Source organism: Streptomyces sp. NPDC002573 (assembly GCF_042889625.1).
GTDB lineage: Bacteria > Actinomycetota > Actinomycetes > Streptomycetales > Streptomycetaceae > Streptomyces > Streptomyces gibsoniae.
Genome location: NZ_JBIARC010000041.1, coordinates 1 through 56,599 on the forward strand (window position 1 = coordinate 1; position 56,599 = coordinate 56,599).

Annotated in this window: 53 protein-coding genes (1 of these 53 cut by a window edge); 21 read left to right on the forward strand and 32 right to left on the reverse strand. The window is 70.5% G+C overall.

The window, feature by feature from the left end:
- Positions 1-258: 258 nt before the first annotated feature.
- Positions 259-3,663 (forward strand): ALF repeat-containing protein, encoded by a 3,405-nt coding sequence (locus tag ACFYX0_RS30885; RefSeq protein WP_388974978.1) that lies wholly within the window; start codon positions 259-261, stop codon positions 3,661-3,663.
- 11 nt (positions 3,664-3,674) lie between these two features.
- On the forward strand, positions 3,675-4,004 hold the full coding sequence (locus tag ACFYX0_RS30890; RefSeq protein ID WP_388974981.1) for a hypothetical protein: 330 nt from the start codon (positions 3,675-3,677) through the stop codon (positions 4,002-4,004).
- Positions 4,005-4,476: 472 nt separating this feature from the next.
- Here ACFYX0_RS30890 and ychF read toward each other — a convergent pair whose 3' ends face one another.
- Positions 4,477-5,565, reverse strand: a complete 1,089-nt coding sequence (gene ychF, locus ACFYX0_RS30895; RefSeq protein ID WP_311698641.1) for a redox-regulated ATPase YchF — start codon at positions 5,563-5,565, stop codon at positions 4,477-4,479.
- Between the two features lie 203 nt (positions 5,566-5,768).
- On the opposite strand from ychF, the gene ACFYX0_RS30900 reads away from it, so the two are divergent.
- Positions 5,769-6,389 carry a DUF6542 domain-containing protein gene (locus ACFYX0_RS30900; RefSeq protein ID WP_388974984.1) on the forward strand — a complete coding sequence of 207 codons (621 nt, stop codon included), beginning with the start codon at positions 5,769-5,771 and terminating at the stop codon, positions 6,387-6,389.
- Between the two features lie 108 nt (positions 6,390-6,497).
- Here ACFYX0_RS30900 and ppgK read toward each other — a convergent pair whose 3' ends face one another.
- Both ppgK and ACFYX0_RS30910 read right to left on the reverse strand, forming a co-directional pair.
- On the reverse strand, positions 6,498-7,244 hold the full coding sequence (ppgK, locus tag ACFYX0_RS30905) for a polyphosphate--glucose phosphotransferase (RefSeq protein ID WP_388974987.1): 747 nt from the start codon (positions 7,242-7,244) through the stop codon (positions 6,498-6,500).
- A gap of 87 nt (positions 7,245-7,331) precedes the next feature.
- Positions 7,332-8,336 (reverse strand): 4-hydroxy-3-methylbut-2-enyl diphosphate reductase, encoded by a 1,005-nt coding sequence (locus ACFYX0_RS30910; protein ID WP_388974990.1) that lies wholly within the window; start codon positions 8,334-8,336, stop codon positions 7,332-7,334.
- A gap of 89 nt (positions 8,337-8,425) precedes the next feature.
- Here ACFYX0_RS30910 and xseA point away from each other — a divergent pair, with 89 nt between their 5' ends.
- From xseA to ACFYX0_RS30925, 3 genes are all read left to right on the forward strand, one after another.
- On the forward strand, positions 8,426-9,643 hold the full coding sequence (gene xseA, locus ACFYX0_RS30915) for an exodeoxyribonuclease VII large subunit (RefSeq protein WP_388974993.1): 1,218 nt from the start codon (positions 8,426-8,428) through the stop codon (positions 9,641-9,643).
- Positions 9,644-9,652: 9 nt separating this feature from the next.
- Positions 9,653-9,895, forward strand: coding sequence for an exodeoxyribonuclease VII small subunit (locus tag ACFYX0_RS30920; protein WP_388974995.1), 243 nt, complete (start codon positions 9,653-9,655; stop codon positions 9,893-9,895).
- Positions 9,896-10,059: 164 nt separating this feature from the next.
- Positions 10,060-10,647, forward strand: a complete 588-nt coding sequence (locus tag ACFYX0_RS30925; RefSeq protein WP_311698635.1) for a malonic semialdehyde reductase — start codon at positions 10,060-10,062, stop codon at positions 10,645-10,647.
- Between the two features lie 82 nt (positions 10,648-10,729).
- Here the strand turns inward: ACFYX0_RS30925 and ACFYX0_RS30930 are convergent, their stop codons facing one another.
- A complete protein-coding gene (locus ACFYX0_RS30930) occupies positions 10,730-11,254 on the reverse strand; it encodes a DUF4245 domain-containing protein (RefSeq protein WP_355909661.1) in 525 nt (174 codons plus the stop codon).
- A 127-nt stretch (positions 11,255-11,381) separates the two neighbouring features.
- On the opposite strand from ACFYX0_RS30930, the gene glpX reads away from it, so the two are divergent.
- Positions 11,382-12,416, forward strand: a complete 1,035-nt coding sequence (glpX, locus tag ACFYX0_RS30935; protein WP_355909658.1) for a class II fructose-bisphosphatase — start codon at positions 11,382-11,384, stop codon at positions 12,414-12,416.
- Between the two features lie 102 nt (positions 12,417-12,518).
- Here the strand turns inward: glpX and ACFYX0_RS30940 are convergent, their stop codons facing one another.
- Positions 12,519-12,890: a WhiB family transcriptional regulator gene (locus ACFYX0_RS30940; RefSeq protein ID WP_311698632.1), complete on the reverse strand. Its 372-nt coding sequence runs from the start codon at positions 12,888-12,890 to the stop codon at positions 12,519-12,521.
- A 163-nt stretch (positions 12,891-13,053) separates the two neighbouring features.
- Positions 13,054-13,740, reverse strand: coding sequence for a DUF1707 domain-containing protein (locus ACFYX0_RS30945; RefSeq protein WP_388974997.1), 687 nt, complete (start codon positions 13,738-13,740; stop codon positions 13,054-13,056).
- Between the two features lie 191 nt (positions 13,741-13,931).
- Between ACFYX0_RS30945 and ACFYX0_RS30950 the strand changes: the two genes are divergently transcribed.
- The gene (locus tag ACFYX0_RS30950; protein WP_355909651.1) at positions 13,932-15,599 is read left to right on the forward strand and encodes a fumarate hydratase; all 1,668 of its coding nucleotides are present in this window, start codon (positions 13,932-13,934) and stop codon (positions 15,597-15,599) included.
- Between the two features lie 49 nt (positions 15,600-15,648).
- Here ACFYX0_RS30950 and ACFYX0_RS30955 read toward each other — a convergent pair whose 3' ends face one another.
- A complete protein-coding gene (locus tag ACFYX0_RS30955) occupies positions 15,649-18,273 on the reverse strand; it encodes a LuxR C-terminal-related transcriptional regulator (RefSeq protein ID WP_388975000.1) in 2,625 nt (874 codons plus the stop codon).
- A 129-nt stretch (positions 18,274-18,402) separates the two neighbouring features.
- Between ACFYX0_RS30955 and ACFYX0_RS30960 the strand changes: the two genes are divergently transcribed.
- From ACFYX0_RS30960 to ACFYX0_RS30980, 5 genes are all read left to right on the forward strand, one after another.
- Positions 18,403-18,852, forward strand: a complete 450-nt coding sequence (locus ACFYX0_RS30960; protein WP_355909645.1) for a DUF6294 family protein — start codon at positions 18,403-18,405, stop codon at positions 18,850-18,852.
- Positions 18,853-18,973: 121 nt separating this feature from the next.
- On the forward strand, positions 18,974-20,386 hold the full coding sequence (locus ACFYX0_RS30965; RefSeq protein ID WP_388975003.1) for a class II fumarate hydratase: 1,413 nt from the start codon (positions 18,974-18,976) through the stop codon (positions 20,384-20,386).
- An 84-nt stretch (positions 20,387-20,470) separates the two neighbouring features.
- Entirely contained in the window at positions 20,471-21,163 is a 693-nt protein-coding gene (locus ACFYX0_RS30970) for a DUF402 domain-containing protein (protein WP_388975006.1), read from the forward strand.
- A gap of 274 nt (positions 21,164-21,437) precedes the next feature.
- Positions 21,438-23,561, forward strand: a complete 2,124-nt coding sequence (locus ACFYX0_RS30975; protein WP_355909636.1) for a SpoIIE family protein phosphatase — start codon at positions 21,438-21,440, stop codon at positions 23,559-23,561.
- A gap of 146 nt (positions 23,562-23,707) precedes the next feature.
- Complete coding sequence (locus ACFYX0_RS30980) at positions 23,708-25,171, forward strand: catalase (RefSeq protein ID WP_388975009.1); 1,464 nt, start codon at positions 23,708-23,710, stop codon at positions 25,169-25,171.
- A gap of 55 nt (positions 25,172-25,226) precedes the next feature.
- Here the strand turns inward: ACFYX0_RS30980 and ACFYX0_RS30985 are convergent, their stop codons facing one another.
- Positions 25,227-27,614, reverse strand: a complete 2,388-nt coding sequence (locus ACFYX0_RS30985; RefSeq protein WP_388975011.1) for a transglycosylase domain-containing protein — start codon at positions 27,612-27,614, stop codon at positions 25,227-25,229.
- Positions 27,615-27,877: 263 nt separating this feature from the next.
- On the opposite strand from ACFYX0_RS30985, the gene ACFYX0_RS30990 reads away from it, so the two are divergent.
- The 5 genes from ACFYX0_RS30990 (at position 27,878) to ACFYX0_RS31010 (ending at position 32,715) form a co-directional block, all read left to right on the forward strand.
- Positions 27,878-28,813, forward strand: coding sequence for an SPFH domain-containing protein (locus ACFYX0_RS30990; protein WP_388975013.1), 936 nt, complete (start codon positions 27,878-27,880; stop codon positions 28,811-28,813).
- Entirely contained in the window at positions 28,810-29,046 is a 237-nt protein-coding gene (locus tag ACFYX0_RS30995) for a hypothetical protein (protein WP_388975015.1), read from the forward strand. Before ACFYX0_RS30990 ends, ACFYX0_RS30995 begins: the two co-directional genes overlap by 4 nt.
- Before the next feature lie 134 nt (positions 29,047-29,180).
- Positions 29,181-29,705 (forward strand): PadR family transcriptional regulator, encoded by a 525-nt coding sequence (locus ACFYX0_RS31000; RefSeq protein WP_311698620.1) that lies wholly within the window; start codon positions 29,181-29,183, stop codon positions 29,703-29,705.
- The gene (locus ACFYX0_RS31005; RefSeq protein ID WP_355909621.1) at positions 29,702-30,391 is read left to right on the forward strand and encodes an ABC transporter ATP-binding protein; all 690 of its coding nucleotides are present in this window, start codon (positions 29,702-29,704) and stop codon (positions 30,389-30,391) included. Before ACFYX0_RS31000 ends, ACFYX0_RS31005 begins: the two co-directional genes overlap by 4 nt.
- The gene (locus ACFYX0_RS31010; protein WP_388975017.1) at positions 30,388-32,715 is read left to right on the forward strand and encodes an FtsX-like permease family protein; all 2,328 of its coding nucleotides are present in this window, start codon (positions 30,388-30,390) and stop codon (positions 32,713-32,715) included. Before ACFYX0_RS31005 ends, ACFYX0_RS31010 begins: the two co-directional genes overlap by 4 nt.
- 52 nt (positions 32,716-32,767) lie before the next feature.
- Here ACFYX0_RS31010 and ACFYX0_RS31015 read toward each other — a convergent pair whose 3' ends face one another.
- From ACFYX0_RS31015 to ACFYX0_RS31030, 4 genes are all read right to left on the reverse strand, one after another.
- Positions 32,768-33,196, reverse strand: coding sequence for a hypothetical protein (locus ACFYX0_RS31015; protein ID WP_355909615.1), 429 nt, complete (start codon positions 33,194-33,196; stop codon positions 32,768-32,770).
- A 4-nt stretch (positions 33,197-33,200) separates the two neighbouring features.
- Positions 33,201-33,587 (reverse strand): roadblock/LC7 domain-containing protein, encoded by a 387-nt coding sequence (locus tag ACFYX0_RS31020; protein ID WP_388975018.1) that lies wholly within the window; start codon positions 33,585-33,587, stop codon positions 33,201-33,203.
- 94 nt (positions 33,588-33,681) lie between these two features.
- Positions 33,682-34,572, reverse strand: a complete 891-nt coding sequence (locus ACFYX0_RS31025; protein ID WP_388975020.1) for a MarR family transcriptional regulator — start codon at positions 34,570-34,572, stop codon at positions 33,682-33,684.
- A 196-nt stretch (positions 34,573-34,768) separates the two neighbouring features.
- A complete protein-coding gene (locus tag ACFYX0_RS31030; protein ID WP_388975023.1) occupies positions 34,769-35,743 on the reverse strand; it encodes a LysR substrate-binding domain-containing protein in 975 nt (324 codons plus the stop codon).
- 140 nt (positions 35,744-35,883) lie between these two features.
- On the opposite strand from ACFYX0_RS31030, the gene ACFYX0_RS31035 reads away from it, so the two are divergent.
- Positions 35,884-36,438, forward strand: coding sequence for a peroxiredoxin (locus ACFYX0_RS31035; RefSeq protein WP_355909603.1), 555 nt, complete (start codon positions 35,884-35,886; stop codon positions 36,436-36,438).
- Positions 36,439-36,441: 3 nt separating this feature from the next.
- Positions 36,442-36,975 carry an alkyl hydroperoxide reductase gene (locus ACFYX0_RS31040; RefSeq protein WP_355909600.1) on the forward strand — a complete coding sequence of 178 codons (534 nt, stop codon included), beginning with the start codon at positions 36,442-36,444 and terminating at the stop codon, positions 36,973-36,975.
- Between the two features lie 96 nt (positions 36,976-37,071).
- On the opposite strand, the gene ACFYX0_RS31045 is transcribed toward ACFYX0_RS31040, so the two are convergent.
- The 4 genes from ACFYX0_RS31045 to ACFYX0_RS31060 form a co-directional block, all read right to left on the reverse strand.
- Positions 37,072-38,382 (reverse strand): AI-2E family transporter, encoded by a 1,311-nt coding sequence (locus tag ACFYX0_RS31045; protein WP_388975026.1) that lies wholly within the window; start codon positions 38,380-38,382, stop codon positions 37,072-37,074.
- Between the two features lie 173 nt (positions 38,383-38,555).
- A complete protein-coding gene (locus ACFYX0_RS31050; RefSeq protein ID WP_355909594.1) occupies positions 38,556-39,272 on the reverse strand; it encodes a transglycosylase SLT domain-containing protein in 717 nt (238 codons plus the stop codon).
- A 398-nt stretch (positions 39,273-39,670) separates the two neighbouring features.
- Positions 39,671-40,996 (reverse strand): PhoH family protein, encoded by a 1,326-nt coding sequence (locus ACFYX0_RS31055; protein WP_388975028.1) that lies wholly within the window; start codon positions 40,994-40,996, stop codon positions 39,671-39,673.
- A gap of 361 nt (positions 40,997-41,357) precedes the next feature.
- Positions 41,358-42,131: an isoprenyl transferase gene (locus tag ACFYX0_RS31060; protein ID WP_355909588.1), complete on the reverse strand. Its 774-nt coding sequence runs from the start codon at positions 42,129-42,131 to the stop codon at positions 41,358-41,360.
- Positions 42,132-42,836: 705 nt separating this feature from the next.
- Here ACFYX0_RS31060 and ACFYX0_RS31065 point away from each other — a divergent pair.
- Complete coding sequence (locus tag ACFYX0_RS31065; RefSeq protein WP_388975030.1) at positions 42,837-43,172, forward strand: DUF192 domain-containing protein; 336 nt, start codon at positions 42,837-42,839, stop codon at positions 43,170-43,172.
- A gap of 166 nt (positions 43,173-43,338) precedes the next feature.
- Here the strand turns inward: ACFYX0_RS31065 and ACFYX0_RS31070 are convergent, their stop codons facing one another.
- The 16 genes from ACFYX0_RS31070 to ACFYX0_RS31145 form a co-directional block, all read right to left on the reverse strand.
- Entirely contained in the window at positions 43,339-44,121 is a 783-nt protein-coding gene (locus ACFYX0_RS31070) for a class I SAM-dependent methyltransferase (protein ID WP_388975033.1), read from the reverse strand.
- Positions 44,122-44,236: 115 nt separating this feature from the next.
- The gene (locus ACFYX0_RS31075; RefSeq protein ID WP_388975036.1) at positions 44,237-45,109 is read right to left on the reverse strand and encodes an LLM class flavin-dependent oxidoreductase; all 873 of its coding nucleotides are present in this window, start codon (positions 45,107-45,109) and stop codon (positions 44,237-44,239) included.
- A gap of 62 nt (positions 45,110-45,171) precedes the next feature.
- Positions 45,172-45,741, reverse strand: a complete 570-nt coding sequence (locus ACFYX0_RS31080; RefSeq protein ID WP_388975039.1) for a dihydrofolate reductase family protein — start codon at positions 45,739-45,741, stop codon at positions 45,172-45,174.
- 101 nt (positions 45,742-45,842) lie between these two features.
- Positions 45,843-46,499: an OmpA family protein gene (locus ACFYX0_RS31085; protein ID WP_355909573.1), complete on the reverse strand. Its 657-nt coding sequence runs from the start codon at positions 46,497-46,499 to the stop codon at positions 45,843-45,845.
- A gap of 6 nt (positions 46,500-46,505) precedes the next feature.
- Positions 46,506-47,096 (reverse strand): hypothetical protein, encoded by a 591-nt coding sequence (locus ACFYX0_RS31090; RefSeq protein ID WP_388975041.1) that lies wholly within the window; start codon positions 47,094-47,096, stop codon positions 46,506-46,508.
- A gap of 15 nt (positions 47,097-47,111) precedes the next feature.
- A complete protein-coding gene (locus ACFYX0_RS31095; RefSeq protein ID WP_388975102.1) occupies positions 47,112-47,717 on the reverse strand; it encodes a pilus assembly protein TadG-related protein in 606 nt (201 codons plus the stop codon).
- Positions 47,714-47,884 (reverse strand): hypothetical protein, encoded by a 171-nt coding sequence (locus ACFYX0_RS31100; RefSeq protein WP_388975114.1) that lies wholly within the window; start codon positions 47,882-47,884, stop codon positions 47,714-47,716. The genes ACFYX0_RS31095 and ACFYX0_RS31100 overlap by 4 nt, the downstream gene beginning before the upstream one ends.
- A gap of 153 nt (positions 47,885-48,037) precedes the next feature.
- Complete coding sequence (locus tag ACFYX0_RS31105; RefSeq protein ID WP_388975044.1) at positions 48,038-48,769, reverse strand: response regulator; 732 nt, start codon at positions 48,767-48,769, stop codon at positions 48,038-48,040.
- A complete protein-coding gene (locus ACFYX0_RS31110) occupies positions 48,762-50,066 on the reverse strand; it encodes a sensor histidine kinase (protein ID WP_388975048.1) in 1,305 nt (434 codons plus the stop codon). The genes ACFYX0_RS31105 and ACFYX0_RS31110 overlap by 8 nt, the downstream gene beginning before the upstream one ends.
- On the reverse strand, positions 50,063-50,962 hold the full coding sequence (locus tag ACFYX0_RS31115) for a DUF5936 domain-containing protein (protein ID WP_388975051.1): 900 nt from the start codon (positions 50,960-50,962) through the stop codon (positions 50,063-50,065). Before ACFYX0_RS31115 ends, ACFYX0_RS31110 begins: the two co-directional genes overlap by 4 nt.
- 13 nt (positions 50,963-50,975) lie before the next feature.
- The gene (locus ACFYX0_RS31120) at positions 50,976-51,923 is read right to left on the reverse strand and encodes a type II secretion system F family protein (protein ID WP_388975053.1); all 948 of its coding nucleotides are present in this window, start codon (positions 51,921-51,923) and stop codon (positions 50,976-50,978) included.
- A gap of 25 nt (positions 51,924-51,948) precedes the next feature.
- Positions 51,949-53,289 (reverse strand): CpaF family protein, encoded by a 1,341-nt coding sequence (locus tag ACFYX0_RS31125; protein WP_388975056.1) that lies wholly within the window; start codon positions 53,287-53,289, stop codon positions 51,949-51,951.
- Positions 53,290-53,297: 8 nt separating this feature from the next.
- Positions 53,298-53,633, reverse strand: coding sequence for a TadE/TadG family type IV pilus assembly protein (locus tag ACFYX0_RS31130; RefSeq protein WP_388975059.1), 336 nt, complete (start codon positions 53,631-53,633; stop codon positions 53,298-53,300).
- 137 nt (positions 53,634-53,770) lie between these two features.
- The gene (locus ACFYX0_RS31135; protein WP_388975062.1) at positions 53,771-55,384 is read right to left on the reverse strand and encodes a CpaE family protein; all 1,614 of its coding nucleotides are present in this window, start codon (positions 55,382-55,384) and stop codon (positions 53,771-53,773) included.
- 105 nt (positions 55,385-55,489) lie between these two features.
- Positions 55,490-56,203: a Flp pilus assembly protein CpaB gene (cpaB, locus tag ACFYX0_RS31140; protein ID WP_355909547.1), complete on the reverse strand. Its 714-nt coding sequence runs from the start codon at positions 56,201-56,203 to the stop codon at positions 55,490-55,492.
- Between the two features lie 148 nt (positions 56,204-56,351).
- Positions 56,352-56,599 carry the end of a hypothetical protein gene (locus ACFYX0_RS31145; RefSeq protein WP_388975065.1) on the reverse strand. It continues 613 nt past the right edge of the window, so 248 of the gene's 861 nt are visible here — the last part of the coding sequence; its start codon lies beyond the right edge, outside the window; it ends in the stop codon at positions 56,352-56,354.

The following is a 56,599-nucleotide window of genomic DNA, read 5'->3' on the forward strand; positions in this document are numbered from 1 at the left end:
CGCTCGGCCGCAGCGGTCACCGCTTTCTGCCAACGGGTGCACGGCCCGACCAGCCGCATCCGCACACGTGCCGACTTATGACTGATCTCACATATATTCAGGGGGAGTAGGCCTGTGAAACGGCCTCTGCGCTCATGGGCAGCGCCATCCAGGAACACGACCGCGGGAACAGGGGGGCGGGCATACGGCCTGCGCCGGGCATGCACCGTCCTCCTGCCGATCACGCTCACCGCCGGCCTGTTCAGCGCGGTACCGGCTGTGGCGGACGATGACCCGGACGACGGCGGAGCACCGGTATCCGAGCGCGGCCAGGTCGTGGACCTGTGGACTTGGGGTGGGCCGGGCGTCAAAGCGGCGGCGGAGAAGGCCCTCGTCGGCTCGGACGAGGACGTCAAAAAGTTCCTGGACGAGAGAGACAGCCTCCAGAACGACGACGACCGCGTCGACGTCAGCCGCATCGTCAACGTGGGCGGTCCCGCCGTGCAGGAGGCCGCCAAGAACGCGCTGAAGGACCCCGACCCGGGTGCGGTGCGCGCTTTCCTCATCAGCGGGTGGAAGGCGCCGCTGCAGGAGGACCAGCGGGTGGAGGCCTCGCGGGTCATCAACTTCGGTGGTCCGGGTGTCAAGGAGGCCGGTATCGCTGCCCTCAAGGGCAGCGCGGAGGACGTCGCGCAGTTCCTGAAGGTCGGCCAGTACCAGGCGCGGGAGACCGACGACCGAGTCGAGGTCTCGAAGACCATCAACGATGGCGGGCCGGCGGTGAAGGCGGCCGGCAAGCTGGCTCTGCAGGGCACCCCGGACGACCTGGTGGAGTTCCTGGAGGTCGGGCAGTTCGTGGCCCGCAACAAGGACCAGGAACACGCCACCATCCAGCAGCTGCTGGACCAGGCGCAGAAGGCCGGGGTGCGGGCCCAGGCCGCGACCGAGGCAGCCAAGGCGGCCTCGGCGCGGGCCAAGGCGGCCTCCGCCCTGGCCAAGGCGGACGCACAACGGGCGGCCAAGGAGACTCAGGCCGCGAAGGGCGACTCCGAAGTGGCTGCGGCCAGGGCCCGGCAGGCGGCGGATGCTGCGCGGGCTGCTGCTGGTGCGGCGCAGGAGGCGATCGGTGCGGCGAACGCGGCGAACGAGTCCGCGCGCGTTGCTGCGGCGGCGGCCGCGCAGACCGCCAGTGCGGCCGCGGCCGCGGCGAACGCCGCCTCCCGGGCCTACAACGCCGCCGCGGCGGCCGCCGGCGATGCGGGCAAGGCCCAGGATGCGAAGAACGCGGCGGCGAACGCGCGGGCGACGGCCCTGCTGGCAGCCAAGTCGGCGCAGGCGGCCCAGGCGGCCGGGGACGCCTCCCGGGCAGCCAAGGCCGCCGCTGCGGACTCGCTGGCCGCCGGCGCGGATGCGAACGCGGCCGCTGACGCGGCGGATGAGGCGAACGCGGCTGCGGACGCGGCCGGGGCGCACTCGCAGGAGGCCGCGCAGGCGGCCGCGGAGACCCGCCGCCACGCGGCGGAGGCCAACCGCGCCGCCAACGCAGCCCAGGCGCTTGCCGACGAGTCCGCCAACGCCGCCTACGCCGCGCGTGACGCTGCGAACTCGGCGGCTGAGCACGCGAACAAGGCGGCAGACGCGGCGGAGGACGCGGCCAAGCACGCCGGCCAGGCAGCGGACGCGGCCAAGCAGGCCGACAAGCAGGCGCTAGCCGCCAAGCAGGCCGCCGACACCGCCGACGTGGCAGTGGCAACCGCCAAGAAGGTGTACGACATCGCCCGCAAGAGCGAGGCCGAAGACCTCACCACCCGCACCAACGCCGCCATCGAACGCGCCAGGACCCGCAAGGACCAGGCAGACGACTTCACCTCCGAGGCCGCCGCCGACCTGGCGGACGCCCGGGGCCTGGACGACACCGCACAAGCCCTCGCGGCGGAAGCCGCCAGGCCCGATACGGACACCAAAGCCCTCGCGGTCAAGGGCCGCCAGCTCGCCCTGAAGGCGCTCAAGGAGCTCGGGCCGTTCAGCCAGGCAGCGGCCACCCGGGCCCTGTCCGGCACCGACGACGACGTCCTGGAATACCTGCGCACCGGCTGGCAGCAGGCCAAGACACAAGAGACCCGCGAGAAGGTCTACGAACTCAGCACCGACAGCCCCTACGAGGTGGTGCGCACCGCCGCCACCGAGGTGCTCAAGGGCAGCGACCAGCAGATCTCCGACTTCTACACAACCGGCCAGTACACGGTCGCCAACGACGATCTGCGCGTGAAGGTCTCCCAGATCAACAACGCAGGCGGACCCGGCGTCAAGGAAGCCTCCAAAGCGGCTCTGGCCACCAACGACCCCAAGACGCTGGCCGCCTTCATCACCACCGGCCAGTACGGCGCCCGCAACGACGACGAACGCGTCACCGCCTCCAAACTGGTCAACGACGGCGGACCGGAAGTCCAGGCAGCCGCCAAGATCGCCCTGTCCGGCCCGGCCGACGAACTGCACGACTTCCTCCAGGCCGGCCAGTACATGGCCGACCGCAAGGACCAGCTCGCCGCCACCCACGACGCCCAGATGCAGCGCCTGATCGCCGAGGCATCCGGCATCGCCGCCACGGCCCGCCAGAACAGCTGGCTCGCCGCCAAGGCCGCGGCCGACGCCCACAGGGCCGAAACCGACGCGAAGAAGGCAGCCAACCAAGCCGCCAACTCCGCCCACCAGGCCCAGGGCTACGCACACGACGCCGACATCGCCGCCACCAAGGCCGAGAACTCCGCCAACCAGGCCGCCACGTCCGCAACCACGGCACGCAACGCCGCCGACGCCGCCGACCGCGACGCCGACAACGCCACCGAATCCGCCGCCCAGGCCGAGTTCAACGCCAACTACGCTCGCACCTCCGCCGAACAGGCCGACCAGTCGGCAGCCGACGCCCACGACTCCGCCGTCGCGGCCGGCAAGAGCGCCAAGGAAGCCCAAGCCCAGGCCAAGCAGGCCTGGCAGATCACGATGGACAAGCGCCGGGCCGAGGAAGCCGAAGCCCGACGCCAGGCCGAAGAAGCACGCAAAGCCCAAGCAGAGGCGAAGAAGAAGCAGCCAAGGCGCTGCACCCCGAGCCCCAACCACGAGATCGCCGGCTTCCTGCCCTGCGCGCTCGCCCCGGGCGACTTCGTCATCGACACCACCCCACCCGACCCGACCCTGACCGCCATCACCTGGGAACTCCTCGGCCTCAACGACATCAAGGACTGCATCAAGAACCCGGCCCTCGGCAAATGCGCCTCCGCCGCCATGGTCATCCTCCCCGCCGCCGGCGAGCTCAAGGCCGCCAAGAAGATCGAGGAGGGGGTGGAAGCAGCTGTCGAAGCCTCGCGACTCGGGAAGCTCGGGAAGGCGAAGGACATTCTCATGCCCGGGGGAAAGGCGCTCGGGTACGAGGACAGCAAGGGCGTGCAAATCGTCACCCCGGAAGAACTCCAGAAGATGGCCAACGACATCCGGCAGGAGTTCGGCGCCCCGGACAGGGTCAAAGAAGTGCCCGGAAAGGGTGCCGTGGAGATTTGGGAGTTCGGCGGCGGCAATGTGAACTTCCGGAACTTCAGCAGTTCGGGCGGTCAGAGCGACTACACCATCGACCTCACCGGGGATGTGGGCAAGGAGTTCGGCTTCAAGCGGTATCATGCCAAGCACTAGGAGGATTGATCGTGCCGGAAGAGACCTACGCCGAAGAGCTTGACTATCTCGTGAATTACACACACGAGTCTCTCGTCTATTTCGACATCGTTCGGGACGCCGCCGAGAATATCGCCGGACCGGGAAGTACGGAACACCAGATCCAGCAAGTAACTCTGCGACTTGTCTCAGATATGATCGAGCGGGGCGTGAAGGTGGGGGAACCGAGTTCCAATGCCGACGAGGATCTGGTCGCGTGGGACTTGCCGAAGGATGAGATATTGATTCGCATTGCCAAAGAGATGGCAGTGCGAGAAGACCCCGGCGATTTCATCGACATCTGTTGGTTCAGATCCGGCTGACCGTGGACGCAGATTGGCCTTGACCGCAGCGCGCCGCGGTCAAGGCCAATCTGCACCCAAGCCTTCTTCTGGAGCAGGCCTTCCCAGCACGATGCCCCCACGGGAGCCGGCGGGTATCCGCCACTACCTATGACCTGCATGTCCGCCAGGTCAGCGAGGTGATGCACGCCGTCGATAGGCAACGGCACCAGCGCACACCCACACGGCACCGACACCGCCGACGACGGCCCGCAACACCCCGTCGGCAACGGAATCCGTAGCCGGACACCCCCCAACACCTGACAGCCCGTCAGCTCAATCCAGCACCGATCCCGCACCGGTACGGATAACCAGGGGTGACGACAGGTAACGAGACGTCAGAAATCCAGCACGGATCCAGCGGCCGATACAGCAACGGGGCCGACCCCGAATGGGACCGACCCCGCCTGACCTGCATATTTGCTAAATCGTGACGCCGATGCTAGAGCGCCGACTAAACGTTGAAGCGGAACTCCACCACGTCGCCGTCCTGCATCACATACTCCTTGCCCTCCATGCGGGCCTTGCCCGCGGCGCGGGCGTCGGTGACCGAGCCCGTGGTGACCAGGTCGTCGAAGGAGATGACCTCCGCCTTGATGAAGCCCTTCTGGAAGTCGGTGTGGATCACACCGGCCGCCTCGGGGGCCGTGGCGCCCTTCTTGATCGTCCAGGCGCGGGACTCCTTCGGGCCCGCGGTCAGGTACGTCTGCAGACCGAGGGTGTCGAAGCCGACGCGCGCCAGGGTCGCGAGGCCCGGCTCGTGCTGGCCGACCGACTCGAGGAGTTCGAGGGCCTCCTCCTCGTCGAGCTCCGCGAGGTCCGCCTCCAGCTTGGCGTTCAGGAAGATCGCCTCGGCGGGGGCGACCAGCGCGCGCTGGTCGTTCTTGAAGGCGTCGTCCGTCAGCTCGTCCTCGTCGACGTTGAAGACGTAGAGGAAGGGCTTGGTGGTGAGCAGGTGCAGGTCGTGCAGCAGCTCCGCGCGCTCGCTGCCCTGGACGATGCCGTGCGCGAAGAGCGTGTCGCCCTTCTCGAGGATCTCCTTCGCCTCCTCGACGGCCTTCACCTTGGGGGCGACGTCCTTCTTGATCCGCGACTCCTTCTGCAGACGCGGCAGGACCTTCTCGATGGTCTGCAGGTCCGCGAGGATCAGCTCGGTGTTGATCGTCTCGATGTCGTCCTTCGGCGAGACCTTGCCGTCCACGTGCACGACGTTCTCGTCCTTGAAGGCGCGGATGACCTGGCAGATCGCATCCGACTCACGGATGTTCGCCAGGAACTTGTTGCCGAGGCCCTCGCCCTCGCTCGCCCCGCGCACGATGCCCGCGATGTCGACGAAGTCAACGGTGGCGGGCAGGACACGCTCCGACTTGAAGATCTCGGCCAGCTTGGTGAGACGGGCGTCCGGGACGCCCACGACACCGACGTTCGGCTCGATCGTGGCGAACGGGTAGTTGGCCGCCAGCACGTCGTTCTTGGTCAGGGCGTTGAACAGGGTCGACTTGCCGACATTGGGCAGACCGACGATTCCGATCGTGAGCGACACGTTGCGACTTCCCGTACGTGAGAGTGGAACTGGACTGGACTGGGCGGTGGGGGCCCGGGTCCGTCAGGAGTGTGTGCGGGCCGATCCACCAGTCTACGGCGTAACGGACCCCACCCCGGCGACGTATCGAACGCTTGGCCAAGCTCGTGACAACGGCGTGTCTGAGGGGTCATTCCGCACATAAACCGACCTAAGTTGGTCCAGTGGAGCAACACAGGACGCGACCCCCGCAGCACGGACCGCGACGCAGCGCACCCCTTCCCCCGCAGGGCAGACGGAGTGGAGCCGCGTCGGTGCGCTCCGGCACGGCCGCCCGGCCCTCCCCTTCCGGCCCGCCCGTCCGGTCCGCCGGCCGGGGCAGCGGCGGGCCCCAGCGGTCCCCCTCGGCCGCACGACGCAACGCACCGGCCGTCGGCCAGGCGGTACGGCAGCTGCCCGGCCCCCGGCTCACCGGCCTCGGCGGCGGGCTGTTCTGCGCGGCCGTGATGCTGACGATCGGATGCGTGGACCAGTTGCTGTTCGACTCGTCCCTCACGGTCTACGGCGTGCTGTTCCTGCCGGTGTGCATGCTGACCGCGCTGTGGGTGCGGGGCGGGGACCTGGTGATCGCGCCGATCGTGGTGCCGATCGCCTTCGCCGTCGGACTGCTGACCGTGGTCGACGGCTCCGGAGGGCTCAGCGGACGCCTGGTGGCGCTGGTCACCGCGCTCGCCACCCAGGCCGGCTGGCTCTACGGCGGCACGCTCGTGGCAGGTGTCATCGCGACCGTGCGCCGGGTGCGTGTGATGCGCCGGCGGGTCGCACAACGCCGCCGGACAGCCTGAGCGGCGCGGTTCGGGCACGGGAGCGGAAGCGGTAGAGGGGCCGAGGACGGAACGGCGCGGGCGGGCCGCGGGCTCATACCGCCGCGGCGCCCGCCCGCGTCCGGGGTCCTACGCGGCCTGCGCCGCCCGCATGGCCGCGCCCACGATGCCCGCGTTGTTCTGCAGCTGCGCCGGGACGATCTCCGCCTTGATGCCCTCGATCAGCGGCAGGAACTTCTCGGACTTGCGGCTGACGCCGCCGCCGATCACGAACAGCTCCGGGGAGAACAGCATCTCCACATGGGCGAGGTACTTCTGCACCCGGTTCGCCCAGCGCTCCCAGGTCAGCTCGTGGTCCTCCTTGGCCTTCGTGGAGGCACGCTTCTCCGCGTCGTGACCGTTCAGTTCGAGATGGCCCAGCTCGGTGTTCGGGACGAGGGTGCCGTCGACGAACAGCGCGCTGCCGATGCCGGTGCCCAGCGTGAGCACGATGACCGTGCCGTCGCGGTCACGGCCCGCGCCGTACCGCATCTCGGCCACGCCGGCCGCGTCGGCGTCGTTCAGCAGGGTCACGGGCAGACCGCCCAGCCGCCGGCCGAACAGGGCGCGCGCGTCGGTGTCGATCCAGCTCCTGTCGACGTTCGCCGCCGTGCGGATGGTGGAGCCCCCGGTGACCACGCCGGGGAACGTGACGCCGACCGGACCGGTCCAGCCGAAGTGGCCGACGACCTCCTTCACGCCGTCCGCCACCGCCTCGGGCGTCGCCGGATGCGGAGTGAGCACCTTGAAGCGCTCCGTCACGAGCTCGCCCCGCTCCAGGTCCACGGGAGCGCCCTTGATTCCGGATCCGCCGATGTCAACGCCGAAGATCTGCATGGGCACCACGGTACGACGTGTGGCGGGCCGTCTCTCCCCGGCCTGTGCCCGTACCCCGACCGCCCCGCGCCGTGTGCGCCGGGGCCGTCACTTCTCGCCGGTGCGCTCCGCGACCAGGGACTCCGCCTCCGCACGCAGATCGCGGCGAAGCTCCTTGGGCAGCGAGAACGTGATGGACTCCTCTGCCGCCTTCACGATCTCGACGTCCTGGAAGTCGCGCTGCACGAGCCACTCCAGGACCTGCTCGACCAGAACCTCGGGGACGGAGGCGCCCGAGGTCACGCCGACCGTCGACACGCCGTCGAGCCAGGCCTCGTCGATCTCGTCGGCGAAGTCCACGAGATACGCCGCACGCGCGCCCGCGAGCTTGGCGACCTCGACCAGCCGCTTGGAGTTCGAGGAGTTGCGGGAGCCGACCACGATCACCAGGTCCGCCTCGGCGCCCATCTGCTTCACCGCGAGCTGACGGTTCTGCGTGGCGTAGCAGATGTCGTCGCTGGGCGGGGAGATCAGCTGCGGGAACTTCTCCTTGAGTGCGTCGACCGTCTCCATGGTCTCGTCGACCGAGAGCGTGGTCTGCGACAGCCAGACGACCTTGGAGGCGTCGCGCACCTCGACCTTGGCGACGTCCTCGGGGCCGTCCACGAGCTGGATGTGATCCGGGGCCTCGCCGGACGTCCCGATGACCTCTTCGTGCCCCTCGTGCCCGATCAGGAGGATGTCGAAGTCCTCGTTGGCGAACCGGACCGCCTCCTTGTGGACCTTGGTGACCAGGGGGCAGGTCGCGTCGATGGTGGCGAGCCGGCCCTGCTTGGCCTCCTCGTGGACCGTGGGGGCGACACCGTGCGCGGAGAACATGACGATGTTGCCCGGCGGCACCTCCTCCGTCTGCTCGACGAAGATCGCGCCCTTCTTCTCCAGGGTCTGCACGACGTACTTGTTGTGGACGATCTCGTGGCGGACGTAGATCGGGGCCCCGTACTGCTCCAGGGCCTTCTCGACGGCGATCACTGCACGGTCGACGCCCGCGCAGTAGCCCCGGGGGGCGGCGAGCAGAACACGGCGGCCTGACGAAGCGGTCATGCGCACCATCGTAAGGCCGCGCCGGACCGCCGTAGATCGCCCTCTCGGGGAGAGGTTGTGCCGACCGTGTTGTCGGACCCGGCCGTTACGCTCGGCGCATGGCTGTGAACACGTCCGCGGAGTCACCCCTGCCGGTCGGCGAGGTCTCGCGGCTCATCGGGAGCTGGATCGACCGGCTCGGGGCCGTCTGGGTCGAGGGACAGATCACCCAGCTGTCGCGGCGGCCGGGCGCCGGGGTCGTCTTCCTCACGCTGCGCGATCCGTCGTACGACATCTCCGTCGCCGTCACCTGCTACCGCCAGGTGTTCGACGCGGTCGCCGACGTGGTGAGCGAGGGCGCCCGCGTGATCGTCCACGCCAAACCGGAGTGGTACGCGCCGAGAGGCCAGCTGTCGCTGCGCGCCGTCGAGATACGGCCCGTGGGCGTCGGCGAGCTGCTCGCGCGGCTCGAACGGCTGAAGAAGTCGCTCGCCGCCGAGGGCCTCTTCGCGCCCGAGCGCAAGAAGCCCCTGCCGTTCCTGCCGCAGCTCATCGGGCTGGTCTGCGGCCGGGCCTCGGCGGCCGAGCGCGATGTGCTGGAGAACGCGCGGCACCGCTGGCCCGCCGTCCGTTTCGAGGTGCGCAACGTCCCGGTGCAGGGGGTGCACGCCGTGCCCCAGGTCGTGCAGGCCGTGAAGGAGCTGGACGCGCTCGACGAGGTCGATGTGATCATCGTGGCGCGCGGCGGCGGCAGCGTGGAGGACCTGCTGCCGTTCTCCGACGAGCAGCTCGTCCGGGCGGTGGCCGCCTGTCGTACGCCCGTGGTGTCGGCCATCGGCCACGAGCCGGACAATCCGCTGCTCGACCATGTCGCCGACCTGCGGGCCTCCACCCCGACCGACGCGGCCAAGAGGGTCGTGCCGGACGTCGGCGAGGAGCTTCAGCGGGTGCAGGCGCTGCGGGACCGGGCGCGGCGGTGCGCCCAGGCCCTCGTCGAGCGCGAGGAGCGGGGGCTCGCGCACGCGCTGGCGCGGCCCTGCATGGAGGACCCGCACCGCATGGTCGACGAGCGGGCGGAGCAGATCGCCGCGCTGGCCGACCGCGGCCGGCGCACGCTGCGGCATCTGCTCGACCGCGCCGACTCGGAGCTGGCGCACACGCACGCGCGCGTGGTGGCCCTGTCACCGGCCGCGACCCTCCGGCGGGGGTACGCGGTGCTGCAGCGGGCCGACGGGCATGTGGTCCGCTCGCCGGAGGATGTGGCGGCGGGCGAGACGCTGCGGGCGCGCGTCGCCGAGGGCGAGTTCACCGTACGGGCCGACAACCAGGGATCTTAGGGAGAGCGCATGACCGGCAAGACGGACGAGACACTCGGGTACGAGCAGGCGCGGGACGAGTTGATCGAGGTCGTACGACGGCTGGAGGCCGGAGGTACGACGCTGGAGGAGTCCCTGGCGCTGTGGGAGCGGGGCGAGGAGCTGGCCAAGGTGTGCCGCACCTGGCTGGAGGGCGCCCGCAGACGGCTGGACGCCGCGCTGGCCGAGGAGCGGGACGACGCGGGGGCCGAGGGGGCCGACGGCGGCGAGTGAACCGGCGGAGGCCCGGTGGCTGGTCCGGCGGGCGGTTCGGCCGGCCGTGTGAAGCCGATCACCCGACACCCCGATTTGATTGAATCTTGAACGTCTTCGCTCTACCGTCGAGACCGCAAGACGATCCCTCCGGGATCCAGCGCCATCTTGAGGAAGTTCCCTTTATGTCCCTCGTTCTTGACGCCGCCGCCCAGGACCTGCTGTTCCGTGAGGCCCGTACCGCCAACACCTTCACCGACGAGCCGGTGACCGACGAGCAGATCCAGGCGATCTACGAGCTGGTCAAGTACGGCCCGACCTCCATGAACCAGTCGCCGCTGCGCGTCACCCTGGTCCGCTCGGCCGAGGCCCGCGAGCGCCTCGTCCAGCACATGGCGGAGGGCAACCAGGCCAAGACGGCCGCCGCCCCGCTGGTCGCGATCCTCTCCGCGGACAACGAGTTCCACGAGGAGCTTCCGCACCTCTTCCCGCACTTCCCGCAGGCCAAGGGCTTCTTCGGCGACCGCTCGGTGCGTGAGAACAGCGCCCGGCTCAACGCCTCTCTCCAGGCCGCGTACTTCATCATCGGCGTCCGCGCCGCCGGTCTCGCCGCCGGCCCGATGACCGGTCTGGACTTCGAGGGCGTCCGCAAGGAGTTCCTGGACGACGACCACACCCCGCTGATGGTCGTCAACATCGGCAACCCGGGCGAGGACGCCTGGTACCCGCGCTCCCCGCGCCTGGACTTCGACCAGGTCGTCACCACCGTCTGACGGGTCCGCCCCGTACGGCACGCACGAGAAGGGCCCCCGTCAATGGCGCCGGGGGCCCTTCTCGTGCGTGCCGTACGGGGTCTCACCCCGTCTTCAGGGCTTCCGCCATCTTCGTCAGCTGCGCGAACGAGGCCGTACCCGTCACCACGGTCGTGGCGCCCTTGTCCCGGAGGACGAGCGCGTCGTAGCGGCCGCCCGTGTAGCGCTGCCAGGTCTGCCCGCCGATGCTCTGCGTGATCTTCGTCGCGTGCGCGCCCTGGCTGGCGTCGTCGATGAACGCCTGCGCCTTCTGAGTCGACTGCTCGACCGCCACGTACTGCCCCTCGGGGTCCTGGAAACCGAGGTGCCAGGCGCTGTAGGGGTCGCCCTCGTAGCGCACGGACGTGGCCTTCCAGGACTCGGACAGGCCCTGGGGCGCCGCCACCGGATAGGCCGCCGCGCGGCGCGCCGTGATCAGTTCGACCCTGTAGTCCACCCGCTTGAGGTCGGGAGCGTGGTCGTCATGGGGGATGAAGAAGAGATAGACGATGCCCGCGACCAGCCCGATGACGCCCAGGGAGAGAACCATGCCCCGGACCGTCTGCTGCTTGCCTTTCGTACCTGCCACGCCCCTATCGTCGCAGGTACATGGACCGCTCATCCGTGGGGCCCCCTGCTCATTTTGTCTGCCTAACGATAGAGTCATGAGGCATCACCCTCATCCGGCCGTCGTCGTATCAGAAAGGTGCGCTCCGATGACCGAGAATCATCACCTGCCGTCCGAGCTCGAAGTTCCCTCCGAGGCCCCGGACCGAAATCTCGCCCTGGAACTCGTCCGGGTCACCGAGGCCGCCGCCATGGCCGCCGGCCGCTGGGTCGGCCGCGGCGACAAGAACGGCGCCGACGGAGCCGCGGTCCGCGCCATGCGGACCCTCGTCCACACCGTCTCGATGAACGGCGTCGTCGTCATCGGCGAGGGCGAGAAGGACGAAGCCCCGATGCTCTTCAACGGAGAGCGGATCGGCGACGGGACCGGCCCGGAGTGCGACATCGCCGTGGACCCGATCGACGGCACCACGCTCACCGCCAAGGGCATGCCCAACGCGATCGCGGTGCTGGCCGCCGCCGACCGCGGCACGATGTTCGACCCGTCCGCCGTCTTCTACATGGACAAGCTGGTCACCGGCCCCGAGGCCGCGGACTTCGTCGACATCGACGCCCCGGTCTCGGTGAACATCCGCCGGGTCGCCAAGGCAAAGCGCTCCGCGCCCGAGGACGTCACCGTCGTCATCCTCGACCGGCCGCGCCACCAGGGCCTGATCAAGGAGGTCCGGGAGACCGGCGCGCGTATCAAGCTCATCTCCGACGGCGATGTCGCCGGCTCGATCCTGGCGCTGCGCGAGGGCACCGGCATCGACCTGCTGCTCGGTATCGGCGGTACGCCGGAGGGCATCATCTCCGCGTGCGCCGTGAAGTGCCTCGGCGGCACCATCCAGGGCAAGCTGTGGCCCAAGGACGACGAGGAGCGGCAGCGGGCCCTGGACGCGGGTCACGACCTCGACCGGGTGCTGACCACGGACGACCTGGTCTCCGGCGAGAACGTCTTCTTCGTCGCGACCGGGATCACGGACGGCGAGCTGCTGCGCGGTGTGCGCTACCGCTCCGAGACGGCCACCACCGACTCGATCGTCATGCGCTCCAAGTCCGGCACGGTCCGCCGGATCGACTCGGTGCACCGGCTGAGCAAGCTGCGTGCGTACAGCGCGGTCGACTTCGACCGGGCCAAGTAGCAAGGCTCGTCGCCGGGCACCAAGGGCTCAAGGGGCGCGCTCTGTGCGGAGAGCGCGCCCTTCCCACGGGCCCCGCTCGGTCTCCCGGGCTCGGACTCCGGCTCAGCCGGCGGCCGCTATCGTCCCCCGCGCGGCCTTCTTCAGCTCCATCTCGCGGCGGCGCCGCCGGGCCAGCACCACACGCCGCTCCGCTGCGGTGAGGCCGCCCCACACCCCGTAGGGCTCGGGCTGCAACAGGGCGTGCTCCCGGCACTCCACCATCACCGGACAGCGCGCGCAGACGCGCTTGGCCGCCTCCTCTCGGGACAACCGGGCCGCGGTGGGCTCCTTGGAGGGGGCGAAGAACAAGCCGGCCTCGTCCCGCCGGCACACCGCCTCCGTGTGCCACGGGGCGTCCTGATCCCTGTCGCGCACTGGCACCCGCTGGTGCGGAGCGTCAGCGACCTGCAAGGACGAATGCGGCGGTTGCAGCACGGTCTACTCCTGACGACGGCTTCGCGAGCGAGAGACGATGCAGCAAGGCCTACCCGCTGTGCGCGTGCCTATGCACTGAGTTCCGAACCGCTGGCGCTCCAGGGACGGTTGAGGCCGTCGGTACGGGACCGGCTCCGCGCGGACGGGATCGAATTCACAACCGTCAACGGTCCATGTGTTTGCGCAGCGCCCGGTCCACCCGGTCCGAGACCCGGTCGAGGATGTCCGCGACCAGCTTGCCCCGCTTGGGCCGCGCCTCCACATTGCCCAGGACGGCCCAGCCGTCGACGTAGACGACGGGGGCCTGCGGGTCCTCCGAATCCAGCGTCCGCACCTCGAAGTTGCCGAGGACGCCGCCGCCGGTGCCCCGCAGCGACACGTTCTCCGGGACGCGGATCTGGACGTCGCCGAAGATCGAGACGGCCTTGATCACGACCTGCTGGTACTCGAAGATCGCCTCGCTGAGATCGATCTCCACACTGCCGAAGATCGAGTACGCGTGCACCCGGCGTCCGGCGCGCCAGCGTCCCTTGCGGGTGGCCGCACTGAACACCGCCACCACGTTCTCGTCGGCCCGGGGCGGGAGGGCGCCGTCCTGCGGGCGGTTCGGCGCATAGGGGTGCGCGGGGCGCGGGCGCCCCTGGTGGGCGGCGGGCAGGTCCTGGATGAAGACCTCCAGCTCGCCGACCGTCTTGGTGTTCAGCACCCCCTCGACGCGCTCGGCGTGCTCCTCCGCGGTGAGGCGGCCCTCGGCGAGGGCGTCACGCAGCATGTCGGCGATGCGGTCACGATCGGCGTCCGAGGCGCGCAGCTCGGCGACGCGGGGTCCGGTCTGCTTCTGAAGGTCCACGGCAGCAGCGTACCCAAACGCGATAGATCGCGACTACCCCCGGTCGCCGGCCTGGGGAAAACCGTTACGCACCGGGCCGCCCGCCCGAACTGAGCCTTACCTCACAAGCCCACCGCCCACGGCAGGTTCTACGCTGGTGAGCGCCCGCCAACGGAGGCGGGCACCATCTGTCGAGTGAGGAATGGGCTGAGATGCCTGAGTTCGCGTACACCGATCTGCTCCCCCAGGGAGAGGACACCACCCCCTACCGGCTGGTGACCTCCGAGGGTGTCTCCACCTTCAAGGCCGACGGGCGAACGTTCCTCAAGGTCGAGCCGGAGGCGCTGCGCAAGCTCGCCGAAGAGGCCATCCACGACATCCAGCACTACCTGCGCCCCGCGCACCTGGCCCAGCTGCGCCGCATCATCGACGATCCGGAGGCCTCGGCGAACGACAAGTTCGTGGCCCTGGACCTGCTGAAGAACGCGAACATCGCGGCGGCCGGCGTGCTCCCCATGTGCCAGGACACCGGCACCGCGATCGTGATGGGCAAGCGGGGTCAGCACGTCCTCACCGAGGGCGAGGACGAGAAGGCCCTCTCCCGCGGCATCTACGACGCCTACACCAAGCTGAACCTGCGCTACTCGCAGATGGCCCCGCTGACGATGTGGGAGGAGAAGAACACCGGCTCCAACCTCCCCGCCCAGATCGAGCTGTACGCGACGGACGGCGGCGCCTACAAGTTCCTGTTCATGGCGAAGGGCGGCGGCAGCGCCAACAAGTCCTTCCTCTACCAGGAGACGAAGGCCGTCCTGAACGAGGCCTCCATGATGAAGTTCCTGGAGGAGAAGATCCGTTCGCTGGGCACGGCCGCCTGCCCGCCGTACCACCTGGCGATCGTCGTGGGCGGTACGAGCGCCGAGTACGCGCTCAAGACCGCGAAGTACGCCTCCGCGCACTACCTGGACGAGCTGCCGACCGAGGGCTCCGAGCTGGGCCACGGCTTCCGTGACAAGGAGCTGGAGGAGAAGGTCTTCGAGCTGACCCAGAAGATCGGGATCGGCGCGCAGTTCGGCGGCAAGTACTTCTGCCACGACGTGCGCGTGGTGCGTCTGCCCCGCCACGGCGCGTCCTGCCCGGTGGCCATCGCGGTCTCCTGCTCGGCCGACCGCCAGGCGGTCGCGAAGATCACCGCCGAGGGCGTGTTCCTGGAGCAGTTGGAGACGGACCCGGCGCGGTTCCTGCCGGAGACCACGGACGAGCACCTGGAGCAGGACGGCGACGTCGTACGCGTCGACCTGAACCAGCCGATGGACGACATCCTCGCGGAGCTGACCAAGTACCCGGTGAAGACGCGACTGTCGCTGTCCGGCCCGCTGGTGGTGGCGCGTGACATCGCGCATGCCAAGATCAAGGAGCGGCTGGACCGCGGCGAGGAGATGCCGCAGTACCTGAAGGACCACCCGGTCTACTACGCCGGCCCGGCCAAGACCCCGGAGGGCTACGCGTCCGGTTCCTTCGGCCCGACGACGGCCGGCCGTATGGACTCCTACGTCGAGCAGTTCCAGGCGGCGGGCGGCTCCAAGGTGATGCTCGCGAAGGGCAACCGCAGCAACCAGGTCACGGACGCGTGCGCGACGCACGGCGGCTTCTACCTCGGCTCGATCGGCGGCCCGGCCGCCCGGCTCGCCCAGGACTGCATCAAGAAGGTCGAGGTCGTCGAGTACGAGGAGCTCGGCATGGAGGCCGTCTGGAAGATCGAGGTCGAGGACTTCCCGGCGTTCATCGTGGTGGACGACAAGGGCAACGACTTCTTCAAGGACCCGGCGCCCCAGCCGACGTTCACGACGATCCCGGTCCGCGGTCCGGGGCTGGCGTAGGCCGCTCGGGGCGGAGCCGCCGCGGCTCCGCCCCGGACCCGACAGGCGATCAGCCGTCCAGGAGCAGTGCGGCCAGCTCCCTCCTGTTGGTGAGGCCGAGCTTGTTGCCGATCCGGTAGAGGTGGCCTTCCACCGTACGTACGGAGACGACCAACCGGTCGGCGATCTGCTGGTTGGTCAGCCCGCGGGACACCAGGACCGCTATCTCGCGCTCCCGCCGGGTCAGTGGCACGGGCCGGGCCGCCTCCAGCAGCGCGGGCGTGCGGACCCCCTGGCACGCCTGGGCGAGCCGGTGGGCCCGGGCGGCCGCGGCATGGGCCGGGGCTCGCTCCCCGCGGCGCAGATGCGTGCTCGCGGACTGCGCGGCGGCATCCGCGGCGGACAGCAGGTCGCCCGTCTCCTCCCATCGGACCGAGACGGCGCGCAGCCCCTCTCCGTCCCCGGTGCTCAGCGCGGCCGCATGGGCGGCGGCGGCCCGCACCCGCGGACCGTCGACCCGGCCCGCCAGCTCGGCCAGCCGCCCGGCGACCGAGGCGTCCCCCAGGCAGACCGCGGTCTGCAGGGCGAGCACCTCGTGCGCGTACTGGCCGCGACGGGCCGCGCCGTCGGCCCCCTCGTGGGCCAGGGTGACGGCATCGGTGAGGGCTCCCTCGACCGCGGTCACCCATGCCCGCACGAGGGCGAGTTCGGGATCGAGGACGGCGAACGACGGGCTCCGCTCGGCCTCCAGCTCGGCCAGGGAGCTCCGGGCGCCCGGCAGATCACCGGCGAGGGCCAGGGCGCGGGTCAGCGACAGCAGGCAGAAGTACACGAACCCGCCGGCGTTGCCGTGTTCCCGCAGGCCCACGAGCGCCTCCCGGAGACGGCGCGTGGCGTCGGCCACCCGGCCCCGCCCGAGTTCGGCATCACCCATGATGAAACCGCTGAGTTCGTTGCCGAACTCCTGGTCCCTGACCTCTTCCCGGAACCCGGCCGCGAGGTCCTCCGCCTCCCGCAGATACCCCGCCAGGATCAGACCCGTCGTCTCGGCGATGATCAACGGGGCGCGCAGGAAGCCGAGTTGACTCGACCGGACCGCTGCCTCGTGGCCCCGGGCGGCGGCCGGGGCCATGTCGTCGGCGCGGCCGGTCACCGCCAGGGCGGCAACCAGCCCGACCGAGGCCAGGATGACCGGCTCGCCCGGCAGTTCCGGCGCGGCCAGTGCCGTGGTGGCGCACTCGACGGCGCGAGCCAGGCGCCCCTGCGTCGCTTCGAGGTAGGCGCGCAGCGCGGTCAACTGGAGCCTGAAGCCGTCCTGTTCGACACGTGACTCCGCCGCCTCCAGCACGGCCTCCGCCTCGGCGGGCCCGCTCGTCACATAGGCCAGCGCCGGCACTCTGACCAGGGTCGCCCGGACGAGTTCGGCGTCCGTGACGGCCATGGCGGTGAGGACCGCCAGCTCGTCCTTGACGTCATCGTGGCGGGTGGTGGCCGCGAGGGCGGTCGTGACCAGCAGTTGTGCCTCGAATCCGGCACCGGCGGCGACCGCTCCCCTGGCCAGCCGTTCGACCAGCGGCATGTCCATGAGAAGGGCGGCCTGCGCGGCCGCCTCGGTGAAGAGCACCGGATCCGGCGGCAGGTCCGAGTCCACGGCGAGCACGGCCCGGCGCAGCGTGTTGTCACCGTGGTGCTCGGGGTGGCCGGCCAGCGCCGTCGCCATCCGGCCGCGCAGCCGGCGCGCGCGCAGCGTGCCGAGGGCCGCGCGGCGCGCCTCGCCGTAGAGGGGGTGGGCGAGCCCGGCCCACAGGGTGTCTCCCGCCTGTTCCACCGTCACCAGCCCTCGCGCCTCGGCCTCCTCGATCGCCGCCGGGTCCGCCAGCTGGGCGAGCAGCGCTGTGTCGAAGGGCTCCCCGAGCGCGAGCAGATCCACCACATCCCTCAGATGGCCGGAGAGTTGGCCCATGCGCGTCGCGACCAGGTCCGCGAGCACAGGGGAGACGGACGGCGTCCCGGACCACCGCCAGGTCCCCCGCACCTGGCGCAGATTGCCCGCCTTCAGCTCGCTCTCGACCACATGGCGCAGGATCAGGGCGTTGCCCCGGGTCAGCTTCCACAATCGCCCGGCGGTGGTGCTGTCCACGGGCCCGCCGAGAACCGCCTCGAGCGCGGCGGCGGTCTGCGGTTCGGACAGCGGCTGCACCTCCAGCCGCTCCAGGTGTCCGTCCTTCCACAGTGCCGTGACGGCGTCCGGGGCCGGGTGCTCGGCACGCACCGTGATCACGACCGCAGCCGCCTGCCGCAGCACCAACTGGTGGACCAGCAGTGCGGAGAGGTCGTCGAGCAGATGCGCGTCGTCCACCGCGACCAGTGCTCCCGCCGGCCCCGCGCCGTGGAGCAGCGCGTCCAGGGTCCGGTTCAGCGTCCGGGAGGCGTCCCCGCCGCCGGGTTCGGTCCACGCGGCGAAGGCTCCCAGCGGCAGGGCCCTGGCCGAGGCCGTGCCGGTCGCCCATCTGGTGACGGCCCCGCGTCGCGCGCCCGCGGCGACCGTCTCCCGGGCGAGCCGGGTCTTGCCCACCCCGGCGGCTCCCGAGAGCAGCACTCCGCGTGTGCCACCACCGCTCCGCGCCGCCCTGTCGATGAACTGCAGTTCTTCCGTACGGCCGGTCAACGGCCATTCCCGCGCAAGTTCCCCCACACGGGGATCCTACAAACCAGGACATCCATCCCGAAACCCAATTCGAGTAGCCAACTACTCGTGACCGCCCGTACCGGCGCCCCGATGCTGTTCCAGCACCCCCACCAACGGTGATGAAAGGAACATTCAGTGAGCAACATCCGGAGCACCGGCGTGATCCGTCGGCCTCGCAAGCTCCTGGCCACCGCCGTGGCCACCGCCGCCCTGACGGCAGGCGCCCTGGTCCCCACCGTGGGAACGGCCGACGCCGCAGCCCATGCGCCGGCCTGGAAGTCCTTCACCTGGGGCACCCTGCGCAGTGGCGACTGCACCATGTTCTCGGGTGCGAGGTGGATCGTGTACCCGAGCGGTACGGCCTACTTCCGCGCCACGGTCACCAGCAGCAGCAACCACGACGCCTGGCTGATGCGCGTACGCCTGAAGGACAGGAACGGAGCCGTTCTCACGGTTCTGAGCCCGACCAAGTTCGTGAAGAACCTGCCCGACCACACCCAACGCTACGTATGGACGGCGAAGGGCACCTTCGACTCCGGCTGGTACGACGACATCCGGCAGATGTCCCTGGTCAACCACTGCTGACCGGAGCCCACCGGTAACCGCCGTCGAGGTTGCCGCGACAACGGCGGCAGCACGTCGGATCCTGGAACGGGAGTACGGGAATCGCACGTCCCGTGCTCCCGTTCCAGGAGGTATGACGACGATGACCACGACGACCGACGCGGACGGCGGCCGGCGGTACCGCACCGAGCACGACTCGATGGGCGAGGTCCAGGTCCCCATGGACGCCAAGTGGCGCGCCCAGACCCAGCGCGCGGTCGAGAACTTCCCCGTCTCCGGGCAGCGGATCGAGCGCGCCCACATCGAGGCGCTGGCCCGGATCAAGGGCGCCGCCGCCAAGGTCAACGCGGAGCTCGGCGTGCTCGGCAAGGACATCGCCGACGCCATCCAGGAGGCGGCCGCCGAGGTGGCCGAGGGGCGGTGGGACGACCAGTTCCCGGTCGACGTCTTCCAGACCGGGTCCGGGACCTCGTCCAACATGAACACCAACGAGGTCATCGCCACCCTCGCGAGCGAGCGGCTCGGCCGGGACGTGCACCCCAACGACCATGTGAACGCGTCCCAGTCGTCCAACGACGTCTTCCCCTCCTCCGTGCACATCGCGGCCACCGCCGCCGTCACCCACGACCTCGTCCCCGCCCTCGACCACCTCGCGGCCTCCCTCGAACGCAAGGCCGAGGAGTTCGCCGACGTCGTGAAGTCGGGGCGCACCCACCTCATGGACGCCACCCCCGTGACCCTCGGTCAGGAGTTCGGCGGTTACGCCGCCCAGATCCGCTACGGCGTCGAGCGCCTGAACGCCTCGCTGCCGCGCCTCGCCGAACTGCCGCTGGGCGGCACCGCGGTGGGCACCGGGATCAACACCCCGCCCGGTTTCTCCGCCGCCGTCATCGCCGAGGTCGCCCGGTCCACCGGGCTGCCGCTCACCGAGGCCCGCAACCACTTCGAGGCCCAGGGCGCGCGGGACGGGATCGTCGAGACCAGCGGGCAGCTGCGGACCATCGCCGTGGGACTGACCAAGATCGCCAACGATCTGCGGTGGATGGCCTCCGGGCCGCGGACCGGTCTGGCCGAGATCAGCCTGCCCGATCTGCAGCCGGGGTCCTCGATCATGCCCGGCAAGGTCAACCCGGTCATCCCCGAGGCCGTCCTCATGGTCGCCGCCCAGGTCGTCGGCAACGACGCGACCATCACCACCGCGGGCGCCTCCGGCACCTTCGAGCTGAACGTCATGATGCCGGTCCTCGCGAAGAACGTGCTGGAGTCGGTCCGGCTGCTCGCCAACGTCTCGCGGCTGCTGGCCGACCGGACCGTCGACGGCATCGTGGCCCACCGGGAACGCGCCCGCGAGTACGCCGAGTCGTCACCCTCCGTGGTCACCCCGCTCAACAAGTACATCGGGTACGAGGAGGCCGCGAAGGTCGCCAAGAAGGCGCTCGCGGAACGGAAGACGATCCGTCAGGTCGTCCTGGAGTCCGGCTATGTGGAGCGCGGCGACCTCACGCTCGAACAGCTCGACGAGGCCGTGGATGTCCTGCGGATGACGCACCCGTGACGTCGCACACCGGCTCACCCGTCCGTGGCGCGAACCATGGCGGCCGCGGCGGCGTCGTATGCCTGGGGCACCTAATATCTGTGCATGGCAGAGGGTGGAGCGGTGAGACGAGTGGAAGCGGACGGGTCGACGACGTACTGGGCCCCGGGGGACCAGATCCTCTGGCGCTACCGCGAGAACGCCGGCCCGCGCTTCCATATCGCGCGGCCCGTCACCGTGGTCAGGGACGACGAGGAACTGCTCGCCGTGTGGATGGCCCCCGGCACCCAGTGCGTCAAGCCGGTCCTCGCCGACGGCACCGCGCTGCACGCCGAGCCGCTGCACACCCGCTACACCAAGCCACGGGCCGTTCAGCTGGACCGCTGGTTCGGCACGGGCGTGCTCAAGCTGGCCCGGCCCGGTGAGCCCTGGTCGGTGTGGCTGTTCTGGGAGCCGGGCTGGCGGTTCAAGAACTGGTACGTGAACCTGGAGGAGCCGCTCGCGCGCTGGGCCGGCGGCGTCGACTCCGAGGACCACTTCCTCGACCTCTGCGTCTACCCCGACCGCAGCTGGGGCTGGCGCGACGAGGACGAGTTCGCGCAGGCCCAGCGGGACGGCCTGATGGACGCTCAACTGGCCGAGCGGGTGCGGGAGGCCGGGCGGTCCGCGGTGGAGGTGATCCAGGCCTGGGGGGCGCCGTTCTCGGACGGCTGGCAGCACTGGCGGCCGGATCCGTCCTGGTCTGTGCCGTCGCTGCCGGACGACTGGGACCGCATGCCCGCGTACACGGCCTCATGAGACCCTTGTTGCGCCCCCGCGGTACAACCGTAGGATCGTCCTCCGCAAGGGCACAGCACTGGAACTCCCGCAAGAAGCGCTGGGTTTGACCGAACGTCACCGAGGGGCGGCAGGACGTGAGCGAGGGGTACGAGGGCCACACAGGGACGGCTCGGCCGTCGGGTGGATCAGCGACGGCCTGTGACCATGCGGGAATTCCGTTCCTGGGGCACGTATTCCGGGTATCGGCTTCTCGGCGGGACGAACTGCACGCACGGCGCGCAGCCCCGGACGGATGGATTCGACACGCGTGACGGAGCACCCGACCTCCCATGAGCGCCCCCAGGCGGGCGTGGGCCCCGCGGACCCCCGCGGGGCGCTCCTGCGTACCCCGGAGCCGCTGCCCACCGCACCCAGCACCCCGCCGGCCCCCGCCTTACCCGCTCAGACACGGGCGGGCGGCGTGCCCACGGGGCCGCTGTCCTGCGCCCAGCACGGAGCGTCGGGCAACCAGGGGGGCACCCCCACCCCGCTGCCCGCGGCGGACGGCACCGAGCACTCCCAGCCGGCCGCCGACGAGCCGGACGCGCACCGGCCGCGGCCCGTGCCCGAGGGCGGCATCCCCGTCCAGCCGGGTGCCGGCCAGGACCGGGCCGCCGCGCTGCCCGGGGGCAAGGACCGGCGGTCCGGCCAGACGCCGCTGCACGGCCCCATGCCCATGCGGCGCGACGGGGACCGGCTGCGGTTCGTGGGCGCCGCGACCCGGCGGATCGCCCGCGGGATAGACCTCGACGAGATCGTGATGGGTCTGTGCCGGGCCACCGTGCCGACCTTCTCCGACGCGATCCTCGTCTATCTGCGCGACCCGCTGCCCGTGGGTGACGAGCGGCCCACCGGGCCGCTGGTGCTGCGGCTGCGGCGCACCGACCGGATCCCGCAGGAGCGGGACCTGGAGGACGGCATCCTGCCGGTGCCGGTGCCGGAGAACTCCGGGTTCGCGGACGTGAGCAACGAGCTGTGCGAGGTGCGGCCCGGCGGTGCGCTCGCCGAGGTGCTGCGCGGGGTGCGGCCGGTGTTCGCGGACGCCCCCGCCGCCCGGGCGGCGCTGCCGGAGCTGCTCGGCGACGACCTCGCGATCCCCCCGGGCCAGCGCGCGATCCTCGCGCCGCTGCGCGGCCGGCGGCGGGTCATCGGCGCCGCCCTGTTCCTGCGCCGTCCCGAGCGGCTCGCGTTCGAGGCGGACGATCTGCTGGTGGCCGCGCAGCTCGCCACGCACAGCGCGCTCGGCATCGACAAGGCGGTGCTGTACGGCCGCGAGGCGTACATCGCCGACGAGTTGCAGCGCACGATGCTGCCGGAGACCCTGCCCAACCCGACGGGCGTACGGCTGGCCTCCCGCTATCTGCCGGCCGCCGAGACCGCGCGGGTCGGCGGCGACTGGTACGACGCCATCCCGCTGCCCGGCAGCCGGGTGGCCCTGGTCGTGGGTGATGTCATGGGCCACTCCATGACATCCGCGGCGATCATGGGGCAGCTGCGCACCACGGCCCAGACACTCGCCGGGCTCGACCTGCCGCCGCAGGAGGTGCTGCACCACCTCGACGAGCAGGCCCAGCGGCTCGGCACCGACCGCATGGCGACCTGCCTGTACGCGGTGTACGACCCGGTCGCGCACCGGATCACCATCGCCAACGCGGGCCACCCGCCGCCGGTCCTGCTGCACCTGGGCGGCCGCGCGGAGGTGCTGCGGGTTCCGGCGGGCGCCCCCATCGGTGTGGGCGGGGTGGACTTCGAGGCGGTGGAGCTGGACGCCCCGGCGGGCGCGACCCTGCTGCTGTACACCGACGGTCTGGTCGAGTCCCGGCTGCGGGACGTGTGGACCGGTATAGAACAGTTGCGGGAGAAGCTCGCCGCGACCGCCCAGCTCACCGGCGCGGACCATCCGCCGCCGCTGGAGGCGCTGTGCGACGAGGTGCTCGACATGCTCGGCCCCGGCGACCGGGACGACGACATCGCGCTGCTCGCCGCCCGCTTCGACGGGATCGCGCCGAGCGATGTCGCGTACTGGTTCCTGGAGCCCGAGGACGCGGCCCCGGGCCGGGCCCGTCGCCTGGCCCGCCGGGCACTCGCCCGCTGGGGCATGGAGGAGCTCACCGACTCGGTGGAGCTGCTGGTCAGCGAGGTCGTGACCAACGCCGTGCGCTATGCGTCACGACCGGTGACGCTACGGCTGCTGCGCACCGATGTGCTGCGCTGCGAGGTCGGTGACGACGTACCGCAACTTCCACGGCTGCGGCAGGCCCGGGCCACGGACGAGGGCGGGCGCGGGCTCTATCTGGTGAACCGAATGGCCCGGCGCTGGGGCGCGACACGACTGAGCACCGGGAAGGTGGTCTGGTTCGAGCTGAACCGGGGGTGAGGTCCGGCCGCGGGGCCGGACCACCGCCCGGAAGAGAACCGGAATTGGACCCCGTCCAAATGTTGCCGACATCCCGTCGGCGGAGTTGACTGCTGAGGTGACCGAAGCGACCCGACCGACCCCCTAAGCACGACGGGAGGACGCTCGTGACCCAGGCACCGCAGTCGGTTCCCCACACCACCTCCAATGCGGGCATCCCGGTGGAGAGCGACGAGCACTCGCTCACCGTCGGCTCGAACGGCCCGATCCTGCTCCAGGACCACTACCTGATCGAGAAGATGGCCCAGTTCAACCGTGAACGGGTCCCCGAGCGGGTGGTCCACGCCAAGGGCAGTGGTGCATACGGAATCTTCGAAGTCACCAATGACGTCAGCCAGTTCACCAAGGCCGATCTCTTCCAGCCCGGCAGGCGCACCGAGATGCTGGCGCGCTTCTCCACCGTGGCCGGCGAACTCGGTTCCCCGGACACCTGGCGCGACCCCCGCGGGTTCGCGCTGAAGTTCTACACCCAGCACGGCAATTACGACCTGGTCGGCAACAACACGCCGATCTTCTTCGTCCGTGACTCGCAGAAGTTCCAGGACTTCATCCGCTCCCAGAAACGCCACCCGGTGACCGGGCTGCGCAACAACGACATGCAGTGGGACTTCTGGACCCTGTCCCCCGAGTCCGCACACATGGTGACGTGGCTCATGGGCGACCGGGGCATCCCCAAGACGTACCGCAACATGAACGGGTACTCCTCCCACACCTACATGTGGATCAACGGCGGCGGCGAGAAGTTCTGGATCAAGAACCACATCAAGACCGACCAGGGCATCGACTTCCTCACCCAGGAGCAGGCCGACGACCTGGCCGGCCGGGACGCCGATGTGCACCGCCGCGATCTGTACGAGGCGATCGAGCGCGGCGACCACCCGTCCTGGACGATGTATGTGCAGGTCATGCCGTTCGAGGACGCGCCGGACTACCGGTTCAACCCGTTCGACCTGACCAAGGTGTGGCCGCACGGCGACTACCCGCTGATCGAGGTCGGCCGGATGACCCTCAACAAGAACCCGGAGGACTACTTCATCCACATCGAGCAGGCCGCCTTCGAGCCGTCCAACATGGTGCCGGGCATCGGTCCGTCCCCGGACAAGATGCTGCTCGGCCGGCTCTTCTCGTACCCCGACACGCACCGCTACCGCATCGGCCCGAACTACATGCAGCTTCCGCCCAACCGCCCGCGGGTGGACGTGCGGTCGTACGCCAAGGACGGCCCGATGCGCTACGACCCCGCGCACACGGCGCGGCCGTACGCACCCAACTCCTACGGCGGACCGGCCGCCGACGTCCAGCAGTTCGGCGAGCCCGCCGGCTGGCACGTGGCGGGCGAGATGGTGCGCGAGGCGTACCGGCTGCACCGCGAGGACGACGACTACGGCCAGGCCCACACCATGGTCCGCCAGGTCCTGGACGAGGCGGCCCGCGACCGGCTGGTCTCCAACGTCACCGGGCACCTGCTGCAGGGCGTGTCCCGGCCGGTCCTCGACCGGGCGCTGCAGTACTGGCGCAACATCGACAAGGAGATCGGCGACCGTATCGCCCAGAACGTCAACGGCGCCTGACGTACCCCATGAGAAGGGCGCCCGGTGGACCTGCCACCGGGCGCCCTCGCCATGCCTACTGCTGCCCGTTCGGATTGAGCGGGTCCTCCGGAGACGCCGGCGGCGTGGTGACGGAGGTGCTCGGCGGGCTCGTCGTCGGCGACTGCGTGGCGGGCCGGCTCGGAGTCGCCGGAGCCGAGGTCGTCGGCGGCGCCGACGTCGGCTTCTGCGTGGTCGGCGACGACGACGGGGAGCTGGTCGGCGACTGGGTGAGGCTCGGCGTCACACTCGGCTGGACCGCCGCGCCCTGCGTGGTGTCCAGGTCGAACTTGCTGACCTCGTCCATCGCCTCGAAGGTGTACGCGGCCCAGATCTGCGCCGGGTAGCCACCACCGTTGATACGGCCGCTGCCCGGGATGAGGCCCGTGGCGCCCTTCAGACCGACCTGGGCCCCGTTCCTCGCCTCGCCGAACAGGCCGACCGAGGTGACGAGGTCCGGTGTGTAGCCGGTGAACCAGGCCGACTTGTTGTTGTCGGAGGTACCGGTCTTGCCCGCGACCTGCTGTCCGTTGCGCGCCGGGTTCTCCCGGACCGACGTCCGGGCCGTACCGTCGTCGACCACGCCGGTGAGCACCGAGGTGACCGTGTCGGCGGCCGTACGGCTGATGACCTGGTCGCCGACCGGGTTGGGCAGGTCGACCGTGCGGTCCTTGTGCTCGGCCGACTTGATGATCGCCGGGGTGACCTTCCGGCCGTGGTTGTCGAGGGTGGCGTAGACGCCGGCCATCTCCAGCGGGCTCGCGCCCATGCTGCCGAGGGTCTGCGCGGGCACGGCGGGCAGACCCTTGGTGTCCAGCCCGAGCGAGTCCGCGACCTTCAGCACGTCCGTCATGCCGACGTCGACGCCCATCTGCGCGAAGACCGAGTTCACGGACTTGTTCATCGCCGTCTGGACGGTGATGTCGCCGTAGTCCTGGTTGTCCTCGTTCGGCGGGGAGAAGCCGATCGCGCTGCCCTTGACCGGGCGGCCGCTCGTGCCGTCGTAGATCGTGTTCGCGTCGATCGCGCGGCCGTCCTGCGTCTTGGCCTGCTCCTCCAGGGCGGCCGCGAGGATCAGCGGCTTGAAGGTGGAGGCGGGCTGGTAGTCGCGGCGTAGCGCGTTGTTGCGGAAGTGCTTGAAGTAGTCCAGACCGCCGTACATGGCGAGCACCCGGCCCGTCTTCGGGTCGACCGACACCGCCCCGGGCTGGACCTCACCGTCGACGGCACGCTTCTTCGGGTCGAGCTTGCTGGTCAGCTGCTCCTTGACCGCCTGCTCCAGGTCCTTCTGCTTCTTCTTGTCTATGTTCACGGTGATGGTCCAGCCGCCGGCCCTCACCAGCGCCTCCGCGTCACCGAGGGATGACGCGGTGCCCTGGGCGACCAGCTGCTTCTCCAGCTCCGCGTTGGCCGCGTCCACCAGATAGCCGGTCTGCCCCTGCATACCGGGCGCGCCCTTGGGGGCCTTCGGCACCTCGAACTTCATGGACTGGCGCTGACCCGCGTCCAGCCAGCGCATCTGGACCATGTTGTTCAGGACGTAGTTCCACCGGGCCTGCACCAGCTTCTTGCCCGTGTCGCTGGCGATGGCCCAGTCGTACTGGTTCGGCGCCTGGAGCAGGGACGCCAGATACGCGCCCTCCTCGACCGTGAGGTCCTTGGCGTCCTTGCGGTAGTACGCCTGCGCGGCGGCCTGGATGCCGTAGGCGCCACGGCCGTAGTAGCTGGTGTTGATGTAGCCCGCGAGGATGTAGTCCTTGGTCTTCTTGCGGTCCAGCTTCAGTGAGATGACCAGTTCCTTCAGCTTGCGCGTGACGGTCTGGTTCTGGTTCAGGTAGTAGTTCTTGACGTACTGCTGAGTGATCGTCGAACCACCCTGGGCGCCCTTGCCGGAGAGCGTGTTGACCAGACCGCGGGCCGTGCCCTTCAGGTCGACACCGGAGTCGTTGTAGAAGGTCTTGTTCTCGGCGGCGACGAAGGTGTGCTGGACGGCCTTGGGCACCTGGGCGAGGTCGACGTTCTCCCGGTTGATCTCACCGGTGCGGGCGAGGATGGTGCCGTCGCTGTACTTGTAGACGTTGCTCTGCAGCTTGGCCGTGGCGTTCCCGGCCGGGATGGGCGTCATCATGTACAGCAGCACGAACGCGCCCATGACCAGCAGGACCAGGCCGATCAGCGAGCCGACGATCTTCTTCCAGGTGAAGAGCCTGCGTATGACGCCCTTCCCGCTCCTGCCTCCGGCGTTCCCGCTCCTGGCGGCCTTGGCCGCCCTGCCGCGGGCGGCGGCACGGCCGCCGACCGACGGGGAGGCAGTGGTCCCGGGAGCCCCAGGGGCCCCGGTGGTCCCGGCCGTCCCGGACGAGCGCTTGGGCGCAGCGCGGCGGCCACCGCGCTGCCGCGCTCGTCTCTCTTCCGCTCGTCCCATGAGTCGTCGCGCTCCGCTTCCTTCTCGGCTGTCACACAGGTACGTGGCTCAGGTCAGCTCAGAAAGCTAACACCGTGCGGTATGACAAAGGGGTGGGGATCCCCCCTTTTACGGACGTGACAATCAGCACCCGTCGCATCGGAACCAATCAACGTCCATCCCATCGGAACCGACGACCGGCAGGACTGAAAGGTTGCCGGGACGGGTAATGTGTTATCACTTAGCTAGGTCATAGCTATGCGATGAAACGGGGGACACCGCCCATGTCGACACAAGACGCTTCCACCACCGCCGACATACCCGAGATGCCGAGCCCGCGGGTCAGGGAGTTCCCGGCGCGCAGCGTCGGCGGCGCCACCGCGCTGCTGCTCGGACTGGCCGGGCTGGCACTGGGCGCGGGCCTGGTGGGCTGGGGCTCGACGGTCACCGCGGCCGGCACCAAGGCCGCGCTGATCGTCGTCGGGGTGCTGACCGGACTCGCGGCGCTCATCGCGATGGGCGGCCTGAACACGGTGGCGCCGGGCGAGGCCCGGGTCGTGCAGCTCTTCGGGCGCTACCGCGGCACCATCCGGCAGGACGGGCTGCGCTGGGTGAACCCCTTCACCTCCCGCACCATGATCTCCACCCGGGTGCGCAACCACGAGACCGCCGTCCTCAAGGTCAACGACGCGTACGGCAACCCGATCGAACTGGCCGCGGTGGTGGTCTGGAAGGTCCAGGACACCGCGCAGGCCACCTTCGAGGTGGACGACTTCCTGGAGTTCGTCGCCACGCAGACCGAGACGGCCGTGCGGCACATCGCCATCGAGTACCCCTACGACGCCCACGACGAGGGCGGGCTCTCGCTGCGCGGCAACGCCGAGGAGATCACCGAGAAGCTCGCCGCCGAGCTGCACGCGCGCGTGGAGGCGGCCGGCGTGCAGATCATCGAGTCCCGCTTCACGCATCTCGCGTACGCTCCGGAGATCGCCTCCGCGATGCTCCAGCGGCAGCAGGCGGGTGCGGTGGTCGCGGCCCGGCGGCAGATCGTCGACGGCGCGGTCGGGATGGTCGAGGCGGCGCTCGCCCGGATCGCGGAGCGGGACATCGTGGAGCTGGACGAGGAACGGAAGGCGGCGATGGTGTCGAACCTGATGGTGGTGCTGTGCGGGGACCGGGCACCGCAGCCCGTGCTCAACACGGGGTCCCTCTACCAGTGACGGACTCCCCAGGAGGTCGCTCCCCGCAGCAGCGCAAGCAGGTGCTGCTGCGGCTGGACCCGTCGGTGTACGAGGCGCTCGCCCGCTGGGCCTCGGACGAACTGCGCTCCGCCAACGCCCAGATCGAGTTCCTCCTGCGCCGCGCCCTGTCAGAAGCGGGCCGCCTTCCCGGCACCGCCCGCCCGATCCCCCGCAGGGGCCGGCCCCCGACCTCGGGGGAGCCGGAGGAGTAGGGCCGGCGTCCGGGGCCCCCGCCGTGTAGCGGAACCGTGACAAATGGCTTCCACCTGCACTGATGGGCTCCCGACCAAGATCTATACGCGCGATGTATACGTCAGGTGTATACGCGGTGTGTACAGTTCTTGCCATGTCCATCGGTCACACCCTCCTAGGGCTCCTGGAGTCCGGGCCCCGTCATGGTTACGACCTCAAGCGGGCCTTTGACGACAAGTTCGGTCACGACCGGCCGCTGCACTACGGCCAGGTCTACTCGACGATGTCCCGACTGCTGAAGAACGGGCTCGTCGAAGTCGACGGGATCGAGGCGGGCGGCGGGCCCGAGCGCAAGCGGTACGCGATCACCGAGGCCGGGATCACCGACGTACAGCGGTGGCTCGCGACCCCGGAGAAGCCCGAGCCCTATCTCCAGTCGACCCTGTACACCAAGGTCGTCCTCGCCCTGCTCACGCACCGCGACGCGGCCGACATCCTCGACACGCAGCGCGCCGAGCACCTGCGCATGATGCGGATCCTCACCGACCGCAAGCGCAAGGGCGACCTCGCCGACCAGCTGATCTGCGACCACGCGCTGTTCCACCTGGAGGCCGACCTGCGGTGGCTCGAGCTCACCGCCGCACGCCTCGACAAGCTCGCCGAGGCGGTGACCAAGTGACTCCTCCTTCCGGTTCCCTGCTCGCCGCCGAGGACCTGCGCAAGGCGTACGGACCGACCGTCGCGCTCGACGGCGCCGAGTTCTCCATCCACCCGGGCGAGGTCGTCGCCGTGATGGGCCCGTCCGGGTCCGGCAAGTCGACCCTGCTCCACTGCCTCGCCGGGATCGTGCCGCCCGACTCGGGCTCCATCACCTACAACGGCCGCGAGATGTCCGGCATGAGCGACGCGCAGCGCAGCCTGCTCCGGCGCTCGGAGTTCGGGTTCGTCTTCCAGTTCGGACAGCTGGTGCCCGAACTGACCAGCGTGGAGAACGTGGCCCTTCCGCTGCGGCTGAACGGCACCTCCCGCAAGGAGGCCGAGCGGACCGCCCTGTCCTGGATGGCGCGGCTGGAGGTCGACGACCTCGCGAAGAAGCGGCCCGGGGAGATCTCCGGCGGTCAGGGCCAGCGCGTCGCCGTCGCCCGCGCCCTGGTCACCAACCCGCGTGTGCTGTTCGCCGACGAGCCCACGGGCGCGCTCGACTCGCTCAACGGCGAGCGCGTGATGGAACTGCTCACCGAGGCGGCCCGGTCCACCAACGCGGCCGTCGTGCTGGTCACGCACGAGGCGCGGGTCGCCGCGTACTCCGACCGCGAGATCGTCGTACGCGACGGCAAGTCCCGGGACATGGAGCGCATCGTATGAGGATGCGCCAGACCACCAGGGACCTGGTCATGGGGGCCAGGTTCGCGTTCACCGGTGGGCGCGAGGGATGGGTCCGGCTGCTGCTCACCGCGGTCGGCGTCGGCCTCGGTGTGTCGCTGCTGCTGCTCACCACCGCACTGCCCGCCGCGCTCGCGACACGGCACGACCGGGAGTTCGAGCGCGCCGACCACACCTACGGCCGTCCCATATCCAAGGCCGACAACACCCTGGTCATCGCGGACGTCGACACCACGTTCCGCTCCCATGACGTCCGCGGCCGGGTGATGGACCCCGAGGGTGCCCGGGCACCGCTGCCGCCCGGACTGGACAGCTTCCCGCACCCGGGCGAGATGGTCGTCTCCCCCGCGCTGAAGACGCTGCTCGCCTCCGACGAGGGCCGGATCCTGCGGGACCGGCTGCCCTACCGGATCGTCGGCACCATCGCGGAACAGGGACTCGTCGGCTCGCACGAGCTCGCCTACTACGCGGGCGCCAAGGGGCTCGCGGCGCAGATCGCGCCGCCGGACGTGGCGCGGATCAACCGATTCGGGGATCCCGGCCTCGCCCCCGAGAAGTCGGACCCCGTCCTGCTCATGCTGATGCTCGTCGTCTTCGTGGCGCTGCTCATGCCCGTCGGCGTCTTCATCGCGGCGGCCGTGCGGTTCGGCGGCGAGCGGCGCGACCGGCGGCTCGCGGCGCTGCGTCTCGTCGGCTCCGACAGCGGCATGACCCGGCGGATCGCCGCCGGTGAGGCCCTCGCGGGAGCACTGCTCGGACTGGTCTTCGGCACCTTCTTCTTCCTGCTCGGCCGGCAGGCCGCGGGATCCGTCGAGGTCTTCGACATCAGCGTGTTCCCCAGCTATCTGAACCCCTCCCCGGCGCTTGCCCTGCTGGTGGCGGTCGCCGTACCGGCGGCCGCGGTGCTGGTCACCCTGTTCGCGCTGCGCGGTGTGGTCATCGAGCCGCTCGGCGTGGTGCGCGCGGCGAAGCCCGCACGGCGCCGGCTGTGGTGGCGGCTGCTGCTGCCGCTCGGCGGGCTCGCGCTGCTCTACCCGATGGTCGGCAAGGGCCATGACCACGGCGACTTCAACGAGTACCTGGTCGTCGGCGGTGTGCTGCTGCTGCTCGTCGGGGTCACCGCACTGCTGCCGTGGGTGGTGGAGGCGGTCGTGGCCCGGCTCAACTCGGGCGGAGTGGCCTGGCAACTGGCCGTGCGCAGGCTGCAGTTGAGCAGCGGCACCGCCGCCCGCATGGTCAACGGGATCGCGGTGGCGGTCGCCGGGGCCATCGCGCTGCAGATGCTGTTCGCCGGTGTGCAGAGCGACTACACCAAGGAGTCGCAGCACGATGTGACGCGGGCGCAGATGCAGGTCAGCCTGCCGAAGGCGGGTCCGGTCGACGCCGTCGCCGAGCAGCTGCGGACCACCAAGGGAGTACGCCACGTCACGGCCATCGAGGAGTCGTACGCCGGGGACCGGCGCACCGACCCGCAGCGGTCCGCCGAGATGACCGTGGGCGACTGCACGGCCCTGCGGGAGCTGGCGCGGCTGCCCTCGTGCAAGGACGGCGACGTGTTCGTCGTGGCGCGCGGCGCGGACGACACCGACACCCCGAAGCTGGCCAAGCCCGGCCTGACCCTCTACATCGACCCGGGCTACGCCGACGAGAAGCGTGCGGAGGTCCCCTGGACGGTGCCCCACGGGCTGAAGCAGACACAGTCGCGCAAGGCCCCGGACGGAGTGCTGCACGGTGGATTCCTGATCACCAAGGGCGCCCTGACCGCGAAGGAGGCACCGGCCTTCCGGGGCGACGTGTACGTCTCGCTCGACCGCTCGGTGCCCGACGCACAGGAGTACGTCCGCAACACGGCGGCCAAGGTGGCTCCGTACACGAGCCCGCAGACCTGGGCGGCCACCCAGGAGTCCGGGCGCTTCACCTCCATCCGCACCGGGCTGTTCGTCGGCGCCACCTGTGTGCTGGCGCTGATCGGGGCGAGCCTGCTGGTCTCCCAGCTCGAGCAGTTGCGCGAGCGCAAGAAGCTGCTGTCGTCGCTGGTCGCCTTCGGCACCCGGCGCCGCACGCTGAGTCTGTCGGTGCTGTGGCAGACGGCGATCCCGATCGCGCTCGGCCTGCTGCTGGCGGCGGCGGTCGGACTGACGCTGGGCGCGGTCCTGCTGAAGATGGTCGCCGCGTCCCTGACCGTCGACTGGGCGAGCGTGCTGACGATGACCGGAATCGGCGCGGGCGTGGTGCTGCTGGTGACGGTGCTCAGCCTGCCGCCGCTGCTGCGGCTGATGCGGCCGGACGGACTGCGCACCGAGTGAGCGCCGGCCGGCCGTGCGGGCCCCTCCCCGTCGGGGGAGGGGCCCGCGCGCGTCACAGGGCGTACTCCTTCACCACCCGGCGGACCTGGGCGAACAGCATGCCGACGTTCACCGACTTGCGGCAGACGACCACGGCGACGACGTCCTGCTGCTCGTTCATCCGCACGAACAGATGGGTGAGGTTCTCGCTGTTGACGAGGATCTCCTGGAAGAAGTGGTTGTCGCTGGAGATCCCCCGGCGTTCCTTGAACACGTCCTCGATCATCACGACGGTACGGCCCTGGAACAGGTCGAGGGTCGCGCCCGCGAGGAGGTCGAGGACCTCCGGCGGGTGGTTGTCCACCGTCTCGTACGACAGCAGCATTCCCGTCGACATGTCGACCACGCCGGAGGCGACGCAGTCGGGTGCGTCGGTACGCAGGGACTTGACCAGGCCCATCACCTGGTCGGAGAAACCGGGAGTCATACGCTTCGTCGCCATCCCTTCACACTCCCTCGGGTGCCTTCGCGGCAAGGATCGAACCGATGCGGTCCAGGGCCGGGCGGGTCGCCTGGTGCAGTCCGTCGACGTCCACGCCCTCGTCGCCGAGCACCACCATGAGCGCGGTGTCGCCGACGGCGTAGAACGCGGCACAGCCCTCGGTGCCGTACGCGACCGTGCCGCGCAGGGCGCCGCGGGCGGTCGCCTGGGTGGTGCGCCGGGCGAGGCCGAGGGCGGCCGCGGCGAGGGCGGCGAGCCCTTCGGGGTCGATACCGCTCGCCGTGTCGGCCGCTATGAGCAGTCCGTCCGCCGCCGCCACCGCGGTGTCCGTGATTCCGGACACCTGTTCGCGCAGGCCGCGCATTTCGAGTGCCAGTGCTTTGTGATCCATGTACACAACTCCCTACGAATGATCCTTGGGTGATCGCATCGGTTCGCCTTTCGTCTGTGTGTGCGGTGCCGGGTCTCTATGAGGTGTCGGATGGTCATTTGGCGCTTCCGCTCCGCAGGCGGAAGAACCCTTTCCAACTCGCTCCCTGCTTTTCGGGCGTGATGGTCGCGGTGATACCGCTGGCGCCGGGTGTGCGCCGGGGCAGGGAGGGAGCGGGTTCCTGGGGCCGGCGGGGTGCGGTGCCGGGGTCCGGTGTCGGGGGTGCGGGGTCCGCGGGCGGGGCCGGCACGGTTGCGGGGTCCGGGGCACGGGGGCGCAGCCCCTGCGCAGGCACCCGGGTCGCGATCCGGAGCCCGGGGTCGGCCGTCTCGACGCATTCGAGGTACCCCTCGTCCAGCAGCCGGGCCATCTCGACGGTGACCGTGTAGACCGCGCGTCCGGTGCGGAAGGCGATGTCCCGGGCCGTCCGGCGGCCATCGCAGTTCAGGAGCAACTCACGGCGCACCGCGCTCAGTTGGGTGACGTCGACCTCCAGGGCGGGCAGCGGGCGCTCCCGCCCGGGCCGCATCTGGTGAGGCAGCACGTCGAGTGCGGCCAGCTTGCGTGCGGCCTGGTTCAGCAGCCGCATCGGGCCCTCGCCGACGTTGAGCGCCTCGGGCGGCTCGACCGGGTCCGGGACGAGCTCACAGCCGTCCACGTCCCCGGCGGCGATCGCGAACACCGCGTCCTGCATCGCCATCACACGGACGACCCGCAGTTCGGCCGCCCCGGCGCCGGACCGGCCGGAACGCATCAGCAGCGTTCCGGGACCCGGGGCGCCGGGGCTCGTGACGGCGACGACGAGACCGCCGCGCAGATGGACGACTCCCCCGGGCTGCCCGGAGACCCGAAGCGCGCCGTCGCCCTTTTCCCTCGCGTACTGCGTCACCGCATGCGACAGCAGGTCGTAACCGGCCCGTCCAAGGGAATCCCGTATGCCCGCCACAACTCCCCTTGGAATGTCGCACACACGCCTGACGCGTCACGCTGAGGGGGTATGTGTATCAAGCCGGTGCGCATATTCCAGCGAAATTCGCACTACCTGACGGAAGTTGGCATTTCTCGCCGTTCCCGGTGCGCCATCGGTACGGGATCGGACATTCGAATGACCGAGTGCGCAACCGGGGTTGCCCGGTGCGCGGTCAGGCGTCGGCCGCGAGCACGCGTACCGGCAGCGGGCGCAGGGCGCCTCGCAGCGCCTCGGCCAGCTCCGCGTACTCGGCGCCCCGGGCGGCGCCCGCACGCATCGCGAGGGCCACGCGCCGGGTCGGGGCCGGGTCCGCGAAGTAGCCGGTGAGGAGCTGGCTGTTGCGGGTGGTCTCCACCTTCAGGGCGGTGTGCGGCAGCAGGGTCACCCCGAGGCCGCCGGCCACGAGCTGGACGAGGGTGGACAGTCCGGCGGCAGTCGTGGTCACGGGCGCGTCCGCCCGGCCGGCCTCCCGGCAGATGTCCAGGGCCTGGTCCCGCAGACAGTGTCCCTCGTCCAGGAGCAGCAGATTCAGCTCGCGCAGCGCCTCGCGGGGGATCCCCTCCCGTCCGCCGAGCCAGTGGTCGAGCGGGGTGACGAGTACGAAGTCCTCGTCGAACAACGGGAGTTCGGCAACGCCGGGCATGCCGAGGGGCACGGCGAGGAGCAGCAGGTCGAGGCGGCCGCTGGTGAGCCCGTCGAGCAGGCTGGCGGTCTGCTCCTCGTGGACCTGGAGGTCGAGGTGCGGGTAGCGGTCGTGGACCAGATTGAGGACGGTCGGCAGCAGATACGGTGCCACGGTCGGGATCACCCCGAGCCGCAGCACCCCGGTGAAGGGAGCCCGGACGGCCTCGGCCTCCTCCATGAGGGCACCGACCTCGTCCAGCACCGCCTTGGCCCGTACGGCGAGGCGCTCACCGGCGGGCGAGAGGAGCACCTTGCGGGTGGTGCGCTCCAGCAGGGTGACGCCGAGTACCTCCTCCAGCGCGGAGACGGCACCCGACAGCGCGGGCTGGCTCATGCCGATCGCGGCGGCGGCGTCCCGGAAGTGCAGATGCTCGGCGACGGCGGCGAAGGCCCGCAGCTGGGCGAGACTGGGCTGGCGGCGCCCGTGGGACTTGGCCCCAGCCATGGCATACCCCTTACTCATGGTCACTGATAATCCTCACCGATCAACGCGACCGAGTGTAGCTATTTCCCGAATCAATGCACCCTGTGCCAGGATCGTGAGAGTCCAACCCATGAGAAATACCTTGCCTCCGAGGTGTTTCTGTGCTTCAAGGAGAGCGTGTGCTCACTGTCGGTGACAAGTTCCCCGAGTTCGAACTGACCGCCTGCGTCTCGCTGGAGAAGGGCAAGGAGTTCGAGCAGATCAACCACAAGACCTACGAGGGCAAGTGGAAGATCGTTTTCGCCTGGCCCAAGGACTTCACCTTCGTGTGCCCGACCGAGATCGCCGCCTTCGGCAAGCTGAACGACGAGTTCGCCGACCGCGACGCCCAGATCCTCGGCTTCTCCGGTGACTCCGAGTTCGTGCACCACGCCTGGCGCAAGGACCACCCGGACCTGCTCGAGCTGCCCTTCCCGATGATGGCCGACTCGAAGCACGAGCTGATGCGCGCTCTGGGCATCGAGGGCGCGGACGGCTTCGCCCAGCGTGCCGTCTTCATCGTGGACCAGAACAACGAGATCCAGTTCACCATGGTGACCGCGGGCTCCGTCGGCCGTAACCCGAAGGAGGTCCTGCGGGTCCTGGACGCCCTGCAGACCGACGAGCTGTGCCCCTGCAACTGGACCCAGGGCGACGAGACCCTCGACCCGGTCAAGCTGCTGGCCGGTGAGTGACCCATGTCCCTCGACTCCCTCAAGTCCGCCGTCCCGGACTACGCCAAGGACCTGAAGCTCAACCTGGGCTCGGTCATCGGCAACTCCGACCTGCCGGCCCAGCAGCTGTGGGGCACGGTGCTGGCCACCGCGATCGCCTCGCGCTCGCCGATCGTGCTGCGCGAGCTGGAGCCCGAGGCGAAGGCGAACCTCACGCCCGAGGCGTACACCGCGGCCAAGTCCGCGGCCGCCGTCATGGCGATGAACAACGTCTTCTACCGCACCCGCCACCTGCTCTCGGACCATGAGTACGGCACCCTGCGCGCCGGTCTGCGGATGAACGTCATCGGCAATCCCGGGGTCGACAAGCTCGACTTCGAGCTGTGGTCGTTCGCCGTGTCCGCGATCAACGGCTGCGGCATGTGCCTGGACTCCCACGAGCAGGTCCTGCGCAAGGCGGGCATGGAGCGTGAGGTCATCCAGGAGGCCTTCAAGATCGCTGCGGTCGTCCAGGCCGTCGGCGTCACCCTGGACGCGGAGGCTGTCCTGGCCGAGTGACGGCCGCGACACCGAAGAGGCCCGCTCCCCGCTGCTGCTGGGGGCGGGCCTTTCCGTATGCGCGAGGGCGGCCGAGGCGCGCGACACGCCCTGGTGCTACGACCGCGTCTCGTCCAGCGGGGGCCTCGCCGGGAGTTCGGCGGAGGCCGCAGCGAGGTCCGGCTCCGACGGCTGGTGCGGTACGGCGTTCGCGTACGACCGCAGATAGCTCACCACGGTGTTCGTCACCGCCACCAGCGGCACCGCCACCACGGCCCCGCCGATCCCGGCGACCATCCCACCGGCCGTCACCGACAGCACCACCGCCAGCGGATGGACCCTGACGGCACGGCCCAAGATGAACGGCTGCAGGATGTGTCCCTCGATCTGCTGGACGGCGAGCACCACGACCAGCGTCATGATCGCGGTGAACACACCCTGGGTCACCAGCGCCACGACCACCGCCAGCGCGCCCGAGGCGACCGCCCCCACCAGGGGGATGAAGGAGAACAGGAAGATGAAGACGGCGAGCGGCACGGCCATGGGGACGTTCAGGAAGTAGATCCCGAGGCCGATGAAGATCGCGTCGATCAGGGCCACGATCACCGTGCCCCGGACATAGGCGGTCAGGGTGCGCCACGCCCGCGGGCCCGCGCCCGCGACGCCCGGCCGGGCCGCGGCCGGCACCAGCTTCAGCGTCCACTCCCAGATGCGCCGGCCGTCGTAGAGCAGGAAGAGAGTGGAGAACATCGTCAGGAGGATGCCGGTGAGCGCCTCCACGATGACCGTCACGCCCTCGAGACCCGCCGAGGTGATCTGGTCGGTGTTGGCGCCGATCGCCTCCCGCAGGTTCTTCGCGATCTCGTTGATCTGCTTGTCCGTGACGTGGAACGGGCTGTGCAGCAGCCACTTGCGCAGTTCGTCGATGCCGTCCTGGATCTGGTTGGACAGCGAGTCGATGTTCTCCATGACCTGCCAGGTCACGAACCACCCGATCAGACCCATGACGACGAAGCCGAGGACGGCGGTCATCGCGGTCGCGGGCCCCCGCGGTACCCCGTAGCGCCGCAGCCGCGCCACGGTCGGCTGCAGCAGCGCCGTGATGAGCAGCGCGCACACGAACGCGAACACCACCAGCTGGACGGAGCTGATGACCCGCATCAGCACCCAGAGCGTGCCCGCGAGGACGAGCAGCCGCCAGCCCGCCTCGGCCGCGACCCGTACGCCCCACGGGACCGCCTCGGCGGGGTGCGGGCGAGACTGCGGCGTGGCGGGCACATACGTCGACGGCTGCACATGCTCCACCACGGGGGGCGGTTCGGGCGCGGTGTGCTCGTTCTCCACCTCGGCGCGGCGCTCGTCCAGCCGCTCACCCACCTGTGTGATCCCGGCGCCGATCCGAGCCAGCCAGCCTGGCACTTGCGACATGATCCGTCCTCTTCCCCCGTGTCCCCGGGTGCGGCCCACCACTCCCCCCTGGAGTCGTCGCCTCCGACCGTACATGGCAGTTGCCGTCGGCCGGGTGAACAGCCGTAGCCCCTCACCGATAGACGGTGAGGGGCTACGTGAGGTTGAGCGGCCGGGCGCGGTGGACCCGCGGCTCAGTACCAGCTGTTGGCCTGCCAGAACGACCACGCCTGACACGGGCTGCCGTACCGGCTGTTCATGTAGTTGAGGCCCCACTTGATCTGTGTGGCCGGGTTCGTCTGCCAGTCGGCACCGACGGACGACATCTTGGAGCCGGGCAGGGCCTGGAAGAGGCCGTAGGCACCGGAAGAGGCGTTGACCGCCTGGTAGTTCCAGCTGGACTCGTGGTCCACGATGTTGCTGAAGCACTGGAACTGGCCGGCTCCGACCATCGAGCGCGCCATCGCCTGGATCTGCGCGACCGAGTAGGAGCTCTGGACGGGGAAGCTGGAGGCGTCACGGGTCGCGTCGCGGCTGGCCTTCTGCTCGGCCTCCTTGCGCGCCTTGGCGTCCTCCTCGGCCTTCTGAGCAGCCTTCTGCTTGGCCACCGCGTCAGCGGCCGCCTGCTTGCGGGCCGACTCCTCGGCGTCCTTCTTGGCGCTCGCGTCGGCGGCGATGGCCTGGGCGTCGGCCTGCTGCGTCAGCGACGCGGTCTGGACCTGGGCCTGCTGTCCTGCGGGTATGTCCGCGAGGAGCGTGGTCTCGCTAGCCGTTGCCTCGGCGTCGCTCGAGGGCTGTCCAGTGCTGCCCGAGGCAACACCGGTGACGGCGCCTACAGCGGTGACCGCCGTGGCCGAGGCCACTGCGAATCCCCGGACCGAAATCCGGCTCACACGGTTTCCTTCCAGCATCGCCCGCTTCGGTGACCCTGGCGGACGCAATCGTGCCCCCTGACGCTGGCCTCCCAACTGCGGGGTCACGGGAGGCACGGGCCCGGTGGGCAACCTCCGTGACGGAAGTGCCGTGTGGTGCTCGGGCGGCATACGACGGCTCTATGGAGTTCTGGTGCTTCAAGTTGTGCCGTACCGCTGGGGGTACAGGTGTGTCGTATGCGGGGCCTGACAGGACTGAGACTCTGCCGTAACCCGACACCGGGTGGCAATTCTGCGCCGAGTGTGAAAGCTCACACCTCGTTTGGCCCAAGGGATTCACGGAAATACCCACACGCCGAAGCGCCGCCCGGCTAGGCTCTTGGCCTTTGCCGGACGGCGCCAACTGATGAGTAACTACCTCACGTTGGGCAGGGCGGTCAGATCTGCCCCTCTTCGAGCATTTCGGTCACAAGGGCCGCGATCTGGGACCTCTCGGACCGCGTGAGCGTGACATGCGCGAAGAGCGGATGCCCCTTCAGTTTCTCCACGACGGCGACGACTCCGTCGTACCGGCCCACCCGCAGGTTGTCCCGCTGGGCCACGTCATGCGTGAGAACAACACGTGAATTGGCGCCGATCCGGGACAGAACGGTCAGAAGAACATTCCGTTCCAGCGACTGGGCCTCGTCCACGATCACGAAGGCGTCGTGCAGCGAACGGCCACGGATATGGGTGAGAGGAAGGACCTCCAGCATCCCGCGTGCCGTGACCTCTTCGATGACCTCGCGGGTGGTGACCGCGGACAGGGTGTCGAAGACCGCCTGCGCCCAAGGGCTCATCTTCTCGGCCTCGGTGCCCGGCAGATAGCCCAGTTCCTGCCCGCCGACCGCGTACAGCGGCCGGAAGACCATCACCTTCTGGTGCTGCCGGCGCTCCAGCACCGCCTCCAGCCCCGCGCACAGCGCCAGCGCGGACTTGCCGGTGCCGGCCCGGCCGCCCATCGACACGATCCCCACGTCCGGGTCGAGCAGCAGGTCGAGGGCGATCCGCTGCTCGGCGCTGCGGCCCTTGATGCCGAACGCCTCCCGGTCCCCGCGGACGAGACGGACGGTGCCCTCTGCCGTAACCCGGCCGAGCGCCTTGCCCCGCTCCGACTGGATCGTCAGGCCGGTGTGCACAGGGAGGTCCGCGGCCTCGGGGACCTGCACGTGTCCCTCTTCGAAGAGGATGTCCACCCGCTCGGCGGACAGCGTCAGTTCGGACATTCCGGTCCAACCGGAGGAGTCCGTGATGGCCAGCTCCGCGCGGTACTCCTCGGCGAGGAGCCCGACCGAGGACGCTTTGATCCTCAGCGGGAGGTCCTTCGACACGACGGTGACGTCGAACCCCTCCGCCTGCAGATTGCGGGCGACCGCGAGGATGCGGGAGTCGTTGTCCCCCAGGCGGTAACCGGTCGGCAGCACGCTGGGGTCCGAGTGGTTGAGCTCCACCCGGAGGGTTCCACCGAGGTCCCCGATCGGCAGGGGGGCGTCGAGACGGCCGTACCGCACCCGGCAGTCGTCGAGCAGACGCAGCGCCTGCCGGGCGAAGTACCCGAGTTCGGGATGGTGCCGCTTGGCCTCCAGCTCCGTGACCACGACGATCGGGAGCACGACCTCGTGCTCGTCGAAACGGGTCATGGCGTTCGGATCGGCCAGCAGGACGCTGGTGTCGAGAACATAGGTGCGCCGGTCTGGCTTGTGGCGCTTTGCGCTGGTCACCACGGAAGGACGTACCCCCTCGGATGAGGTCGGGGAGCGACGGAGTGAGATGCCGGATGGGGCTGGGCGGGATGAATCCCGACCGGTCCACGGCCGCGATGCACGGGCCGAGAACCGGCCCTCCGTTGCTTCTTCCGTGCCGAGACCGCACGGTCGGGCTGGTGCAAAGGGCCTCCCGGGCGAACGGCCCCGAGCCGTTCGCTGAGATACGACACCCGTGGTTCGGGTGTCGACCTGTTTGGCTTATGCCCTCGAACACGCGCAGCCATGCCAGGGCATACGGCGGCGCCCCGGTGAACTCCTCGTAACGTCCCTCGTCGGGCCCGCACCCAGGAGAGTGGTGCCGGGCCGCGATGAACGGGTGTCAGCCGCCGTAGCGGCGGTGTCGCGCAGCGTAGTCACGCAGCGCGCGCAGGAAGTCGACCTTGCGGAAGGCCGGCCAGAAGACCTCGCAGAAGTAGTACTCCGAATGGGCCGTCTGCCACAGCATGAAACCGGACAACCGCTGCTCGCCACTCGTGCGGATGACGAGGTCGGGGTCGGGCTGGTGGCTCGTGTACAGGTGGCGGCCGATCAGATCGACGTCCACGGAGTCGGCGAGCTCCTCCATCGAGGTGCCCTTCTCGTGGGCGTCGAGCACCATCGAGCGGACGGCGTCGGCGATCTCCTGGCGACCGCCGTAGCCGACGGCGACGTTGACGAGTATCCCGTCGACGTGCGCGGTGGCCTCCTCGGCCTCCTTCACCGCGGTGCGCACATGGCCGGGCAGCATGTCGAGCGCGCCGACGTGGTGCACGCGCCAGCGGCCGTCGGCGGCGAGCGAGCGCACGGTGTCCGCGATGATCCCGAGGAGCGGGACCAGCTCCTCCTTGGGCCGGTTCAGGTTGTCCGTGGACATCAGCCAGAGGGTGACGACCTTGACGTCCGTCTCGGCGCACCAGCCGAGGAACTCCTCGATCTTGTCCGCGCCGGCCTGGTGGCCCTGTGCGGTGGTCGAGCCCGCCGCCTTCGCCCAGCGGCGGTTGCCGTCCATGATGACGCCGATGTGCTTGGGCACCTGAGCGTGGTCCAGGTGACCTTCCACCCGGCGTGCGTACAACCTGACCAGCAGGCCGCGCAGCATGTCGCGCAGGTTCACGTGATTGTCAGCCCCTCCGTGCGGATCAGACAGGGTACGGGCGGGTGATGCGCGCCCCGTCGGATGGCGGTCCCCGGGGGCGAAGCCTACCCCCGGAGCGCCGGGGCACCGCCCAGGGGTGTCGGCGGCCAGGCTCAGGGCCGTACGGGTGAACGGCGGCTGAACGGCGGCCTCGTTGTCGCGTTTTCCGAGCCGCCGGGCACTGCTCGCCCGCCCGGCTTTCGGGGTCGATGGGGGTGTCGCGCCCGGTTTGTCTCTGAGGGTGGGACGCACATGACGCCCGTTTGGTTTCCGAGGGGGCACGCGGGGCGCTCGCCCCGTTTCCGGAGTGGTGTGCGCGGGGGCGCTCGTCCCGTTTCCGGATCGGTCGGTGACGGCAAAGAAAACGGGCCGGTCCGTGGGGGGGAGACGGACCGGCCCGAGGGGGGGTTTCCACCATAACCCTTCGTAAGGGCCGACGCGCGCATTGCCGGGAAACAACTACTCTCCGGAGTCGCCCGACAACGCACCGGTGGCTCCGGAGGCGTTCATTCCGTACGGCGCCATGGCCGAATCACAGGTGATTCAAAGGGAAACCGGGCGAACCCCGAGGGATTTATGGGGTTTTCGAGCAATGGTGGGGCAGGCGACGACACCATGCGAGGTACTCCGGGTGGGTGACCCGTGCGAAAACGGCCGCTTGACGCCACCGCTAACGTCGCTGTCATGGCCACGTTCACCACGGCGGGGGCAGCCGCACCGGTGCCGCTGGAGGTCGCCCGGTCGGCGAGCGACCGGCGGCGCGGGCTGCTCGGGCGAGACGGGATCGAGGGGGCGCTGCTGCTCAGTCCGGCGAGCGCGGTGCACACCCTGGGGATGCGGTTCGCGATCGACGTCGCCTATCTGGACCGCGACTTGCGGGTGGTGGCGGTGCGCACGATGCGGCCGGGGCGGATCGGCCTGCCCCGCCCGTGGGCGCGTCACGTCCTGGAGGCGGAGGCGGGAGCGATGGAGCGCTGGGGCGTACGCCGGGGGACCCAGGTTCTTCTGGGGGACGCCTGACGGCGCGTCGGCGCCGGGGGCAGGGCACCGCGCAGCCCCCTCCTCTGCGCGGTGCCGCCCGCGCAGCTTTGCTCACGCGAAATACCTTGGTCTGAACTTAACGTGGCGTCTGAGGGCGGCGCGAGCCGCGCTGGATAACGATGTGGAAACCCCTGGCTTCGGCACCTCACCGGGGCGGAAGCGTCCCGGGCCTGCGGGCCTCGACGAGGAAGCGGGTGCTGTGGGCGACGAACGGCCCCCGGGAGCGGATCTGCTCGTGCAAGGAGCGCAACCGGGACTCGTAGCGCTCCGCGGTGAAGCCGGGCACCATCCAGATCACCTTGCGCAGGAAGTGGACGACCGCGCCGATGTCGAGGAACTCCATACGCAACCGGGCCTCCTGGAGGTCGACCACCTCCAGGCCGGCCGCCTCGGCCTCGGCCCGCGCCCGTCGGGGATCCCGGGCGTCACGGATCTCCTCCGGCTGCCGCCCGAGGAAGTACTCGACCAGTTCGAACGCGCTCGCCGGACCGACCTGCTGGGAGAAGTACGTGCCGCCGGGGCGCAGCACACGGACGATCTCACTCCAGTACGTCCGCACCGGGTGCCGGCTGGTGACTAGGTCGAAGGCGGCGTCCGCGAACGGCAGCGGGGCGTCCTCGGGCGAGGCGACCACCACGGCACCGCGCGGATGGAGCAGGGCGGTGGCCCGGGCGACGTTCGGCGGCCAGCCCTCGGTGGCGACGGTGAGCGGCGGCAGCACCGGCGCGGAGGCCAGGACCTCCCCGCCCCCGGTCTGGATGTCGAGCGCGGCGGCGGCGCCCGCCAGCCGCTCCGTCATCGAACGTGCGTACCCCCATGGAGGCCGCTCCTCCGTCGCCCGCCCCTCGAACCAGGAGAAGTCCCAGCCGTCGACGGGTTCCTCGACGGCCTCACGGACCAGCTCTTCGAACGTACGGTCGCCACTCATACCGGCCATGGTCCCAACGAGCAGGCACGGGACGCGACCGAAATAGCGGCGGGGACGAGCGGACGGATCGGGGTGCCGGCGGGCGGACAGATCGCCCTGCCGGCGGGCGGGCGGACTACAGCACCAGTGGACGGACTTTCCCGGCCGTGAACCGTACGAAGCCCTCGGGGTCCGGCTCGTCGCCCGTGGGCTGGAGGACCACGGTGTCGGCCCCCGCCTCCACCAGCCGCTGGACGGCCTTCGCGACGGCTCCCGCGTCTCCGGCGACACCGAGGTCCGGCACGGAGCCCAGGCCCTCCGCCTCCAGCTCGGCCCGCAGGCGGGCCGGCGCGTCCGGACCGGTGGCGGTCAGCAGGTAGACCACGACGTGATGGGGGTCGGTGCGGCCGGCCGCCGCCCGCCCCTCGTCGATGAGGGCGCGGGCCCGCCGTACGCCCTCCGGTGTGGTGGCCGAGGTCAGGATCGTCCCGTCCGCCGCCTCACCGGACAGGCGTAGCGAGCGCGGTCCGGTGACCCCGGCGAGAACACCGGCCGGCTCCGCGGGCGGCCAGTCCAGCGCGACGCCGTCCAGCTTCACGTACCGCCCGTCCGTGGTGACGCGCTCACCGCGCAGCAGGGCCCGCAGCGCGTCGAGGTACTCGCGCAGAAGGGTGACGGGCGACTCGGCGCGGGCACCGACCTGACCCATCCAGCTCTGGACGCCGTGCCCGACGCCGACCATGGCCCGGCCGGGGAACAGCCGCTCCAGCGTGGCGGTCTCCATCGCGGTGATCGCGACGTTCCGCAGCGGCACAGGCAGCAGCCCGACGCCGACGCGCAGCCGCTCGGTCCAGGCGAGCGCGGCGGACGCGGCCGAGATCCCGCCCTCCAGGAAGCAGTCCTCCCACAGCCACAGCTCCTCCAGGCCCGCCTCGTCCGCGAGCCGCGCCAACGGGCGCAGCCGCTCGGGCGGCAGTTGGGGCCGGAACACAACACCGAGTCCAGTCATACGGCCTTCCTATGCGAGCGGGCCCGGACCGCACAACACGTTTGGCGGCCGTCCCACACCCCTTAGTGCTCCTCAGGACGTTCGTAGTGCAGGAGGACGACACCGTTGCCGAAGCGGCGGGAGTCGATCAGGCGCAGGGCGGTCAGGGCGTCGCTCTCGGCGAAGAGGCGCTGCCCGCGGCCGACCAGGATCGGGTGGACGTACACCCGGAACTCGTCCACGAGGTCGTTGCGCAGGAACTCGGCGGCCAGGGCGGCACCGCCGAGCGCGAGGTCGCCGCCCTCCTGCTCCTTGAGCGCGCGGATGTCCTCGACGACGACGTCCCGGACGACGGTGGTGTGCCAGTCGGCGTGCTGCAGGGTCCGCGAGAACACGATCTTCGGCATGTTCCGCCAGATCCGGGCGTACTCGACCACGGGCCCCGACCGGTGCGGGTCGGCGTCCGCGGTGGGCCAGAACTTGGCCATGAGCTGGTATGTGACACGCCCGTTCAGGAACGCGCCCATCTCTTTGAGCACGTCGTTGAAGTGCTGGTGCAGTTCGTCGTCGACCAGATGCCAGTCGATCTCACGGTTCGGGCCCTCGATGAAGCCGTCCAGGGACATGGACATCATCAGGACGATCTTTCTCATGGCAGCTCCCGGTTACGACGCCGACCATCCGGACGGCACGAGCATCGCGCAGCGGTGGCGCGCGGACGGGGAGGCGGCTCCGGGTGATTCGCACCCGGGTCTCAGCCGCCGGCGGTACCCGCCGAGCCCGAGGACGAATCCCCGGACGACTCCCCCCGGGGGAACGACACCTCCACGCGACGGTTCTTCCGGCGTCCCTCCTCCGTGGAGTTGTCGGCGATCGGGTAGTCCTCGCTGTAGCCGCGCACCTCGAAGGTGACGGTGCCGCCGAGGCGCGATGCCAGTTGGTCGTGGACGGCCTCGGCGCGCTGCTTGGACAGGACGAGACCGTGGGCGTACGAGCCCAGGTTGTCGGTGAAGCCGAAGACGCGGACGTTCGTGGCGTTCTGCTTCTTGATCTCGTCCGCGATGGCGTCGATGCGGGAGCGGGCCTCCGGGTTCAGCTTCGGGCTGTCCTTGGGGAACAGCACCTCGGCCTGGAGCGCGAAGGTGACGTTCTCGTTGGTGTCCTCGCGTCGCTCCTCACCGCCGAGGTCCTCCACGACGGACTTGATGTCCAGCACCTTGGCGGGAGCGAGGGTGGCCCCGTCGGCGAGCTTCAGCCCCGGGCTGGTGGGGTCGACGGAGGGGGGCGGCGAGGTGGTGACGGTGCCGGGGGGCGCGCTGGGATCGTCGTCGGCGACGGCCGGGGGGCCACCGGCGAGACCGAGCACGGTGAGCAGGGAGAGCGCGGTGACGGCACGCAGGGGGCGGGGCATCGCGGGTCACCCCTGGGAGAGTTCGAGGGTGGCGGGAGGCATGGCGCCGACCTGGAAGTCGACGGTTTCGGTGCCTTCGGGTGGGGCGGGGAATTGGGCGAACCAGTCGGCCGACTTTCCGGCCGCCACACCACCGCCGTCGAACTTGGTGCAGAGGCACCGGCCCTGGGTGTCTCGCAGGACGAGGTACTTCTTCCTGCCCTTGCTGTCGACCAGTGCGGCCCCGGCCAAGGAGGCCCCGTTCCGGCTCAGCTCCCTCTCGTCGCCCCGCCAGTTGGACGCGATCCAGAACTGGCCGCCGTTGTTGGTGACCGTCCCGCTCACCGTAACGAATCCGCCCTGGTCGCGGACCGCAGAGGTGACCGTCAAGGTGACGTCACCGCCCTTCACCTGGGCGAGCACCTGGTCGGCAGCGGGAGCGGAGGAATCATGTCGCTGGCTGCCGCCGTTCTTGGCCGTGGCTTTGGACGAGGATGTCCCACTGGGCTTTTCACCGCCGCTTCCGCTGCCACAGCCGGCCACCGTAAGGATCAGCCCGGTCGCGACCGCGACTGCGCCGAGCGCCCTTCGGCCCTTCATGGTGCGCGGAAAGTCCATCGGTACGGCTTCCTTTCACTCGGCCAGATGCACAGAGAACAGCACGGACGCGTCAGGAAGGTCGTCCGAATGGAAACGTCCGGGGTCGATGTCGACGGAGCCGCCGTCGCAGTCGAGATGTACGGGCTTCTTCGGATCGGCGTCCGGCGGGACGGTGCAACGCGGCTGGATCACCGCGACGGCCTCCGCCTTCGCGCGTCGCCTCTCCGTGCCCGGAATGATGGACTTCCCCACCGTGTAGCGCGTCTGGATCGTCACCCGGTATCCGGGGAAGCCGTTCACGGTGGTGGGACCGAAGGCCTCTACGGTCGAGTCGTTGTCGGCGGCCAGCCGGTCGGCGGCGGCGCTCGCTCCGGATTCCTGGAGATCTCGGCCGACGAGCCACTTCGTCCAGTCGTCGTCCTGGCCGATGGCTTCCTGCAGACGGGTCATCAGCTCGTCGCGGGAGTCTTGTGCGGCCGCCAACGCCGCAGCGTCCGCCGCGGACTGAGCTCCATTGCGGGCGGACGCTGCCTGGGCGAAAGCGAAAAAGGCGAACGCGGCAAACAGCAGAATGCCGGTCAGCCAGATGTAGAGGGGGAGCGTCTGCCCCCGGTCGTCGGTAGGGCGCTTCGGCGTCAGCCGCCGGTCACCGAGGTGACAGCGGTCCGGATCGCGCCGGAGATCAGCCCGTCCAGGCCGATCTGGTCGATCAACGTGAAGATCCCGGCGATGATGATCATCAGCCCGGCATACTCCACAAACCCGGCCCCCGCATCCCGCCCGGCCCCCCGCATCCGGGAGACCACGGTCCTCCGCCACGTGCCGATCCTGTGCCTCGTCCTCGTCACCACGGCCCCAGACCTCCCACCCGATACGGCTACGACCAACCCACGCACCGTACGTGAAGGCACCCTCACCGCGAGTGGGCCCAGGGGCCCAACTTCCGCGTCGTGCTGCGGTCATCGGCTCCACCCCTCGCGGGCCGTCCCCAGCCAGTGGGCGATCGCTTCGCTGCGCGTGGAACTGTGCAGCTTCGCGAAGATGCGATTGATGTGGTTCTTGACCGTCTTCTCGCTGATGAAACAGGCGGCGGCGATCTGCCGGTTGTTCATACCGGCCGCGATGAGATCCATGACCTCCACCTCCCGGGAGCTCAGGCCGAAGTCGAGCCATCCCGCGGCACGGCGCCGCAGGCCTCCCGTACGGGCGGTGAGGGCCTTCGACGAATGTGCCACAACTGATTGCAGGTGCGAAGTATTTTCGTCTCGTTCGTAGGAAACGCCGAACGAAGACGGGACAGTCCCCCGGCCCTCCCTCAGCCTCCGTACCGCGGCGACCAGTTCGGCCGCCGTGAACTCGCCGTGCACCAGATAGCCGGAGGCCCCGCGGCGCAGCGCCTCCGCCACGACCTCGGGTTCCCTGCTGTACGTCAGCATCATCACGGGGGCCGTGCGGGCCAGCCGGGGCAGTGCGGTCAGGCCGTCGGTGCCGGGCATACGGAGGTCCAGGAGGACGACGTCCGGACGGTGCCGGGCGGCGTACACGAGCGCCTGCCCGCCGTCCGCCGCCTCCGCCACGACCTCGATGTCGGGGAGGACGGACAGCAGGGCGGTGAGGCCCGCTCGTACGACCGGGTTGTCGTCGGCCACGAGGACGCGCAGCGGCGGGCCGGGAAGTGCCTGGTCAGGCATGTGCGGCCTCCTCTTGGGGGCTGTGGGGAGAGGTGGCGGGGACGGGGATGTGCAGGTGGATCTCGGCACCGCCCAGCGGTGAGCGGCCGAGGCGGAGGCGGCCGCGCAGGGACGCGGCGCGTTCCGCCATGCCCAGCAGGCCGAAGTGGCCGGTTCTCGCCAGGTCCTCGGGCACGGCGGTCGGTGGCAACCCGACACCGTTGTCCCCGATCCGCAGGTCGAACGCCTCGAACCCGGTGACGTCGAGTGCGATACGGACGCGGGTGGCGTGGGCGTGGCGGTGGGTGTTCTCCAGCGCCTCGGACACGATGGACAGGACGTCGTGGGCCGCCGCGTACGGCAGGAGGTGCGGTGTCTCCGGCAGCCTCAGTTCGGTCTCCGCGCCGCCGCGGGCGGCGAACGCCCCGGCGCGCGCGGTCACTTCGGCCACCACGTCCAGCCGGTCCGCCGTGAAGTCGGTACGGCGCCGCAGGTCCGACAGCAGGTCGCGGGACTCCCCCGCGGCCCGTCGTGCGGCGTCGGCCACCTGGGCCGCCTGGCGCTTGAGCGTGGCCGGGTCGCGGTGCTCGGCCGAGGCGGCGAGGGCCTCCGCGGCCAGCGCCAGACCGTGCAGGGTCTTCGCCACCGAGTCGTGCATCTCCCGGGCCAGCCGGGCCCGTTCGGATTCGACGGCCTCGGCCGCCGCGAGCCGGGCGTTCGCCTCGGACAGTGCCTCGCCGGCGGCGCCGAAGCGGAACATCAGGTTGCGCAGGGTCACCCCGATGATCCCCGCGGCAACGCAGAACCCGGCGATGAGGAGGGTGCTGACCCCGGCGCCGGGGCGGTGCTCCCAGGAGCGGAACACCCCCAGCACGACGGCAAGTTGCAGACCGGTGAGGACGCCGGCGCCGCGCCAGCCGTAGAGCAGTCCGGACAGCAGGGGTGTGCAGACCGTGGCGCAAGCGAGGGGGGAGACGGGGGACGCGGTCGACAGGAGCGTGGCGACGAAGAGCAGGTCCAGCGCCATGAGCGTCGGATGGGCGAGCAGCCGCGGGCCGACGCGGTCCCAGTCGCGCAGCAGGGCGTACGACGTCATCACGCCGAGCACGGCAGCGGCGAGGACGGCGATCCGGAGGGCTCCGGAGGGGGTGTTGGCGAGGGCGAACGGGGCACCGATCACCACCAGGACGAGGCGTACGGCCACGGTCTGGCGGCACAGGGCCTGGAGCGCGCTCAGCTGCAGGCGGACACTGGCGGGCGGCGGGACGTCGTCCTCCAGATACCCGGGGGTGGGGCGACCGGTCCGGCTGCTCATCATCGGCCCAGGATCGATCCGAAGTTCGTCCCCGAGCCCAGGAACATGCCCGTGGCGATGAGGATCATCGTCGCCGGGAGCATGAAGACCAGGGTGACCATCGTGGCCTTGGGGACCGTCCTGGCCGCGCGGCGGCGGGCGTTCTGGGCGTCCGTGCGCCGCATGTCGGTGGCCAGCTGGATCAGCGTCTCCGCGATCGGGGAGCCCAGTTCCTCCCCCTGTTGCAGGGCGGACACGAACTGGGAGACCTGCTCGGAGGAGTTGCGCCGGCGCAGTTCGTCGAAGGCCTGGCGGCGGCTGACGCCCATGTCCATCTGGCGCAGGGTGATGCGCAGTTCGTCCGCCCAGGGCCCCTCGTACTTCTCCGCGACCCGGTCCAGTGCCTGGCGGAAGCCGAGGCCGGCCGAGACGACGACCGCGAGGACGTCCAGGAAGTCCGGCAGCGTACGGTCGATGACGTCCTTGCGCTCGCGGACGGCCTGCCAGATCAGGGCGTCGGCGGCGAGCAGACCGAAGGCGAACGTGAGAGCCGCGAAGAGCAGTTGCCCGTTGGTGAGGAACATCAGGCCCACGACCAGGCCGAAGACCCCGTACACCGCCCGGCGTGCGGCGTACCGCTGGAGAGTGAGGCCTCCGGGGTTGCCCGCCATGTCGATCCGGCGGCGTTTGGCGTCGACCCGGCGCGGCCCCATGAGACGCAGCACGAGCGGGGCGAAGCGCATACCGAGACGGTCGACCGCCGAGCCGGCCGTGGAGACCCGGGTGGCGCCCACCTCCAGCGCGAGCGCCAGGTCGCTCGGCAGTCTGGCGTCCGCGCGGATCATCCGGACGCCGAGGAGCATCCCGGTGACGGAGACGGCCGTCAGCAGGGCGAGCCCCAGGGGCAGCAGCGCGCTCATCGCGGTCTCCTTCTCACACTTCGATCTTGCCGAGGCGGCGGATGACGAAGAAGCCGACCGTGTACAGGCCGAGCGCGAGCAGGACCAGGCCCTGGCCGAGCGGGGAGCCGGTGACACGGGCGAGGGCGCCCTCGTTGGAGGAGTTGATCAGGATGAGGGAGCCGAGGCCCAGCAGCGGGACCGTGAAGGCCGTCGCGTTGACCTCGGAGAGCATGGTGCGGACCTCGCGCCGGGTCTCCTTGCGGTCCTCCAGGGTCTGGGTGAGGTTGCGCAGCGAGTTGACGACCGAGCCGCCCGCCTTGTTGGCCAGGACCAGCGTGGTCACCAGGACGATCAGCTCTCGGGAGGGCAGCCGTTCGGCGAGTTCGCCGAGGGTGTCGTCGATCGAGCGGCCCAGCGTCAACTGGTCGGCGACCCGGGCGAGCTCCTCGCCGGCCGGGGCCTCCAGCTCCTCCGCGGCCATGGCGAGGGCGGTGCGCAGAGCGAGGCCCGCGGCCGTGGCGTTCGCCAGCAGCCGGGCCACGTCCGGCAGCTGGTTGATGAAGGCCTCGATGCGTCTCTGCCGCTGCCAGTTGAGGAAGACGACCGCGCCCCACACGCTCACCAGCGCGGCGATCGGGCCGAAGAAGGGGGCCAGCGTCGACGCCGCGATGAGCCACAGCGCCCCGACGACGGCGGCGACGTAGACGAAGAACTCCCCCGGCGTCAGATCGAGTCCGGTCGCCGACAGCCGGAGCCGGAGGGTGCGGCCCAGGCGGGTACGGCGCAGCCGCCGGTCGACGGCGGTGAACCGCCGGACCCGGCCGGACGCCGTGCGCGAGGGGCCCGCCGGGTTGCCGGAGAGCCGGTCGACGAGCGCCTGCCGCTGGGCCCGGCCGGAGGCGTACAGATGGACGCCCGCGACGGCGAGCGTGACGGTGAGGACGGTGGCGCCGAGGGCGAGGAGGGCGGGGTCGTTCATGGCGCGCTCCTGACGTGAACGGGGGTCATCCGAGGGCCTGCCGGGTGGGGAGTACGTCGAGGGCCTCCGCGACGCCGAAGGCGGGTGGGAGCGGTTCGTCGGCGACGTACAGCTTCTCCGCGACCGCCCGTGGCAGCGGAAGATGCTCGAAGCGGCCCCGGACGATCCGGTCGGGCCCGAGGGGCTGGGGCACGAAGCGGGACACGGTGGCGATGCGGAACTGCTCGCGGCCGTGGGAGACCACGAGGGCGATCTCCACGACCTTGCGCGAGCCGTCGGCGTAGCGGGCGAGCTGGACGACCACGTCCACCGCGGAGTTGATCTGGTCCTTGAGCGCCTCGAAGGGGATGAGCACCTCGGACATCGAGCCCAGGGTCTGCAGCCGCATGAGGGCGTCCTCGGCGGCGTTGGCGTGGACGGTGGCGAGCGAGCCGTCGTGGCCCGTCGACATCGCCTGGAGCATGTCGAGGGTCTCGCCGCCGCGGACCTCGCCGACGATGATGCGGTCGGGGCGCATACGGAGGCTGTTGCGGACCAGGTCGCGAATGGTGATCTGGCCCTTGCCCTCGACGTTCGGGGGCCGGGACTCCAGGCGGATGACGTGCTCCTGCTGGAGCTGGAGCTCGGCGGAGTCCTCGATGGTGATGATGCGCTCGTGCGCCGGGATCAGCCCGGACAGGGCGTTGAGCAGGGTCGTCTTCCCGGTGCCCGTACCGCCGCTGACGATCACGTTGAAGCGGGCGCGGACGAACGCGGCGAGCAGCATCAGCATCTGCTCGTCGAGGGAGCCGAGGCCGATGAGTTCGGGGAGGGTGTAGGCGCGCGGGAAGCGGCGGATCGTGAGGGTGGGGCCGGTCAGGGCGAGCGGCGGGATGATGACGTTGACGCGCTCGCCGGTGGGCAGCCGGGCGTCGACCATCGGGTTGGACTCGTCGACGCGCCGGTTGACCGTCGAGACGATCCGTTCGATCGTCTGCATCAGCTGCTCGGTGGAGGCGAAGCGCAGCGGGAGCTGTTCGACGCGGCCCGCCCGCTCCACGAAGATCGAGTCCGGGCCGTTCACCATGATCTCGGTGATCGACGCGTCGGCGAGCAGCGGTTCGAGGACGCCGAGGCCGAGGGCCTCGTCGACGACCCGGCGGATCAGCTGGGAGCGCTCGGACGAGGAGAGGACCGGTCCTTCCCGGCTGATGATGTGGCCGAGGACGCGCTCCAGACGGACCCGGCGGTCGGCGGCCGCGAGGCCGGACATCTCCGCGAGGTCGATCTCCTCAAGGAGCTTGGCGCGGTAGACCGCGACGAGGTGCCCGTCCTCGCGGGCGGCTGCGCCGTCGTCGGGGGCGGTGATACGGGAGCGGAGGCTCATACCGGTCGTCAGCTCCTTCCCGGGACGCGGGGGTCGGGGTCGTTGGGCATGGTGGCGTGGCGGGTCACCGGCCAGTCGCCGAAGAGGGGGATGACGGAGGGCACGGTGACGGTGACGGTGGCGGTGGTGGTGTCGCCGCCCCGAGGAGCGTCGACGCTCGGACGGAGCCAGCCGCTGACGGCCGCCGTGCCCGCCGCGCTCCCGTCGCCGTTCTGGGAGGCGGCACGGGCGGCGGCGCGGGCGGCGGTGCCGGCCTGGTTGATGCCGTAGCCGATGAGGCCCAGCTGGATGGTGGCCATGCCGATGACGAGGAGGATGGGCAGAAAGCCGGCGAACTCGAGCATGGAGACGCCGCGGTCGTCCCGGAGGTGCGAACGCCTGCGGGCCGGGGTGTCTCCCCGGCGGTCTTGCGCCGAATCGGCCCCCCTGCGGGGCGGCAGCCGTAGCGTCGGGTCGGCTCCCCGGCGGCGGAGCGGCGTCCTCATCGGCTGTCCCCCTCCAGGGCCGCCCCGGCGGACCCCTCCACCCGCCACCCGGGGTTGACGCCCGGGAAGAACAGCGGGACCTTCGCCTGTACCGTCGCCTTCATCACCGGCCCGTCCTCCCCGCAGCTGATGTCCGCGCCGCTCCAGGCGGCCGGCAGATGCGCCGCCCCCGCCGACCGGCACGCCCCCGCCACATCGCCGTGCACGGCCTGGGCCGCGGTGGCCGCGCGCGCCGCCTCGTCGGCCGCGTTGCCCGCGAGGGAGTACGTGTAGCCGTAGAGGACGCACTCCCACAGCAGTGCCATCACGACCAGCACCAGCGGGAACATCCCGGCGAACTCCAGGGTGACCGCGCCCCGGTCCCCGCCCTTGCGCCACAGGGTCAGTGACCCCCGGTCCGAGGACGCCTTGCGCCGACGTCCGCCCCCGCCCTCGTGCACCGTCACCAGCTCCAGCTCGCCCGCCAGCGCCCACAGCGCCTGCTTCACCGTCGAGCGGGCGTCGAGGTCCTGCAGGCGTCCGGCGTCCACGACCGACTGGAGTTCCTTGAAGGACGCCGGGACCGCGGCGTGCGCCACCCTGGTGCCGGTGATGCGTTCGACGAGGGACGGCTGGATCTCCGTACCGCGCGAGTGGCGGTTGACGACCGTGAGCGTCTCCTCGGCCTTGCGGATCTGCAGCCGGTCCCACATGCGCACCATCCGCTTGGCGGCGCGGACCGCGACCACGTCCGGGGTGACGAGCAGCAGCGCCTGGTCGGCGATCTCGACGGCCGCGGCGGTCGCGGAGTTCATCTGGGCGCCGCAGTCGACGATCACCACGTCGTTGCGGGAGCGCAGCGCGCCGATGACCTGGCGGGCCACCCGGTCGCTGACCTCCTCGCCGCGTTCGCCCTCGGCGGGGGCGAGCAGCAGCCCGATCCCGCTGTCGTGGGTGTAGACGGCGTCCTGGAGGACGCGGGGGTTGATGTCGGTGATCGCGGCGAGGTCGGCGATCGAGCGCCGGAACTGCACGTCCAGATAGGAGGCGACGTCCCCGGACTGCAGATCGAGGTCGACCAGGGCGACGGTACGGCCCGACGCCCGGGCCGCGAGGGCCAGTTGGACGGCGGTGACGGTCGCGCCGACGCCGCCCTTCGCGCCGGTCACGGTGACCACGGTCCCGCCGGGGCCGGAGTGCAGCTCGGCGGGTGCGCTGCCCAGATGGCGCCGCATCCCGGCGGACCAGGCGGCGGCGGCCTGGACGCGTTCGGCGAGGGGGTCGTAGCCGAGCGGCAGGGTGACGATGCCGCGGGCGCCGGAGTCCATCGCGGCGGTGAGCACGCCCGTGCTCGTGTCGGCGGTGATGAGGACGACCCCGACGGCCGGGAAGCGCATCGCCAGGTCGCGGATCAGGTCCAGCGCGGGGACCGGCCCGATCCGCTCATGGACGAGGACGACCTCGGGCAGTTCGTCGAGGGACTCGGCGGCCAGCCGCGCCAGGGCGTCGAGCAGGGCGGTGGAGTCCTGGACGGGCTGGGCGGGCTCGGTGTCGGGGAGCTGGCCGAGCAGGCTGGACAGCGCGCGGACCGCGTCGATGTCACCGACGGCGGGGAGGACGCGGATGGTCATCGGCGCGACCCCCCGAGGCCGCGACCGCTCGGGACGCGACTGCTGCCGGCGGACCGGCTGCGGACGGACCCGCCGGGGACCGGGACGGACCTCATGCGTGGCCTCCTACTTGTCCTGGTCGAGGGTGTATGTGCGGTCGCCGGGCGTCACCGAGGTCTGGGAGCCGCCCGCGACCAGGGCGAGCCGGACGTGTTCCGCGAACGACTCGGCGTACGCGACCCGTTGGGCGTCCTCCGTGTCGAGCGCGAAGGTGATGGGGACGGCCTCGGTGGCGGTGCGGCGGCGCTCGTCGCTGGACTGGTCCGGGTCGAGGGCCGTGAGCTTGCCGACGTCCAGGACGCGGGCGTTGGTCACGATGATCTTGGACTCGTCCTTGCCCTTGTCGTTCTGAGCCTTGAAGGTGGCGTAGATGTTGACCCGTGAGCCGGGGTCGATCTTGCCCGCGACGCCGGTGGACGCGTCGATCATGATCGCGATCTCCTGCTGTCCCGGCTGGAGCGCGGGGCGGTCGACGATCATGTCGGTCTGCAGCAGCGACCCCTTCTCCAGCCGGGTCACCGCGATCTTGCCGCGGATCTGCGAGAGACTGGTGACCGCCGTCGTGGACAGCCAGCGCCGGGGCATGGCGACCTGCTGGAACTGGTCGGCCGTGAGCTCCTGGTACGGCGGGATGTCGCCCCTGAGCCGGTATGCCGTGACCTCCGGTCCGACCTTCGAGTTCACGTTGCGGATCACCGACAGGACGCCGGCGAAGGCGCCGACGGCGGCGAGGGCCGAGAGCACCAGCAGGATGACGCCGCGGCGCTGTCGTGCGTTCACTACATCTCACCTCGGGGGGACGTGCCGTGCGGTCGGGCGGGCCCGCCGTCCGGCCGGAGGGCGGTCGAGCGGTGGTGCGGTGGACCGTGAACGGGTGCGGCGGGGGCGGGAAGGGGTGCGTACGGCGACGGGGTGGTGCGTACGGCGCTCACGTGCCGCCTCGTGGCAGCGCGCGGGCGGCGGCGACCGGTTGCCCTTCGAGGGGCCCCGGCAGAGGCGCGGCGCAGAAACCGCAGCGGTCGCCGATGAGTTCGAGGCCGCACCAGTGGCAGACCTCGCGGCGTACGGAGGTGACGAGCTGGTAGAGCACGGACACGTCGTGCAGGCCCGCGGCGAACTCCACCAGCCGCTGGGTCCCCCACCAGCGGCCGGAGTCCTGTGGGAGGGGCACGGTCG

What these genes read in the sequence shown, in the direction of transcription:
- ppgK (WP_388974987.1), bottom strand. Translation starts at nt 7,244, where the DNA reads ATGCAGATCTTCGGCGTTGACATCGGCGGATCCGGAATCAAGGGCGCT.
- ACFYX0_RS30910 (WP_388974990.1), bottom strand. Translation starts at nt 8,336, where the DNA reads ATGGTGCGCATGACCGCTTCGTCAGGCCGCCGTGTTCTGCTCGCCGCC.
- xseA (WP_388974993.1), top strand. Translation starts at nt 8,426, where the DNA reads ATGGCTGTGAACACGTCCGCGGAGTCACCCCTGCCGGTCGGCGAGGTC.
- ACFYX0_RS30920 (WP_388974995.1), top strand. Translation starts at nt 9,653, where the DNA reads ATGACCGGCAAGACGGACGAGACACTCGGGTACGAGCAGGCGCGGGAC.
- ACFYX0_RS30925 (WP_311698635.1), top strand. Translation starts at nt 10,060, where the DNA reads ATGTCCCTCGTTCTTGACGCCGCCGCCCAGGACCTGCTGTTCCGTGAG.
- glpX (WP_355909658.1), top strand. Translation starts at nt 11,382, where the DNA reads ATGACCGAGAATCATCACCTGCCGTCCGAGCTCGAAGTTCCCTCCGAG.
- ACFYX0_RS30950 (WP_355909651.1), top strand. Translation starts at nt 13,932, where the DNA reads ATGCCTGAGTTCGCGTACACCGATCTGCTCCCCCAGGGAGAGGACACC.
- ACFYX0_RS30965 (WP_388975003.1), top strand. Translation starts at nt 18,974, where the DNA reads ATGACCACGACGACCGACGCGGACGGCGGCCGGCGGTACCGCACCGAG.
- ACFYX0_RS30970 (WP_388975006.1), top strand. Translation starts at nt 20,471, where the DNA reads ATGGCAGAGGGTGGAGCGGTGAGACGAGTGGAAGCGGACGGGTCGACG.
- ACFYX0_RS30975 (WP_355909636.1), top strand. Translation starts at nt 21,438, where the DNA reads ATGGATTCGACACGCGTGACGGAGCACCCGACCTCCCATGAGCGCCCC.
- ACFYX0_RS30985 (WP_388975011.1), bottom strand. Translation starts at nt 27,614, where the DNA reads ATGGGACGAGCGGAAGAGAGACGAGCGCGGCAGCGCGGTGGCCGCCGC.
- ACFYX0_RS30990 (WP_388975013.1), top strand. Translation starts at nt 27,878, where the DNA reads ATGTCGACACAAGACGCTTCCACCACCGCCGACATACCCGAGATGCCG.
- ACFYX0_RS31000 (WP_311698620.1), top strand. Translation starts at nt 29,181, where the DNA reads ATGTCCATCGGTCACACCCTCCTAGGGCTCCTGGAGTCCGGGCCCCGT.
- ACFYX0_RS31010 (WP_388975017.1), top strand. Translation starts at nt 30,388, where the DNA reads ATGAGGATGCGCCAGACCACCAGGGACCTGGTCATGGGGGCCAGGTTC.
- ACFYX0_RS31015 (WP_355909615.1), bottom strand. Translation starts at nt 33,196, where the DNA reads ATGGCGACGAAGCGTATGACTCCCGGTTTCTCCGACCAGGTGATGGGC.
- ACFYX0_RS31020 (WP_388975018.1), bottom strand. Translation starts at nt 33,587, where the DNA reads ATGGATCACAAAGCACTGGCACTCGAAATGCGCGGCCTGCGCGAACAG.
- ACFYX0_RS31030 (WP_388975023.1), bottom strand. Translation starts at nt 35,743, where the DNA reads ATGAGTAAGGGGTATGCCATGGCTGGGGCCAAGTCCCACGGGCGCCGC.
- ACFYX0_RS31040 (WP_355909600.1), top strand. Translation starts at nt 36,442, where the DNA reads ATGTCCCTCGACTCCCTCAAGTCCGCCGTCCCGGACTACGCCAAGGAC.
- ACFYX0_RS31045 (WP_388975026.1), bottom strand. Translation starts at nt 38,382, where the DNA reads ATGTCGCAAGTGCCAGGCTGGCTGGCTCGGATCGGCGCCGGGATCACA.
- ACFYX0_RS31050 (WP_355909594.1), bottom strand. Translation starts at nt 39,272, where the DNA reads ATGCTGGAAGGAAACCGTGTGAGCCGGATTTCGGTCCGGGGATTCGCA.
- ACFYX0_RS31065 (WP_388975030.1), top strand. Translation starts at nt 42,837, where the DNA reads ATGGCCACGTTCACCACGGCGGGGGCAGCCGCACCGGTGCCGCTGGAG.
- ACFYX0_RS31070 (WP_388975033.1), bottom strand. Translation starts at nt 44,121, where the DNA reads ATGAGTGGCGACCGTACGTTCGAAGAGCTGGTCCGTGAGGCCGTCGAG.
- ACFYX0_RS31075 (WP_388975036.1), bottom strand. Translation starts at nt 45,109, where the DNA reads ATGACTGGACTCGGTGTTGTGTTCCGGCCCCAACTGCCGCCCGAGCGG.
- ACFYX0_RS31080 (WP_388975039.1), bottom strand. Translation starts at nt 45,741, where the DNA reads ATGAGAAAGATCGTCCTGATGATGTCCATGTCCCTGGACGGCTTCATC.
- ACFYX0_RS31085 (WP_355909573.1), bottom strand. Translation starts at nt 46,499, where the DNA reads ATGCCCCGCCCCCTGCGTGCCGTCACCGCGCTCTCCCTGCTCACCGTG.
- ACFYX0_RS31090 (WP_388975041.1), bottom strand. Translation starts at nt 47,096, where the DNA reads ATGGACTTTCCGCGCACCATGAAGGGCCGAAGGGCGCTCGGCGCAGTC.
- ACFYX0_RS31105 (WP_388975044.1), bottom strand. Translation starts at nt 48,769, where the DNA reads ATGCCTGACCAGGCACTTCCCGGCCCGCCGCTGCGCGTCCTCGTGGCC.
- ACFYX0_RS31110 (WP_388975048.1), bottom strand. Translation starts at nt 50,066, where the DNA reads ATGATGAGCAGCCGGACCGGTCGCCCCACCCCCGGGTATCTGGAGGAC.
- ACFYX0_RS31115 (WP_388975051.1), bottom strand. Translation starts at nt 50,962, where the DNA reads ATGAGCGCGCTGCTGCCCCTGGGGCTCGCCCTGCTGACGGCCGTCTCC.
- ACFYX0_RS31120 (WP_388975053.1), bottom strand. Translation starts at nt 51,923, where the DNA reads ATGAACGACCCCGCCCTCCTCGCCCTCGGCGCCACCGTCCTCACCGTC.
- ACFYX0_RS31125 (WP_388975056.1), bottom strand. Translation starts at nt 53,289, where the DNA reads ATGAGCCTCCGCTCCCGTATCACCGCCCCCGACGACGGCGCAGCCGCC.
- ACFYX0_RS31130 (WP_388975059.1), bottom strand. Translation starts at nt 53,633, where the DNA reads ATGCTCGAGTTCGCCGGCTTTCTGCCCATCCTCCTCGTCATCGGCATG.
- ACFYX0_RS31135 (WP_388975062.1), bottom strand. Translation starts at nt 55,384, where the DNA reads ATGACCATCCGCGTCCTCCCCGCCGTCGGTGACATCGACGCGGTCCGC.